This is a genomic window from Sulfitobacter sp. CW3 (genome assembly GCF_019392245.1).
Lineage (GTDB): Bacteria > Pseudomonadota > Alphaproteobacteria > Rhodobacterales > Rhodobacteraceae > Sulfitobacter.
Window position 1 is genome coordinate 457,698 of record NZ_JAHXRL010000002.1, and the last position, 54,434, is coordinate 512,131.

Here is a 54,434-nt window from a genome sequence, read left to right on the forward strand (position 1 = left end):
GGGGCATTACCATCGCCGCGCCCTATTACCCGCTGCATTCCGCGATCAAGCTGGACCTGAACATGGCCCCCGAAATGGTGCTGGCAATCGCCCGACGCGAAAGCGAATTTGACCCCGTCGTGCGCAGCCATGTTGGCGCGCGCGGATTGATGCAATTGATGCCGGGCACCGCTGATGATGTGGCGCGTGATCTGGGGATCAGCGATTTGCATACAACCGACCGGCTGACCGCCGACCCCGATTACAACGCCCGACTGGGATCGGAATACCTGTCGCAAATGGCCGGGCGGTTTAACGGCAATGTCGTTATGGTGTCAGCCGCCTATAACGCCGGCCCCACACGCCCCGCCCGCTGGATGGACAGTTATGGCGACCCGCGTGAAGGCGACATTGATATCGTCGACTGGATCGAGATGATCCCGTTCCGCGAAACCCAGAACTATGTCATGCGGGTCACCGAAAGCCTGCCGGTCTATCGCGCACGGCTTGGCAAAAACCCCTTGCCGCGCCCCTTTACCGAAGAACTGATCGGATCAACGCTGCTGTCTTTCACGCCAAAAGGTGAATAGGCCAGCGGCGACGATCAAGGCCGCACCTATAGCGACGTTGGCACGCACATCTTCGCCAAAAATGCTGATGCCGATGATGCTGGCAAATACCAGTTGCAGATAGGCAAAGGGCTGAACTGCACTGGCCGCCGCGACCTCGTAACAACGGATAAGCAACCAATGGCCCGTGACGCCGGTGATGCACAGGCAGCCCATGAATATCCAGTCGGTTGCGATCATCGGTTCCCAGAACCAGATCCCCGCCGCTGTCATCGCGATTGATCCCGTGACCCCGGTCCAGAAAAAGCTGGTTGCGGTTTTATCTTTGCGGCCCACATAGCGGGTCAACAAACCATAGACGGCGAACATGGCCGCCGCGACCAACGGGATGACTGCGGCAGGATTAAAGACATTCATGCCGGGTTGCAGAATGATCAAAACGCCGATGAACCCGACACCAATCGCAGACCAACGCCGCCAGCCAACGCTTTCGCCCAAGACGGGGCCAGACAATGCGGCCACCAGCAAGGGGTAACAGGTAAAGACCGCATGGCTTTCGACCAACCCAAGGATGGTGAATGCGACGATCATCACGCAAATCTCGGCTGCCAACAGCAGCCCGCGAATGGCTTGCAAGACGGGTTGGCTGGTCTTGGCCGCAGCCCGCAGGCCACCAGCGTTGCGCTTGGCAATCGCGATCACAAAGGCAGCAAAGAACCAATAGCGGATCATGACAACCATCAACACGTTGTATTCAGACGCCAAATGCCGCGACAGCCCGTCCTGAACAGCGAACACAAAGGTCGTCAGCACCATCAAGGTGATGCCCAGCGGAATGTTGTTTGACTGGGCCAATGCTGCCGCTTTGTTGGTCGCGCGGCTCATGTGCGCACCGCCTGTGTCATGTGACGTTTACGGCCATAACCTTGGGTGCGTTGCACCGCGAAACCCGCCGTTTCCAGCGCCCGCCTGACCGCACCTGCCGCCGTATATGTTGCCGCAGTGCCGAACGGCCCTGTGTGCCGGTATATATCGCTTAGCAAGTCAGGCTCCCACAGCTCGGGGTTTTTGGCGGGCGAAAACCCATCAAGAAACCACGCATCGGCCAAGCCGTGCCAACGCGGTACAGTCTGGCGCGCGTCGCCAATGATCACATTCACCTCAAGCCCCGGAAATGACATTTCACCACCTTCGGGTGCCCAAGCGTTCAGCAAGGCGTCGCGCTTGCCATCAAAATCGGGAAAGGTCTGGTGCGCCTGCGCCATGTCTTCGCGCGACATCGGATAGGCCTCGAACGAGGTGAAATTCAGCGTGCCGCGCTGGCCCGACTGCACCCACGCATCCCAGACCACCAACAGATTCAGGCCCGTGCCGAACCCCAATTCGCCCACGCGAAACCCGTCACGGAACCGGCGGGGCAGATCATTACCTTGCAAAAATACATGGCGGGTTTCAGCGACACCGTCGTCAAGGCTGAAATAGGGATCATCGAATTTGGTCGACACCGGAACGCCGCTTTCTTTCCATTCGATATCAGCTGTCTGGTTCTCCATGGGGCGGCCTTGTGTTATCGGGACTTTTGAAAACACTGAGCAAAAAGGGCAAGGATTAGCAATGGTCGAAATCACGATACGGGGCGCAGGGATTTTTGGCCTGTCGGTGGCTTGGGCCTGCATCGCGCGTGGCGCGACCGTTCAAATCATCGACCCGTTTGGCGCGGCATCCGGTGCCAGCGGCGGAATCGTCGGTGCGCTGGCCCCGCATGTGCCCGAAAAATGGAGCGCAAAGAAAGCGTTTCAGTTGGACAGCCTTTTGATGGCCGAAACCTTCTGGCGCGAGATCGAGACGATAGGTGGTGCCCAATCAGGCTATGCGCGCAAGGGTCGCTTGCAGCCGATCATGAACGACCGTGGTGTGGAACTGGCGCAGCGCCGTGCCGAAGCGGCACAAGATTTCTGGCACGACAACGCTGTATGGCAAGTCGTTCAGGCCACGGGTGCCGATTGGGAACCCGTAAGCCCGACGGGTTGGTTGATCTATGACAGCCTCAGCGCGCTAATACACCCGCGCCAGGCCTGTACCGCATTGGTGACCGCCTTGCAGGCAAAGGGCGTCACGGTGCAGACCGAAGGCGACGATCAGGGGCAGGTTTTATGGGCGACGGGCGTGGCAGGGTTGCAAGAGATGTCAGCCACATATGACCGCGTTGTCGGTGCTGGCGAAAAGGGGCAAGCCGCGTTGCTGGCCCATGACGCGCGCGGATTGCCGCAACTGTTTGCCGATGGTGTGCACATCATTCCGCACAGCGATGGCACCGTCGCCGTTGGATCAACCACTGAACGGTATTTCGACGCTCCCGATCAAACCGATGCGCAGTTGGATGACGTTATCACACGTGCCCGCGCTGCTGTGCCCGCTTTGGTAAATGCTCCGGTCATCGACCGCTGGGCCGGATTGCGCCCGCGCAGTCACAGCCGCGCACCGATGCTGGGTGCCTGGCCCGACAAGCCCGGACATTTTATCGCCAACGGTGGTTTCAAAATAGGTTTCGGCATGGCCCCAAAGATCGCCGACGTCATGGCCGATCTGTTGCTTGACGGGCGCGACACGATACCCGACGGGTTTCGGGTATCAGACAACCTTTAGACACCGACCCGCGCCCTGCTTAAGGCCAGTCAGCGTGCAGATACTCTAGCGGTCGGTTTCAGCGCGCAGCGATGCCATCAATTGCGTGAGCTCTCTTACATAGATTTCGCCCGTCAAACGCCCGTTCTCATCAAACGCGTTAGAGCTGTTGGCCAAATGAATTTCCGGCCCCTGCAAAATGCGCGTACGAAACGGGACCATGAAACTGCGCAAAATCAGCTGCGCGCGTTCGCCCCCCGCACGACCCGCCGCAGCGGACATAACCGCCAATGGCTTACCGGCCCAGGGATTACCCTCGACCCGGCTGATCCAGTCGAGCGCGTTTTTCAAAACGCCGGATGGGCCTTTGTTATATTCGACGGTCGAAATCAGGATCGCATCAGCGCCGGCAATTTGATCTGCGGCTTTTTGCACCAAAGCCGGCACACCTGTCGCCGCTTGCTCGTCAGCATCAAACAGCGGAAACCGGATATCCGCCTCGACATAGTCGCAGGGACCAAAAAGACGGGCAGCCTCGGCCAAGAGCATCGAATTTGTCGATCCTTTACGCAGCGATCCAGAAAATCCGATAAGTTTCAAATTGGCCATTCCAGCGATCCTTTTTCATAAACATTGGATTACAAAATGTTCTAATGGCCCGAAAAAGCAAGAGGCCCCGGTGGTTACCGAGGCCTCTGTTCACGTAATCTTGGAACGGTCTTAGGACGCGTTGGGCAGAATAACGATGTCTACCCGGCGGTTCTGGGCTTTGCCGCTCGCGCTTAGATTGCTTGCAACTGGCTGGCTTTCGCCCCGACCAACGGACAGGATACGCGACCCGGGAACGCCATTGTTGATCAGCACATTCGCGACAGCGCGTGACCGACCCTCGGACAGTTGTTGGTTATAGGACGCATCACCGTCGCTGTCGGTGTGCCCGATAATCTGCAGCGTCGAGTTGCTGTAAATGTTCACGTTGCGCGCCAATGCGGCCAGATCATCCTGCATGCCTGACTGCACGGTTGTGCTGTCTGTTGCGAACAAAATGTCCTGGGGCAGGGTCACAATCAGACGGTCGCCTGTGTTCGTGATGATCACATCACTATCCAGCTGGCGGCGCAATTCGGCCTCTTGTTTGTCCAGCGAATAACCGACGCCGGCACCGATGGCACCACCGGCCAACGCACCTACCAACGCGCCATCTGCACGGTTGCCGTCCCCTTTGGACAAGGCACCAATCAGGGCACCTGCGCCTGCGCCGATCAGGGCACCATTGCGGGTTTTAGCGTTTGGATCATTCGGGTTACCGCCGATCGGGCCCGGCTCACAGGCGCTTAGCGCCAATACACTGGTCAGCGCGACGGCGATTGTGGTTTTCGAAAATGTCATAGTATCTTTCTGCCTTTGTTGGGGCCCCGTTCGGGCGAGGCATGTCACCCTTTAACGCCCTACACGAAGTCTGGTTCCCAAGAAAAATATTTTGACATAGCAGTCGGCGCCAAGCCGCCTATGTACCCACATCCGCGCGGGCGGATTCGTAGGCCAGCAGCGCCCGTTTAACGGGAATACCCCAGTGATAGCCACCCAAACCACCTGATTTACGCAGGGCACGGTGGCATGGGATCAACCAACTGATCGGGTTGCGCCCGACGGCAGTGCCCACGGCACGGACGGCTTTGGGCGTGCCGATGTTTTGCGCAATCTCGGAATAGGTTGTGACATTGCCCGACGGAATACTCAGCAACGCCTCCCACACTTTTATCTGGAAAGGCGCGCCAATCAGATACATCGGGGCCTTATCGCCGCTACCCGCCCGCACCCCAAACGCGGTTTGGACCCAATCGTGTAAAAGGTCGGGATTCTCGACAAAGGTGGCACCGGGCCAGCGGCTGCGTAAATCTTCCATAGCTTCCGCTTCCCCTGTCTCGGCTGAGAAAGCGAGGCCGCAGATCCCCCGATCCGTACCCATCACCAACGCAGGGCCAAAGGGGCTATCAAACCAGCCCCATGAAATCTCCAACCCTGCACCTTTGCGGGCGAATTCTCCCGGGCTCATGGCCTCCCATCTTAGGAACAGATCGTGCAGACGACCGGACCCGGACAGGCCTAGTTCATGCGCTGCCCCAAGGGTGGTAAAGCGGTCGCGCAACAGGTCTTTGGCGTGATCCAGCATCAGGTATTGCTGATAACGTTTCGGCGACACCCCCACCCAGCGGGAAAAGAGACGCTGGAAATGTGGGGCGCTCATCCCCATTTGGCCAGCGATCTGATCCAGCGCCAAAGGGTCCGAGGCGTCATCGATCAAATCGATCGCACGGCGCATCACGCCATAGTGATAGCCATCATCAGCGGCACGAGTCGGGGGTGTAAGATCCTGTATCATACCCCCAAACTAGGGATTGCGCCCTATTCAAGCGACCCGAAACTTGCGCCAAACGCAAACTTTACGCAGCAAGCAGATGTAACAGGTTTTCCTCAGGGCTGAGCAGATCACGCAGAAGGCCCGCCTCTTCTTTGGTCAGACAAACGCGCGGGGATCCGGTGGTACCGTCAAAAACCTTGCTCGCGCGCCGCAATTCAGGGGTCACATCCAACATCCAAGCCGTCTCGCGGCCGGTAGTTTCGGCCCAGATGCCGCAGGTCATGATCAGATCGTGATGCTCTGTTATAATGTGGTGATAGCTTAGCGCGGGTGCCCCCATTTCAAAGCGCGGCACGGTACGGCGGGACAACGCACCAATTTCGGCCATTGCTTCGGCATGACCGAAATGCAGGGCCACATGATGCGACGCGACCAGCACATTGTGATGCGGTGAAAGACGCAAAGGTTCGACCAATCCTTCGGGTGCTGTGCTTTCTCGGGGGCGTAGATGGACAGGCGACGCCAATGGCAAACCATCCGGCCCGATGCCGCGTGATCGCTTGATTGCCAGGATCGGTTGCGCGCCGTGGTCACGGGTAATGACGTGATCACCTGATTCCAGCCATTCCACTGGCAGTTCGCCGTCCAATGTCATAATCATAGCGCCCGGACCGAAACCTGAAACCTTTGAAAACATCGTTTCCACTGCCATTACCCATTCCCTTTTTACTGATTTTACCAAGTGCTACCGCCCGTTACACATGGCTAGTCTTATTGCCCGTGGGCGTAATTTAGCGAACAGAATGTGCAAATTAGGTAAACGCGCATTCTTGAACGCGCCCAGTCTTGCCCTGATTGAAAAATCCCCCCATACCAAGGCCCATGGCCAAACCCCTTGATTATCACACCATCCGAGAGATCTTTACCCGGTTTCAGGCAGCAGATGCCGAACCCAAAGGGGAGCTAGATCATACAAATGTATACACTTTGCTGGTGGCCGTGGCGCTAAGCGCGCAGGCAACCGATGCGGGGGTAAACAAGGCCACGAAATCCCTGTTCCAGATCATCGAGACGCCACAGCAGATGCTTGACCTCGGATTGGAGGAACTGACGGATCATATCAAATCCATTGGTCTGTTCCGCCAAAAGGCCAAAAACGTCATGAAAATGAGCCAGATTTTGGTCGATGACTATGAGGGCGTCGTGCCAAACAGCCGTGCGGCCCTGCAATCGCTGCCCGGCGTTGGACGCAAAACAGCCAATGTGGTGTTGAACATGTGGTGGCATTACCCCGCCCAAGCCGTCGATACCCATATCTTTCGCGTGGGAAACCGCACGCGCATCTGCCCCGGTAAAACGGTCGATGCGGTTGAACGCGCCATCGAAGACAATATTCCCGTCGATTTTCAACTACACGCCCATCACTGGATGATCTTGCACGGTCGTTATCACTGCAAAGCGCGCAAGCCGCAGTGCAGAACCTGCATCATCCGCGATCTCTGCCCCTACGAGGACAAAACTGAATGACCCAATATGAAGTGGTTGGTATCGGCAACGCCGTTGTCGATGTAATCTCGCATGCTGATGATGCGTTTCTTGGCGAAATGAACATCGAAAAAGGCATCATGCAACTGATCGAACGTGACCGCGCCGAAGACCTGTACGGCGCGATGGCGGACCGGATACAGACCCCCGGCGGATCAGTTGCCAATACGATTGCCGGTATTGGCGCGCTTGGCCTGCCGACGGCATTTATCGGTCGTGTGAATAACGATGATCTGGGCACATTCTATGCGCAATCCATGATCGACGGCGGCACTGATTTCGTAAACGCGCCTGTCGCGGGCGGTTATCTGCCAACCTCGCGGTCGATGATCTTTGTGTCGCCGGATGGCGAAAGGTCGATGAACACCTATCTGGGCATCTCGACCGATCTGGGCCCTGCGGATGTGCCCGATGCGGTTGCGTCCTCGGCCAAGATCATGTTCCTCGAGGGGTATCTGTTCGACAAGGATCCGGGCAAGCAGGCCTTTCTTGAGGCGTCGCGTCTGACCCGCGCAGCGGGCGGCAAGGCTGGCATCGCGATTTCCGATCCTTTCTGCGTTGACCGTCACCGCGACGATTTCCTGCGCATGATCGCGGACGAGCTGGATTATGTGATCGGCAACGAAGCCGAGATCAGATCCCTGTTCGAAACCGATGATCTGGAGGACGCGCTGGCCAAAACATCCGCGATGTGCGCCATGGTTGTCTGCACGCGTTCGGGCGATGGCGTTACGCTGATCCGCGATGGCGAACGGGTCGACGTACCCGTGACCAAGGTCACGCCCGTAGATGCAACAGGTGCGGGCGATCAATTCGCTGCCGGTTTTCTATATGGCATGGCCACGGGCCGCGATCTGGAAACCTGCGGCAAGATGGGCCACATCTGCGCAGCCGAGGTGATCAGCCACGTCGGCCCCCGCCCGCAAACCGACATCATGACCCTTTTTAAAGAACACGGATTGGTTTGATCTATGCTGAGCGATGGTTTTCACGATGTGCCCGATGGCAAACTTGCGATGGTGGTAACCCATCTTGAGATGCGCGCCGCGCCGCCCCTGCGTGATGTGTCATTGCCCGATGGCGTAACCCTGCGAAAGGTCACTCCGACCCTTGAATGGTACCGCGACATCTTCAACCGTGTCGGCGCGCATGACTGGCTGTGGTTTTCCCGACTTCAGATGTCTGACGCCAAGCTGAACGCGATCCTGACAAATCCCGATATGGCGTATTACACCCTTAGCAAAGACGGTCAGGACGAAGCCCTGCTTGAGCTTGATTTCCGTCAGGCAGGCGAATGCGAACTGGCCTATTTTGGCCTGACATCAAAACTGATCGGTGCTGGCGCGGGCCGCTATCTGATGAACCAGGCGATTACGGCCGCCTGGTCGCGGGATATCACGCGCTTTCACCTTCACACCTGCACGATCGACAGCCCCCAGGCCGTGGCATTCTATATCCGCAGCGGGTTCACGCCCTATCGCCGCCAGATCGAAGTTGCCGACGACCCGCGGCTGACGGGCATGTTGGGGCGTGACGCGGGCCCCCATGTGCCGATCATCGATTAAGGGGCCACGCCAGTCGGGATGATTACCCCATCCGTTCCGATGCGTATGATCCGGGGGATGCGGGGAACACGACGGTCTTGTTGCCGTTCAAAAACACGCGGCGGTGGATATGCGCGTGGATAGCGCGGGCTAATACCTGACTTTCCACATCGCGGCCCAGTGATACGTAATCATTGGCGGATTGGGCGTGGGTCACACGAACGATATCCTGCTCAATGATCGGCCCTTCATCCAGATCGGCGGTCACATAATGCGACGTCGCCCCGATCAGTTTGACCCCGCGCTGGAACGCCTGCTTGTACGGGTTCGCGCCCTTAAAGCTGGGCAGGAACGAGTGGTGAATATTGATGATCCGCCCCGACATTTTCTGACACATCTCATCTGACAGAATTTGCATATAGCGCGCCAGCACGATCAACTCTGCGCCTGCTTCTTCGACCACGGCCATAATCCGCGCTTCGGCGTCGGCTTTGTTTTCCGGGGTGACTTTGATGCAATGAAACGGGATGTCATTGTTCACGACAACCTTTTGATATTCCATGTGGTTTGACACGACGGCAACGATATCGATTGGCAACGCGCCAATGCGCCAGCGGTATAGCAAGTCGTTCAGGCAATGCCCGAACCGCGACACCATGATGACGACTTTCATCTTTTCGGTCTGGTCGTGGAAATCATAGGTCATGTCGAAAGGGCTGGCGGTTGCGGCAAACCCTTGGGCCAGTTCAGCCAGATCAACGACATCATCGCTTTCAAAGCTGACCCGCATAAAGAAATTTCCCGTTTCCTTATCGTCGAACTGGGCACTGTCGGTAATGTTACAGGCATTATCAGCAAGGTAGTTCGCAATCGCGGCAACGACCCCACGGGTCGACGGGCACGCAACGGTCAGGGCAAAGTTTTTCATGGGTTCAGATCCAGTCAGAAAGGAAGCGGCACATGGCTTCGACAGGTTTGTGTTTCCCAAGCCGTTTGCGCCGTCAATACATCTGCACGCAAATGCGCAGCCAAAGCACAACAGCGGGCGCCCCTAAACGGCGCGGTGGTTTCCGATCATGCACAATGGTCGGTATTCGCTACGAAATAGGCAGTATAAAAACCTATGAGATATCAGCAGCCACAAGGTGCGGGCGGAACGCCGCGACGACGGCCTGATACACCTCGCGTTTGAACGGCACGATATTGTCGACCAGATCGTCAACGGGCAGCCAACGCCATTCCGAAAACTCTTGATGATCCGTTTCTAGATTGACCTCGGAATCCGCGCCGTGAAAGCGCAACAGGAACCATTTTTGTTCCTGACCGCGAAAACGGCCCTTCCAGATGTTGGGCACCAGATCATGCGGCAGATCATAGGGCAGCCATGTATCGGTCTCGGCCACGACAGACACGGAATCCGCGCGCACGCCGGTCTCTTCCTCAAGCTCGCGCAGGGCGGCAACCTGGGCGGGTTCGTCTTTCTCAACGCCGCCTTGGGGCATCTGCCACGCTTCTTGGTCACGGTCCCTGCGCTGCCCGACAAAGACGTGGCCATCGGCATTCATCAGCATCACGCCGACACAGGGGCGGTAGGGCAGTTTGGCGATTTCTTCGGGTGTCATGGCGGGGCCTTTGGATTGGATCGGTTCAGCGCGGGCCTATCACAAAAGCCAACCCCATGTATATTGGCTTACGCAGCGTTGTGCGTGACAGATGCCAACGCTTAAGATGAAGTCAGTCGCAACGTCCCCATCCTTCGAAAGGTTCGCCCCATGTCCGACTATCCCCACCTGCTGGCCCCACTTGATCTGGGCTTTACCACATTGAAAAATCGCGTGTTGATGGGGTCGATGCACACGGGGCTTGAGGAAACGCAGGATTGGAACCGCGTAGCTGAATTTTACGCAACCCGCGCGCGTGGCGATGTGGGTTTGATGGTCACCGGTGGCATCGGGCCGAACCCCGAAGGATCGGTTGCCCATGGTGCGGCGATGATGACCTCGCAAAAGGATGTCGATAACCACAGCATCGTCACCCAGCGTGTTCACGAGGCTGGCGGTAAGATTGCGATGCAGATCCTGCATGCAGGCCGCTATGCGTTCAGCCCCGATTGCGTGGCACCTTCAGCGATCAAATCCCCGATTTCAATGTTCGCCCCCAAGGAACTGGACGCAGAAGGCATCGAAAAACAGATCAGCGACATCGCCGCCTGCGCCCTGCGCGCCAAGCAAGCAGGCTATGACGGGGTCGAGGTGATGGGATCCGAGGGATATTTCCTGAACCAGTTTTTGGTCACCCACACCAACAAGCGCGACGATGAATGGGGCGGGTCCTATGAGAACCGAATGCGGCTGCCAGTCGAAGTCGTGCGCCGCGTGCGCGAGGCCGTCGGCCCCGATTTCATCCTGATTTACCGTCTGTCGATGATCGACCTGATCCCCAACGGGTCGACCTTTGAAGAGGTCGTGCAACTGGCCAAGGCGGTCGAGGAAGCAGGTGCCACAATCATCAACACCGGCATCGGCTGGCACGAAGCACGCATTCCCACGATTGCGACGTCTGTTCCCCGCGCGGCCTTTGCTTGGGTTACGCAGAAACTGATGGGTCAGGTGAACATCCCGCTGATCACATCGAACCGGATCAACACACCCCAAGTCGCCGAACAGGTGCTGGCCGATGGCTACGCCGATATGGTGTCGATGGCGCGGCCCATGCTGGCGGATGCGGATTTCGTGGCCAAGGCCGCTGCGGGCAAGGGCGACCAGATCGCACCCTGCATTGCGTGTAACCAAGCATGTTTGGATCACACCTTTGGCGGCAAAATCTCGACCTGTTTGGTGAACCCGCGCGCCTGCTATGAAACCGAATTGAAAGTCGAGCCGACGCACGACGTCAAAACCATCGCGGTTGTTGGCGCTGGCCCTGCCGGTCTGTCCGCTGCGATCACCGCGGCAGAGCGCGGGCATAAGGTTACCGTGTTCGACCGCGCGTCCGAGATTGGCGGGCAGCTGAACCTCGCCAAGCAGGTCGCGGGCAAAGAGGAATTCTGGGGTCTTGTCGATTGGTACCGCGCCATGGTCAAAGAACGCGGCGTGACGGTTAAACTGAACACCGAAGTATCGGCCAATGATCTGGGTGATTTCGACGAGGTGATCATCGCCACGGGCGTCATCCCCCGCGATCCGCAGATACCGGGGCAGAACGCGGGCAATGTGGTCAGCTATATCGACATCCTGAACGGCAAGGTGACAGCCGGTCACAAGGTTGCGGTCATCGGTGCAGGTGGCATCGGGTTCGACGTGTCCGAACATCTGGTGCACGACGGCGACAGCACCACCACCAACCTGCCCGAATGGATGAAGGAATGGGGCGTCACAGACCCCGCCGAACATCGCAGCGGTCTGGCCCCCGAAGGACCGCAACCCCATGCACCCGCCCGCGAGGTGACGATGTTGCAGCGCAAGGCCACCAAGGTCGGCAAAGGGTTGGGCAAGACAACAGGTTGGATTCACCGTGCATCGCTGACCATGAAAAACGTCCAGATGATCGGTAGCGTGAATTACGAAAAGATCGACGCAGACGGGCTGCACATCAGCTTTGGCGAAGCCCGCGAGAAACCTCAGTTGATCGAGGCGGATACCATCGTGCTATGTGCGGGTCAGCTATCGGATCGTTCCCTTGCAGACGCGCTTGAGGCCAAAGGCATCACTTGCCACGTTATCGGCGGTGCGGATGTCGCGGCTGAACTGGATGCAAAGCGGGCGATTGATCAGGGCACGCGGCTGGCCGCAGCCCTATGATATTGCCCTTGCGCAGATAGGATGCGAAACTCCGCCCTCACCAGCTGAGGGCGGTCCACATGCCGATTTGCGTTTTTGATATCTTTGCCGATGGTACGACATCGGTGCCGACCGATACGAACCTTACCGGCCCGGGGGAATATCGCTGGTGGCATTTCGACCTGACCGACGAAATGCTGGAACCCTGGGCGCGCGAACAGCTGCATGAAATTCCCGCCGGATCGCTGATCCAGAAACAAACACGACCCCGCTGTGACCTCTTTAACGGCGGGCTGATCCTGAACTTGCGCGGCATCAACATGAATGCCGGTCAGGCGGCCGATGAAATGGTGTCGGTCCGAATGTTCATCCAATCCAATCTGCTGATTACCGTGCGGCGCAAAAAGGTCTTTGCCATCGACACGATCCGCCAATCTGCGGTGGCACAAAATGCGCCGACCAGCCCGGCCAAGTTTATCGAAGCACTGGTGAGCCGGCTCACACGTCGGGTTCAGGAACATGTCGAAAGCATTGATGCGCAGGCCGAGTTCTTTGAAATCGACTTGGAAGACAAAGAAACGCCCATGCCACATGAACTGCCGGAAATCCGACGCAGCGTGATCCGGCTGCGGCGATATCTTGATCCGCAACGTGCAGCGCTTAGCAAACTTGCCGCCCTTGATATCCCGCTGATCCCACAAGACAGCCAGCTTGAACTGCACGAACAGGCCAACAGCGCGCTGATCGCGGTCGAAGAACTGGACGAGCTGCGCGAGCGCCTTGTGTCCGTGCAGGAAGAACATGACGCCAACGTCGCCCAACGCCAAGCGCGGCATGGATATGTGCTGTCTGTGGCTGCGGCACTCTTTCTGCCGCTCGGGTTTATCACGGGCCTGTTTGGGGTGAACGTCGGTGGCATGCCCGGCACCGGCCACCCTTGGGCCTTTGCTTTCCTGTGCTTGGGCATGGTGGTTCTTGCGGCACTGATGTTCGCCCTGCTCAGAAAGCTGCGTTGGATCTGAAGCGACTCAGATTGCCGTAATTTCCATTGTTTCTCTGACGCAAACGATCCACGTAATAACCTTGCTACTGACCCACCCCTGCCGTGATCTTGCCCGATTTGGCTCGCATATCTCTGACAACTCAGATGATAGAAAAGGGGACGGCAATGGACCGCCTGACAGAAATGGAAGCATTCGCCACAGTTGTGGATCAGGGTGGTTTTACAGATGCGGCCAAGAAGATGGGCATCTCGAAGTCTGCCGTATCCAAACACGTATCATCGCTTGAGGCACGCTTGGGCGCGCGGTTGTTGAACCGTACCACCCGCCGTGTCAGCCCCACGGAAATTGGTCTGGCATATTACGACCGCGCCCGCCGCGTATTGAACGATGCCGGCGAAGCAGATGCGCTGGTCACCTCGATGCAATCCGCCCCCTCGGGCCTGCTGCGCATTTCGGTAGCGACGGATTTCGGGGTTAACCATTTGTCCCCCGCCCTGTCCGGCTTTCTTGAGGAATTCCCCGACATCACCGTGAACATGGTGCTGAACAACCGTTATGTCGAATTGATCAGCGAAGGCTTTGATATGGCCGTCCGCATCGGAGAGCTGGAGGACAGCACCCTGCGTGCCCGCAAGCTGACCGAAACGACCAAGCGCATGATCGCATCGCCGGGATATTTTGAGAGATACGGCCGCCCCGAAAAGATCGACGATCTGAACGACCACAAGTTGTTGCACTATTCGAACCAGTCCAGCGGAAACATGTGGAAACTGACGTCGCCATCGGGTGAAAAACGTCAGGTACGCACTGCCGGATGGCTGTCTGTCAATGACGGGCAATCGCTGCTGAACGCCGCCATTTCGGGTCTTGGCATCGCGTATTTGCCAAGCTTTCTATATGCTGATGCGATGGCAAAAGGCCTTGTTGAAGATGCTATTCCCGAACTGCCGCTCGAAACCCAAGGCATCTATGCCGTGTACCCGCCCGGACGTTTCACCCAGCCCAAGGTCCGTGCCTTCATTGATTTTCTGGCGCATGAATTTGCCGACAAAGGCCCGAATGACTGGTAAATCCACACCCGGCCCTTTCGACACGACACAGACGTGATCAACCCTCGTTTCCCCATAGATAGCGAGGGTTTTTTCATGTCTTGATGGTTATTCCCGCGACAGCAATATCGCCTCGACCCTGCGATTAGCCTCGCGGCCCTGAGGCGTCAGGTTTGACGCAATGGGCGCAAGATACCCCATGCCTTCTGCCTCGATCTGGGCGGCGGGAATGCCGTATTGTTCGATCAATCTATTGCGTACTGCTGCCGCCCGACTGCGCGACAAGGCGATGTTCGGATCAAGCGATCCAACGCTATCAGTATGCCCAACCAGCGCTATTCGAACGGTCGGCTGATCCTTTAGAAATGCGGCCAGCCGTTCAAGGGTGCCTGCATCAGCACCGCCCAATGTGGCGGTACCCGATGTGAAATCCAACCCGTCCAGTATCGTATGGCCTTGGCTTAGCAACGTATCTGCAAGGGCGTTCACATCCGACGTGGGCTGCGGCGCGGGGGCCACATTAATCGGGGGCTGCGTGGCCTTAACAGCATCCGCCTGAATGATCTGAACATAAGCCGAAGACGCCGCCGTGCTGGCAAGCACCGTCACAATCGACGTCGGTGCGGACAAGGGGCCCTGAACTGCGGTCACAAATTGATAGGCCCGAATATTGACGTACATATTCGGCCCCGGCAGCGTTTCGATGGCAAAGCGAAAGTCAAAGCCACCACAGGCCACCGCGCCACAATCCAGCACGATGTCATATCCCGCCGCCTCCAGTTGCGACCGAAGGGGGCGCAGCACTTGCAAGGGCGTTAAACCCGACGCCTCTAGTCGCCACGCCGAACGCGCAACGTCCCCCTCAATGGTCACTGTATTCAGAACGCCATCTAAAAACGGCCCAATTGGCGCGATATAGCTGTCCGGCCCCGTGTTGCGTTCAACGGTTTGGCGCGCAGATTGTGGCAATGACAGCTCTACCGCGCCGGCAGGGATCGCCAAGGCCAGCAAAGCAAAAGCTGCGGCACGAATGATCATCTGAACTGCGCGTGATAGCCTTCGTTCGGCTTCATGTTGGTGGCGCTGGCCACACGGTTGGTCATGTTAAAGAACGCCGCGACCGATGCGATGTCAAAGATATCGCGGTCTGTGAAACCCACATCGCGCAGTGCCTGACGGTCGGCTTCGGTGGTCTTGGCGCTGGCCACTGTCAGGTTCTCGGAAAATTCCAGCATCGCGGTTTGGCGTGCATCCAGTTCGGCAACACGCCAGTTCATCACCATCTGTTCGCCCAGGATCGGATTGCCCGACAATTGCCGCACCGCAGCCCCGTGCGCTGTCAGGCAATAGTAACATTTGTTCACCGATGACACGACGACCGCGATCATCTCGCGCTCGAGCTTGGACAGGTTCGACGCGCCCAGCATCAGATCGTTATACATCGCGGTAAAGCTGTTCAGCTTTTCGATATCAAACGCGTATGTCTGCAAAACATTCGGGATCATGCCCAGCTTTTCCTGGCACACGTCAAAGTATTTTTGCGTGGCTTCTGGCAGCGGGTCAACCATCGGCAGATCAAGGGCGGTTGGTGCGTCTTTGGCCATCTCAGGGTTCCTTTATTCAGAGAGTTGGCGATAATGATAGTCGCCCACATGGGCAAAGCCCAGACTTTGATACAGGCGGTTCGCGGGTACATTCGCCTTTGTGCAAAGAACCGCCATCTGGGTGGCACCTTGGGCCTGCGCCCAGACAGCAGCGCGGCGCATCATCCATTTGCCGACCCCCATACCACGTTGATGTTCCAGCACTTCGACGGCATGCACCATACACACCCCGTCGTGGATCGCGGCAAAGGCCACGCCGCCGGGTTTTTCCTTCCAGCGCGACAATATCGCAGTCTTTTGCGCCGCGCGGCGCATCACATCGATACGGGCGGGGCCAATACCGCCCTTGGCCCAAATCTCAAGCATCATGGCCAGAGGTTCCCAAATCTCGAACGCGGTGACAGGGGGGATCGGAACGTCGGTCAGTTGCTCGATAGGCAGGATATAGATGTTCACGGGATCAATGATTTCGTATCCCCGCGCGGCCAGTTCTGCGTCAAACGCGTCTTCGCCCTGCCGTATCATAAAAAGCGGTGTTTGGTGCATCGCCCGCATGGCGGTTTCAGCGACGCTTATATCGGCACCCGGGGTGGCCAGCGTTGCCGCAGACGCGCGTTTTCCGCCGCCTTGCCCGTCGCGCAGGGTCCATCCATTTTCCGTCCAGCGCCGCGCTGCTGGCCAGGTTTGATCGATAATCTCGTACAGTTGGGAAATATCCGGCGCGCTCAAAATGCTGACTCCAGTTTTTTCACGGCCGCGTCGATTTCAACCTGATTGCTCCCCCGGATCACAATATGCGCGCCGTATTTGCCATCTTTTTGAAACGGGTATGATCCAATCGACAAGGCCGGATGATCTTTGGCGATTTGCCCCAGCGGCCCCGCAATGTCGCCTTCGCCGCGGTCGATGCGCAACGTCGCACTTAGCAGGGGCGCGCCGCCGGTTAGCGTGGGCAGCACGGTGGCGACCATCGCCTCGAACACCGATGGAACACCTGCCATCACATGCACATTCTCAATCGTAAAACCGGGGGCCGCTGACACTGGATTATCGATCAATATCGCATCATCGGGGATACGGGCCATGCGCAACCGCGCCTCGTTCAATTCGGTGCCGGATCGCGCGTAATGCGCCGCCAGAATGGCGCGGGCGTCATCGCGCACGTCGATATGTTTATCAAAGGCCGCCGCGATGCAATCGGCTGTAATGTCATCATGGGTCGGCCCGATGCCGCCACTGGTGAACACATTATCATAGGCTTTCGCCATCGCCTGAACTGCCGCAATAATCGTGCCATGTTCGTCGCCGATCATGCGGACTTCTTTCAGGTCGATCCCCACGCTGGTCAATTGCGCCGCCAGATGATGCATGTTGCTGTCGCGGGTACGCCCCGACAGGATCTCGTCGCCGATAACGATCATGGCTGCTGTGGGGTTTGGCATTTGCCTGTCTCCTTGAGGGGGCTGTGATTGAGGTATAGGTCACACCCTATGCGCTTTCAAACTGAACTTGTCCCCGCCCGCCTGATCCGCCGCTACAAACGGTTTCTAGCCGATTGCATATTGGAGGATGGCCGCGAGGTGACCGCCCATTGCGCGAACCCCGGATCGATGATGGGGCTGGCGGACCCCGGCATGCGGATCTGGCTGGAACCCAATGACGATCCCAAACGCAAACTGAACTATGGCTGGCGGTTGGTCGATCATGAAAACGGGCATTTTACCGGCGTCGATACGGCGCTGCCGAACCGCGCGGTCAAGGCTGCGTTGATGGCGCGGCAAGTGCCTGCATTGGCAATGTATGAAACCGTCAGACCCGAGGTGAAATACGGTGAAAAATCGCGCATCGATTTTCTGCTGACACAGCCCGGCCTGCCCGACGCCTATGTCGAGGTGAAATCAGCGACCCTTTCACGCACCCCAAGCTTGGTTGAATTCCCCGATAGCGTCACTGCGCGCGGGGCAAAACACTTGGCTGAACTGGCCCAGATGGCGCGGGCGGGGCACCGTGCCGTTTTGCTGTATTTGGTGCAGCGCACCGATTGCACCGCGTTCTCTGTCGCTGGCGATATCGACCCCACCTATGCCGCCGCATTTGCCGCAGCGCGGGCCGCAGGGCTGGAAACATTGGTCATCGGTACCCATATCAGCCCTCAACAGGTGACTTTGGGCACTGAATTACCCCTAAAGGGTTGACCTGCACCGACCCTTGGACCATCCCGAACGAAACGACATAGACCTACGGAGATACCGGTGATGAATGAACACCGAGGACGCCAGACAAAAGACGGCATTCGCATTTACGACCCATCGGATTTCGCAGGCATGCATGCCGCGGGCAAGCTTGCCGCGCAGATTCTTGATGATATTGCCGCGCATGTTTTCGTGGGTCAGACAACCGGAGCCCTTGATGGCCTGATCACCCAGATGGTCGAGGACGCAGGTGCCAAATCGGCGACCATCGGGTACAAGGGCTATCAGCACGCCAGCTGTATTTCGATCAACCACGTCGTCTGCCACGGCATCCCGGGTGACAAAAAGCTGAAAGACGGCGACATTCTGAACATCGACGTCACCGTGATTGTCGATGGATGGTTTGGGGACACCTCGCGGATGTATGTCGCGGGCAAATTGCCCCGCAAGGCCGAACGCCTGATCAACGTGACCCATGACGCCCTGATGCGCGGGATTGAGGCCGTGAAACCCGGTAACACCTTTGGCGATATCGGCCACGCGATCCAAAGCTTTGTAGAAAGCCAGCGGATGAGCGTCGTTACCGATTTCTGCGGGCATGGCTTGGGCCGCGTTTTTCACGCTCCGCCCAATGTTTTGCACTATGGCCGCCCTGGCACAGGGTCGGTTCTGGAACCGGGCATGTTCTTTACGATTGAACCGATGGTCAATCTGGGACGCGCGGAAACTAAAGTTCTGTCAGACGACTGGACGGCGGTGACACGCGACAAATCGCTATCTGCGCAGTTTGAACATTCCATCGGCGTGACCGAAACAGGTTATGAGATTTTCACCCTGTCACCCGCCGGAAAGTTCCACCCGACCTATTCCCAAGACTAAGCTTTGCGTTGGGCCATCTTGAGTTCGATCACGGCCCAAAGCACGCTGCCTGCATAGGCAAAGCAGCAGATCACAAGCGTGGCCCAGGGGAAGCTGACCAGACAGGCGATAAAGCTGGTGAAAGCGATCAGGAAATAGGTCACGTTGCTGCGTGAAAAGCTGACCGATTTAAACGACCAGGTTGGGATGCGACTGATCATCACCCAGCCAACAAACACGATATAAAGACAGGCCAAAAGGTCCGGCATCGCCGCACCGGGGCCAAATGCATAGGGCAGATAGATCGGCAACATCACCAGCATTGCCCCCGCTGGCGATGGCACCCCTGTGAAATAGCCGCCATCATCCAACGTCGTCTTGGTGCGCGAATCCACGTTGAAACGTGCCAACCGCATCACGCAGCACACGGCGAATACCAACACTGCCAGCCAGCCCGCGCGATAGAAATCTTGCAAGCCCCAGAAATACACCACCAAGGGCGGTGCCACACCAAAGTTGACGAAATCCGCAAGGCTGTCCAGCTCGGCACCGATTTTGCTGTCGCTGCCCAGATACCGCGCTGCGCGTCCGTCCATCCCGTCTAGAACGCTGGCCAGTGCGATCAGAAAGACCGCCAGCGGAAATTTACCCTCGGCCGCGAAACGGATCGCTGAAATGCCCGCACAGATCGCGGCAACAGTCAGCATGTTTGGCAACAGCTGAAGCAGGGAAAACTCGACCTTTGCTTTATCTGTCGGCGCGGGGGTTTGTTCGGTCATTTACGACAGCTCTGCCAAAACGGTTTCGCCAGCCACCATGGTCTGGCCGATACTTACCTTGGGTTCGACACCTGCGGGCAGATACACATCAACCCGCGATCCAAAACGGATCAGGCCAAAACGCTGGCCTGCCTGCGTATGTGCGCCCGGCTTGGTAAAGCAAACAATGCGACGCGCCACGAGGCCCGCAATCTGCACCACAGCAATGTCACGCCCATCGTCCATTTTGATGCGCAGGCTGTTGCGTTCGTTATCCTTGCTTGCCTTGTCCAGCGACGCGTTAAAGAACTTGCCCGCACGATAAGCGATTTCGGTAATCTCACCGGCGACCGGCGCGCGGTTCACGTGGCAGTTAAATACGTTCATGAAAACGCTCACACGGGTCAGCGGCGTGTCGGCCATGCCCAGCTCAGCCGGGGGAACGGCGGGTTCGATCAGGGAAATGATGCCATCAGCCGGGCTGATCACCAGATTGTCGCCCTTTGGCGTCACGCGTTCAGGATCACGGAAGAAGTAATAGCACCAAACCGTTGCCCCGACGCCGATCCACCCCAGAAATTCAGCCAGCAAAAACAGGACCAAGGTGATCGCGGCAAAGATCGCGACAAACTTGCGCCCTTCTGGGTGCATTGGCTTGATAAAAGTACTGGTCATGCTCAGGCTCATCGGGGCGTCTTTCCATTGGAATAATTGACTAGCTCATAAGCGTAAGTAGGGTGAATGCAAAGCCTGAACAGTTTTTCGGTAGTGTCTCAGTTTGAAATTTGAAGTTTATCCGGCTTGATCCTATGTTATGCTTAGCGCAAAGCATAAGGGTTTTATGATGGCATTGATTTTTAGCGGCCAAGAAATCGGCACACCGACGGGGGCCAACAGGCTTGGCAAGGACATGGACGGTAAGCGAGTTGTTGTGAGCGGTAGCCACGAAGCTATCAAAGACCATAGCTGGCGTTCAATCTGGCAAACCGCAGAGGCGATGTATGCCAGAGGTGAATTTGAGGAAATAGAAAATACACGGGTAGTTCGTGTGCATACCGAAAATTGTAAGGCCGAAGGCAATGCCTAAGGGGCCAAAGGGTGAAAAGCGCCCCGCTGACGCTATTGGTCTGGCCGTGATGATCGGCAAGATCGCAACTGGTGAGGTTGACGACGAAACCCCAGATGATGGCAAAGACCCCGCCGCAAAAGCGATGGGTGCCAAGGGCGGCAAGGCCCGCGCGGCGAAGCTAACGGCTGAGCAACGGTCAGAGATAGCCAAGAAAGCGGCTGCGAAGCGGTGGGGGAAATAAGCACCTTGACCTTTGTCCCAAAAACCCGCATCATTTGATGTAGAAAAATGGGACATTAAATTATGTTTGAAGAACTCGTAATCGCTGATCCAGAAGAAGTTTCATCGGAGATCAGTCAATTGAAGCTGGACCTTGAAAAATTAATCGAAGTGGTCCGGTATGCCGATAGCGAGGGTGCACTCTGCACGCGGAACGATCCGAAGGGCCATCGGTTGATTACCGTGAATGCTAAAGCGGCCCGTGGTCTTCGTGAGCAATTCTGCGGCGACGAGTGGGTTCATGATGAGTCTGGCAATCAGCCGGGGATACTGAATGAAAGTTTGGGTCTCCGTATTATTCCGTGCAATTTTGATGAAAACGCCGGAAACCCGCTGCTGACCCCAACGAATTGGACTGAAAAGGGAACAGCATCAGGTCGCAAGGTGCGCTGCAATGGCACTGGTTGGCTTCCCGGCTTGGAATCACCGGTCATTGAGGGTGAGGACGAAATTGTTACTTTGGTTCTCGGCATCTACTCTCAAGATGGCGAGCAGCTGTCGGCTGAACTGTCTTATCCAATCGAGTTCTCTGGGAAAAAGTACACAAAGTTTAGTAAACGTATGATGATACTCAACTCGGATTCCGATATTGGAAGCCCGATTGATGACAGTGACATGGGTGGCCCGACAGAGATTGTCGAAATTGATGTGAAACGGAAGTAATCATGTTAGTTCCAGAGCGTGTTGAGTTGGTCCGGCTTAGGCTTGGACTGACGAAGATAGGATTTGCTGATAGCCTCGGAATTGATCGTAAAACGCTTCAGCGTTTCGAGAAAGATGGCCATGATTTGCCGCAATCTTGCATTCCGCGGCTAATAGAGTTGTCCGGCTATCCTGAAGGTTTTTTCAAAGATCGCACCAAGATCGAATACCCTAATGCATCTGGCGTTAGCTTTCGGTCGTTGCGGTCACTAACAGCAGCGTCACGTAACTCAGCAATGGCAGCGGGTGCAGTAGCTTTTATATTCGATGACTTTGTGAACTCGGAATACACACTGCCAACTCATGACGTGCCAACGGAAGTGAAAAGCGTTTCCCCTGCAAAAGCAGCGCTTGGGCTTCGCGCCCAATGGGGGATTGGACTGCGGCCAATTGGAAACCTCATCAATTTGCTTGAGGCGAAGGGCATTCGTATTTTCTCATTGGTCGAAGAAACGCGGCATCTTGATGCATATTCGCTTTGGCGGAATGACAAACCGTATATTTTTCTGAATACTTTAAAGACTGCTGAGCGCAGTCGGTTTGATGCCGCGCATGAGTTAGCGCATTTAATTTTGCACCGCCATACTGGTTCGTCACACTCTAGCGCAGAGTCTGAAGCTGACGCTTTTGCGTCTGCCTTTTTGATGCCAAAGGAAGATTTGTATGCGGAAATCCCCAGAGTGCGCTCTCTCAATCAACTAATTGAGAAGAAAAAAAGGTGGGGAGTTTCTGCTGCGGCACTTGCATACACATTGCATAAATTGGGCAAAATTACGGATTGGCATTACCGTAGCTACTGCATCGCCTTAGGGAAGTTCGGAAGGAATGTAGAGCCGAACCCCATGGAGAGAGAATCTTCTCAAATATGGGAAAAAGTTCTAACTGATCTTTGGCGAAGAGGATTGCCTATCAAGGTGGTCGCCGAAAATCTTAATGTGCCAGAACGCGAGCTAAATAGCTTACTGTTTGGCATAGCGTCTAAGCAATTTCGGCATGAAAAAAAGGAGGAGCGCCAAGCCCTCAAGGTGGTTTAAGTGAACTTTTTAATTGACGGTAAGCATAAAAGTTCATATTAAAATGAGTATGAACAAGCTCGACACAAAAACCCGCACGATGATCCTGAACATGATGGTTGAGGGCAGTTCTATGCGCTCAATCAGTCGCGTGGTGGGTGTATCAATCAACACAGTGACCAAGCTGCTTGTTGAGGCTGGTGAAGCCTGTGCAGCATACCACGAAGAAACAGTGCGCAACGTAGGCGCAACCCGTGTTGAGTGTGATGAAATCTGGTCGTTTTGCTATGCCAAGGACAAGAACGTGAAAACCGCCAAGGCCGCGCCTGATGGCGCTGGCGACGTGTGGACGTGGACCGCAATCGACGCAGATAGCAAAATGATCCTGTCCTATGAGGTAGGCGACCGTTCAGCGACTACGGCGCACGAGTTCATGTTTGATCTGCGCGACCGCCTGACAAGCCGCCTTCAGCTTACCACAGACGGTCATAAGGCGTATCTCAGCGCAGTTGAGGATGCTTTCGGCTCAGACATTGATTATGCCATGCTGGTTAAGATTTACGGCGAAACTAGCGGAAAGACGGCAGAGCGCAAGTACAGCCCCGCAGAGTGTACAGGTATCAAGAAAGAGGCCATCATGGGTCAGCCCGTAGAGGAGCTAGTCAGTACGTCCTATGTTGAGCGCCAGAACCTCACAATGCGCATGGGTATGCGCCGCTTTACGCGCCTCACCAATGGGTTCTCTAAGAAGGTGGAAAACCACCTGCACATGCTTTCCCTGTACTTCGTTCACTACAACTTTGTACGGATACACAAGACGCTGAAAATGACACCCGCTATGGCCGCTGGTGTATCTGATACGTTGCGCGACACGGCATGGATTGTTAGCTTGATTGATGCCCGCGCACCCGCCTCAAAGAAGCGCGGCCCCTACAAAAAGAAATCAATTTCAAACTGAGACACTACCAGTTTTTCGGTTAGGTTACGTTTAAAAGAGTAATCCAGGTGTCGCCATATTTTCTTTTGTCGATGCGGGCAAATCCGTCGGGCGCATCCATTGCCGCGTTTTCTTCCCACACGATCATCGCACCCTTGGCCAACCAGCCACCAGCCAGCGCCTTGGTCAACGCCGCCTGCCCCATCGCTTTGCCATAGGGGGGGTCAAGAAACACCAGATCGAACGGTGCCGCGATCCAATCGCCAAGCGTGGTGGCATCCGATCGCATCAGCGTCGTTTCACCTTCGGCGCGCAGCTTCTTGATATTCTCGGTAATCAGCTTTTGCGCGACACGCCCGTTTTCAACGAACACCACATCACGCGCGCCGCGCGAAAGCGCCTCAAGACCCAATGCGCCAGTGCCTGCGAACAGGTCCAGCACATGTGCGCCATTAATCACGTTATGCGAGGTCAGCATCGAAAACAGGCTTTCGCGCACACGGTCCGAGGTGGGGCGCAGGTGAGCCTGTTCATCGCCTTTGCCCACGTCGGCCAGTTGCGTGCCACGCGATTTTCCGGCGATAATCCTCATGCTTTTAGCAATGCTTTCAAATCCGTTTCCGGGTTTTCGATCAGGTCCGGCGCGGGGGATTTACCCGCCTCGATCAGACGTCGCCCAATCATAAAGCCGCGCGGGTCATTCATGGCATCAACCGCCAACAGCTCGGTGCCGCTATAGTACCAGAACGCGACTGAATCATCATCCGTACGGCGGGTAATCACGCGGTCATACCCCGTATTCAGGCCGGCAATCTGTAATTTCACATCGTATTGATCGGACCAAAACCACGGCTTTGCGACATATTCTTTGTCCGCGCCCATGATGTTTTCAGCGACGCATTCCGCCTGATCGATGGCGTTTGGCACCGATTCCAAACGGATCCGCGTATCGCGATAGGGAAAGGATGCGCAATCGCCCGCCGCCCAGACATTCGGCACGGATGTGCGCCCGTGGCTGTCGGTTTTGATCCCGTTATCAACCTCGATCCCTGCGGCCTCGGCAAGCGCCGTCGCGGGGCCAATGCCCACGCCCACGATAACGAAATCGACCGGCAACTCGGACCCGTCGGACAGAAGTGCCGCTGTGACATGGGTGTCACCGATCAACCGCTCAAGGCCCACACCTTCGCGGATATCCACGCCATGAGACCGGTGCAGATCGCGGAAAAAATCGGATGTTTGCGGGGCCGCGACGCGCTGCAATATACGTTCACCCATCTCAACCAAGGTCACGTTCAGCCCCAGTTTGGATGCAACCGATGCCGCCTCAAGGCCGATGTATCCTCCGCCCACGATCAGCACGCGCGCGCCTTTGGTAAACCTCGGGCCCATCGCATCGACATCAGCCAAATCGCGCACCACATGCACGCCGTCCAATGCGCCGCCAATGCTGGCAGGCAAACGACGCGGGACCGATCCGGTGGTCAGGACCAAACTGTCATAGGCCATATCATCGCCGTTCACCCGGATCGTCTGGCTGGCAGGGTCGATGCTGTCGACATGCGTGCCCAACATCAGGTCGATATTATAATCGCTATAGAAGCTTTCGGGGCGCAGAAACAGGCGCTCAAGCGTCATGTCGCCCAACAGATAGGCCTTGGACAGAGGCGGGCGCTGATAGGGGGGCGCGGTTTCGGCCCCGATCAGGGTTACCTTGCCCTCAAATCCGGAATTGCGCAGCTTGGCCACACATGATGACCCTGCCTGACCTGCCCCAATAACGACGACATGTCCCATGCTGCATTCCTTACTTAAAAAATCGGTTTCCTGCTTGCGCCCAAAACCTATAACTAAGCACTAGACAAACGCAATGACATGGAAGGTCAGACAGATGACGATTTCTCAAGGTGATATGCTACCCGATGCCACACTGATGGAAATGGGTGCCGATGGCCCTGCGCCCGTGCAAATGGCCGACAAGGTCAAAGGCCGCAAAGTTGTGGTTTTCGCGGTTCCGGGTGCGTTTACACCCACTTGCCATTCCGCGCATGTGCCCAGCTTTATCCGTACCAAAGACCAGTTCGCCGCCAAGGGCGTGGACGAGATCATCTGCATTTCCGTCAATGACCCCTTCGTGATGCAAGCATGGGGCGACGCGACTGGTGCCTCGGCTGCCGGTATCACTATGCTAGCCGACGGCAACAGCGCCTTTACCAAGGCGATTGGTATGGATTTCACAGCCGAGCCTGTTGGCCTGATGGCGCGGTCCAAACGCTATGCGATGCTGGTTGATGACGGCAAGGTCACGCTGTTCCAAGCCGAAGAAAACCCCGGCGTTTGCGAAACTTCTGGCGGCGAGGCGTTGCTGGACAACATGTGATCCGGCGCACGCCACACGACTAAGCCTTAAAACGCAAAACGCCGCCCTGATATGGGCGGCGTTTTCAATTTATCGGTGGCCGTCGCTTTGTTAGGCTGCGCCGAACAAACCATCCATCTTACGCGCCAGCTTGGCATCCAGCGCGCTTAGACCATCGCAATCATGGGTCGTCAGCGTCACGATCACCTTGCTATACACATTTTCCCATTCCGGATGATGGTTCCATTTTTCAGCCCAGATGGCCGCGCGGGTCATCCAGCCAAATGCGTCTGCAAAATCGTTAAACTTGAACGTCTTAACAATCGCATCACGGTCCTCGACCATTTCCCAACCTGTTGCAAACAAAGGGGCAAGGACGGTTTTCCGGGTCTCTTCGCTTAATTTTTCGCTCATTGTTGTTCCTCAATATCGACCCGCTTGAACGGGCCATAATCTGTCAGTATTTCGATTTCTTGATCAACGGCAGCACGTTCCTGTTGCAGATAGTCACCCACCGCGCGGGCAAACCCCTCGTCGCGCAGCCAGTGCAGCGACCATGTTGCGGTGGGAAGATAGCCGCGCGCCAGTTTGTGTTCGCCTTGGGCTCCTGCCTCTACGCTTGCCAGCTTCATGTCGATTGCGATGTCGATTGCGCGATAATAGCACAATTCGAAATGCAGGAACGGATGGTGCTCGCTGCACCCCCAGTACCGCCCGTATAACGCATCAGCGCCGACAAAGTTCAGCGCACCGGCGACCCACCGCCCATCACGGCGTGCCAATACCAACACCATATCATCGCGCAGGGTTTCTTGGGCGATATCAAAAAACTTCCGCGTCAGATAGGGCGTGCCCCATTTGCGCGCGCCGGTGTCTTGGTAGAACTCCCAGAATGCATCCCAGTGTTCAGGCTGGATCTGATCGCCGGTAAAGGTTTCAATCGTTCCGCCAAAATCCTGCGCTTGCAGGCGTTCTTTGCGAATGTTTTTGCGCTTGCGCGAGCTGAGCGTGGCGAGAAAGCCATCGAAATCGGTATAGCCATGGTTTTGCCAGTGGAACTGCTGGCTTTTGCGCGCCATCAGCCCCAATTCTTCTGCCGCCATCGCCTCGGCCTCGGTGCAAAAGGTGATGTGTAATGACGACAGCCCGTTGTTGTCAGTCAGTTGCACGGCCCCTTGGATCAGTGCGGCCATGCCTGCGTCCTCGAACCCGGGTCGGGTTAGAAAACGGCGGCCAGTGGCAGGGGTGTGCGGCACTGCAATTTGCAATTTCGGATAATACCGCCCGCCTGCGCGCTCCAACGCGTGCGCCCAGTTGTGGTCAAAGATATATTCGCCCTGACTGTGGGATTTCGCATACATCGGCGCGACCCCGATGACCTGCCCGCCAATTGACGCGGTCAGATATTGCGGCTGCCAACCGGTGCCGGGGCCAACGCTGCCGCTGTCCTCCATCGCGGACAGGAAACGATAGGTGGTGAACGGATCAGTTGGCCGCGCGCCTGATGTGGCTTCGGGACATGCGCAGGCATCCCATTCGGCCTGACCAATGTCGGCAATCTTGGGGAATATTCGTATTTCGACTTCTTGCGCGCTCATGCGGGTGCCCCGGTTGCCATGGGTTGTATCTGTGGTCAAAGCGCGCAGGTTCAAGCGGCTGGCAAAGCGTCGTAGCCCTCGAACGTGATATTGTCGGCATATTGCCGCGCCGTCGCTTCGATTTCGGCGCTTCGAACCGTCCAACAGCACACCATCGTGCCCGCCTTGCGCAGATCGGCCACACGGGCGCGCGACAGGTCGTCGACCTCGTGACTGATGAAACAGGCAGCAGACCGGTCGTAATCGGGTATCTCGCGCAGGTGATCGCAGGTCGCCCTTGATAGCGGCCAATCGGCATAGCGATAGGCACTGGTCACGATCCCGCGCGGCAACGTTGGTGCTAGCTGCGCCATCATGGCCACGGTATTCGGATTGAACGACATCACCGCGACGTCGCCACCATAGCCCTGCAAAGCTTGGGCTGTCATCGTTTCAAGTGGACCGATGTTGTTGCCCATCGCGCCATCTTGGTCCTTGATCTCGACCAGCAGCGGGACGCGCCCGCCGATGAGCGTCAGGATTTCAGGCAAGGTTTGTACCGTATCGGTGCCGCCCTTTAGCGTGATCTGTGCCAGCTCGGCAGCGGTGCGTTGCTGTATCGGGCCCGCCTCTGCTGTCAGGCGATCCAGCGCATAGTCATGGAAAACCATCGCCTGCCCGTCCGAGCTGAGCTGGACATCCAGTTCGATACCATAGCCGCGTTCTATTGCAGCGCTGAACGCGGCCGGGCTGTTTTCAGGCCGTCCCGCGTTCAGATCATGAAAGCCCCGATGGGCAAAAGGGGCTTTTACAAGGGCAGTAGGAAAGGTCATGCGATTTCGAAGATGCCTTCGATTTCGACAGCGACACCCAATGGCAAGGACGCCGCAGATACCGCCGAGCGTGCGTGCCGCCCTGCATCACCAAGTGCCTCGACCAAGAAATCAGACGCGCCGTTGATGACCTTGGGCTGATCGGTGAAATCGGCGGTAGAGTTCACAAAACCGGTTAGTTTCACCACACGCACAAGACGCTCGATATCGCCATCACAGGCGGCTTTGACCTGCGCCAAAAGGCTGATCGCACAGGTTTTCGCCGCAGCCGCACCGGCGTCAACATCCATTGTATCGCCCAGCTTACCTAGAATCAGCCCGTCAGGACCATTCGAAATCTGGCCTGAAACATACACGATGTTTCCCGTCTTTACGAAAGGAACATAGTTGGCCGCAGGGGCTGGCGCGTCTGGCAGTGTGACACCTAGATCGCTGAGACGTTTGGTGATGCTCATGGGTTTCTTCCTTTGAAATCAGATATGTTTGGGTGACACGTTAACGCTGCGATGGCCAAACGGAAAGGGGGCATCAACGCAGTAAAACCCACTGTATTTTAGGGCGGAATTGATCATCTAAAGATATGTTGCCAATTACATGTAGTGCCCCCATAACGTGCAAAATATTACCGCGGCCAAGGGGGCTATCGTGATCAATACTTTTCGTTCAGCGAAAACACTGCGTAACCTGACAATGCTTGTCCTCGTGACGGGCCTTGCCGCGTGTAGCGGTGCCCCGCGCGTTGAGCCGACAGGCATCAATGACCCGCACGAGCAAAACAACCGCAAGGTGCATGCCTTTAACAAGAAAATCGCCGGTTCCGGCAATGGTGGCGGGCTGGCCAAGGCTGTGCCGGTAGAATTCCAGACGATTATCCATAACGTCGCGGAAAACATGTCGATGCCGCAAGTGGCCGTGAATTCGTTCCTTCAGGGCGACATCCAAGGCTTTGGACTGGCGACATCGCGGTTTGCAATCAACTCGGTCCTTGGCTTTGCTGGTATGGTTGACGCCGCCAGCGAATTCAAAGTGCCAGAGCATGACACCGATTTTGGCGAGACCCTGTATGTTTGGGGTGTGGGCGAAGGTGCCTATTACGAACTGCCAATTATTGGGCCGTCGACTGGCCGTGAGGTTGCAGGACGCGTGGTTGACTTGTTTACCAATCCGCTGTCCTACGCGCTGGAAAGCCCCGAGAAATATGTCGGGACTGCCGCAAAGCTGACCGACCGCGTACTCAAGAACAGTCGACGCAGCGATATGATCAGCGACGTTCTGGATGGCAGCACAGACAGCTATGCGCAGGCCCGCCTGATCTATCTGCAAAAGCGCCGCTATGAACTTTCCAGCCGCACTGGCACAATGGCGACTTATGATGACCCATACGCAAACTAAGCTGGGCAGACGCGCCTTTATAGGCGGCGTCTGTTCGATCGCTGTCGCCCGGCCCGCAGTCGCCATGACTGCGGATGACGCAACTGCATTTATCACGCGGCTCATTGCCGACATCTACCGCGTGATCGACAGCGGCGTTCCCGAAGCCGACATGATACCGCAATTCGAGGCGTTGTTCGGGCGCTATGCCGATATCGATATCATGGCACAATACGCGCTTGGTGTTGACGGGCGCAGTGCCAGCCCCGCGCAAAAGGCGGCATTTTCCGATGCCTTTTCCGGCTACATCGCCAAGAAGTACGGCGCGCGCTTTGGCGAATTTATCGGGGGCCGGATCGAAGTCGAAAGCGCCCGCAAGATCAAACCCGGCTACGAGATCAAGACCACTGCCTATTTGCGGGGCGAAAGCCCGATTGATGTGATCTTTCTTGTGTCTGACAAATCCGGCGAGCTTCAGTTCTTCAACATGTTCCTTGAGGGCGTGAACCTGCTGCTGACGGAACGGAGCGAGATTGGATCGATGCTGGACCAGCGCGGCGGGGATCTGGATACCGCAACGCTTGACCTGAAAGTCGCGCGTTAACCCTTGGCATCGCGCCTTGTCGCTATCATGGTAGCGGCATGGATATTACCCTGATCAAAACCTTTATCGAAGTCGCCAACTCCGGCTCTTTTGTGGCGGCGTCGGACAAGCTGTTTGTCACGCAATCAGCCGTTAGCCTGCGCGTTCAGCGGCTAGAAGACAGCTTGGGCCATGCCCTGTTCAAGCGGTCCAAATCCGGCGCATTGCTGACGTCCGAAGGGGAACAATTCGTTCCTTATGCCTTGAGCCTGCTTAAGATATGGGAAGAGGCCCGCCAACAGATTGCGATCCCCGAGGGGTACAGCCGCAGTCTTTCGCTGGGGGCGCAATATTCGCTTTGGCATCGGTTGGGGTTTCGCTGGATTGATGCGATGCAAACGGCCCTGCCCGATCTAAGTGTGCGGGCGGAAATGGGCATGACTGACAGGCTGACCCGGTTTCTGGTCGAAGGGGTTATCCAAGCGGCCCTGCTTTATACCCCGCAACTACGCCCCGGTTTGCTGGTAGAACCCGTGCTGGCAGAAGAGCTGGTGCTTGTATCTTCGTTTGAGACAACCCTCGACGAGATCGGGTCGGAATATGTCTTTGTCGATTGGGGTTCCGAATTCACGCACATGCACGCGACTGCCTTACCTCAGCTCACGAATGCGGGCCGTGCGCTGGCGCTTGGCGGATTGGCCGGCGACTATATCGTGAACCGACGCGCCGCCGCCTATCTGCCTGCACGGTCCGCGCAACGGTATATCGACACAGGAAGATTGCACCTTGTTGCGGATGCGCCACAGTTTTCCTATCCTGTTTGGGTTGTCTGGCGCGAGGACTTGGACCCCGAATTGATATCAGTTGCACGACGCACCCTGATTGACGTCGCCCAAGCCGCTGAAAATGAACAAGATACGCTGATCGAGAATATTCCCCACAGCTAAAACCCGCGAACTGGTCATGTCATCGGGATTACAAACAAGTAATTATCGCTTTATGCATGACTAATTCGAATTTCACTTATGTGACCCCCTCTCTTAAACCCATTCTCAGCAGAGATGCTCCTGACCCCCTCCCGGGTCGGGTCACTTCTAAGGGAAAGGATTCCCCAATGAATAACTTCTTTAAGATTTCGGCGGTTTCCGTAATCGCACTGATGGCTGCCGCCCCAGTTTTCGCTCAGCAACGCGCTTTGGGCATTGAGACACTGAACGACCAGATTGATGACATCACAGATGACGTCGAAACAGATCTGGCACGCGGCGATGACGCAGAGCGTTACGGCCCGAATGGCGTAGTCCAAGGCTGGCGCGGTTCGTTCGCTTTGTCCGCATCGGGCACAAGCGGCAACACTGACGATGGCGAAGTTTCGGGCGCTGGCCGTCTGACCTATGGTATCGGCAGCTGGAACCACCTGGTTGGTTTTGCGATCGAATACGGCGAAGCCAATGGCCAGAAAAGCGAAGAGAAATTCTTTGGTACCTACGAAGGTAGCCGCTATTTCTCTGATCAACTGTATGCCTTTGGTCTGGCCCGTTACCAATACGATGGCTACCTGACCGACAACACAGGCGCGCAGATTCCTGGTTCGGAAACCGATGCGTTCTTGGGCTTTGGTCCTGGCTACCGTGCGATCAACACAAAAGGTCACACATGGCGCGTCCAAGCGGGCCCCGGCGTTCGCTACTACAAGGACGTGACTGGCACATCTGAAACCGAAGTCGGTGCAATCGCATCTTCGCGTTACTTCTATGCTTTCAACGACACAATGTCGTTCACCATGGACACAGACGTTGTCAGCTCCAAGGTAAACACAGTTCTGTCGAACGATGCGGGCATCAACTACAAAATGTCTGACAACCTGTCGACACGCCTTAGCTACCGCACCGACTATAACACCGATCCTGCGGCAGGCCTGAAATCCACAGACAACACCCTGGGTGTGTCCTTGGTTCTCGGCTTCTAAAGCAGACTGTCATTTGGCTCGGGCGGGTTTGTTACCTCGGACCGTCCGGGCCAGACAGAAAAGGGAGACAGGGTTTACCCCGTCTCCCTTTTTCACGTTCTGGGTACGGCTTAACGGTTACCGTCTTGCACATTGCCCCCGCCGGATGATCCGCCACCAAAGATATCGCGCAGGACCTGATCAATTAGGCTAAGCGGGTTTTGAGGCTGCGGTGCTGCCGGAACAGGCACTGGGGCCTCGACCACGACCGGGGCAGGTATGATCATCGGCAACGGCCTTACGGGCAGCCCCTCGTGCACCCGCTCCATCACTTCTTTCCAGATTTCGGTCGGCAGCCCCCCGCCAGACACGCCGGTCAGGGGTGTGTTGTCGTCATACCCCATCCACACACCGGCCACATAATCGGCAGAGAATCCGATGAACCACGCATCGCGGTTGGCTTGTGTTGTGCCGGTCTTGCCCGCCAGTTCACGCCCACCGAACTGCGCCCGCCTGCCGGTGCCTTCCGACACGACTTTCTCCATCATATAGACCAGCTGAAGGGCGGCGTCCTCTTGGATCACCCGTTCGCCAATACCACCGCCTGTGCCCATCAAAGGCTCACTATCGCCCAACAGTTTGAGATCAATCAACCCATAGGGTTTCACGGATGATCCGCCGTTCAGGATCCCCGCATACGCGCCCGTCATCTCGAGCAGGGTGCTTTCTGATGCGCCAAGCGCCAGCGCGGGTCCGACGGCCAGATCGCTTTGAATGCCAAACTGGGTTGCAACCTGGCCGACCACATCACGGCCCACACTTTCCGAGACTTTGACCGCCGGAATATTCAGCGATTCCTTTAACGCCGTCGTCAGTGACACCTGACCTTTGAACTCTTTAGTGTAGTTTTTTGGGCACCATTGACCCGATCCCGGAATGTTCAGGCAATAGGGCGCATCCTCGATCAGATCGTTTGGGGAATACCCCAGATCAAGGGCCGCTGCATAGATGAACGGTTTGAACGATGAACCCGTCTGGCGCATCGCTTGGGTCGCGCGGTTAAAGGCACCGGCAACCTTGGTTTTGCGGCCCCCAACCATCGCGCGCACAGCGCCATCGGCTGACATCACAACAACGGCGGCCTGTGCCTTGGATCCTTCACGCACCTTGTTCTCGAATACCCAACTCACCCCCGCTTCGGCGGCCTTTTGAATGCGCTGGTCCAGCGTCGTCTTGATGATCACGTCTTCGGTCGTGTTGCGGGTAAAGAATTCAGGCCCAGACGACATGACCCAATCCGCGAAATACCCCCCGGCTTGGGCTTCGGCTGCCTCAGATAACTCGGCGGGATGTGCAATCGCGTCGTCCGCCTCGGCTTGGGTTAGATACCCCTGATCCTCCATCAGACGCACAACGGTCGCGGCTCGGCTTTGCGAGCGGTCCAGATTGTTTGTGGGCGACAATGTTGTGGGCGCTGTCAGCAGCCCTGCCAACATCGCACCTTCGGCGGGCCGCAGCGCCGTTGCGGGCTTGCCGAAAAAACGTTGCGCGGCGGCTTCGGCACCGAATGCACCGCCGCCCATATAGGCACGGTTCAGATAGATCGACAGGATATCATCCTTGGAATATTTCACTTCCATCGCCATAGAAAACAGCGCTTCCTTGGCCTTGCGGCTTAGCGATGAACGGCGGCACTCGGCCTCGTATTCCTTTTCCGTCTGACCTGTGGACGGATCGAAGGGTTCGCCCAGACACAGCAGTTTAGCAACCTGTTGGGTGATCGTTGACCCGCCGTGACCCGACAGCGGGCCGCGCCCTTCGGACAGGTTGATGCGCACGGCAGATGCGATCCCGCGCGGAGACACACCAAAATGACGGTAGAACCGTTTGTCTTCTGTGGCGATGACCGCATTCTTTAGATGTGGCGACACGTTTGACGCGTTCACAACGCCGCCGAACTGATCCCCACGCCATGCAAAGACATCGCCATTGCGGTCCAACATGGTGACTGATCCACGCGCACGGCCATCCAGCAGCGCATCAAGTGGCGGTAGAGTGGTATAAAAATAACCGACAGCACAGGCCAGCAAAAGCACAGTAACAAGCGTCACCCGCGAGACGATCTTCCAAATCAGGTTCAGGATCCAGCGGATCACAGCGCTGAAAAAGCCAAGGATACCGCCACGGCGTTTGACCGGCTTGCGTTTTGCAGGTGCCTTTTTAACAGGCTTCTTTTTGGCCGACGCCGCCGCCTTGCCGCTATATCGCTTGTCGGCGACCATTGGCCGCTTCCGCTTGGATGAATCACTCATTTACTGCTCGCTCGACCGTTCTTTTTCGCCACTCTATCCTGCATGCCAATGATTGTTTAGCGTAGAGGTTGTTTGCGGGCGTCTATTTTTCGCACATTTTTTAATCACAATTACCTTTTCGCACATTTTTTAACCACATGCGCCCGTCAAATAGGCCAATGCGCGCCCTTTTGCCTATCATATCCAACCAGAGTCCCGCTTTTCTTCTCAGGCATCACGCAGGAAGAACCTGCATTCTAGAAGAGGGACTTTAGGTGAAACTCATCATAGCAACAATTAAGCCTTTCAAGCTTGAAGAGGTCCGCGAAGCGCTGACCGAAGCAGGCGTACGTGGGTTGATGGTAACGGAAATCAAGGGCTTTGGTGCCCAGTCTGGCCACACAGAAATCTATCGCGGCGCTGAATACGTCGTGAATTTCGTACCCAAGGTAAAACTTGAACTGGTCGTCGCCGACGCGCTGGCCGACCAGATGGTCGAAACCATCACCCGCACCGCCCACACCGGCAAAATCGGTGACGGCAAAATCTTTGTGCTCGATGTCGAGCAGGCCGTGCGTGTGCGCACCGGTGAAACCGGCGAAGACGCCATTTGACCCTTAAAGCTTGAGGAAATGACGAAATGAAATTACGAATTCTCCTTCCCATGGCCGCAACAGCCGCGCTGTTGCCGACATTGGGCTTTGCACAGGACGCCGAGTTTGCAAGCGCGTCCGAGACTGCATTCATCTTTAACACACTGCTGTTCTTGATCGGTGGCTTCTTGGTTTTCTGGATGGCCGCTGGTTTTGCCATGCTCGAAGCCGGGCTTGTTCGCTCCAAGAACGTGACAACACAGCTGACCAAGAACATCGCGCTGTTTTCGCTGGCCGCCATCATGTATTGGCTGGTTGGCTATAACATCATGTACCCGGGCGACGCCTGGATCATGCAAGGCGTATTTGGCACCTTTGGCACCAAAGACATCAAGACATCCATCGACGCAGGCGGCTATTCCAACGCGTCCGACTTCTTTTTCCAGTTGATGTTCTGCGCCACCACAGCTTCCATCGTTTCGGGCACATTGGCCGAGCGCATCAAACTGTGGCCCTTCTTGATCTTCACGATCGTATTGACCGGCTTTATCTACCCGATCGAAGCAAGCTGGCAGTGGGGCGCAGGCTGGTTGTCTGACGCAGGTTTCTCTGACTTTGCTGGTTCCACATTGGTGCACGCAGCTGGTGGTTTTGCAGCCCTTGCAGGTGCCATCATCCTTGGGCCACGTATCGGCAAGTACAAAGACGGCCGTGTGATCCCAATGCAGGGTTCGAACCTGCCGCTTGCCACGCTGGGTACGTTCATCCTGTGGCTGGGTTGGTTCGGCTTCAACGGTGGTTCGCAGTTGGCCATGGGGTCGATGATCGACGCTGACGCTGTTGCGCAAATCTTTGCCAACACCAACATGGCGGCTGCTGCCGGTGCTGTTGCGGCGATGATCCTGACGCAGATCCTGTACAAAAAGATCGACCTTACCATGCTGCTGAACGGTGCGCTGGCGGGTCTGGTGTCCATCACTGCGGGTCCGCTTGACCCGACATTGTTTGGTGCCCTTTGGATCGGTGCAGTGGGTGGTGTGATCGTTGTCTTCGCGGTTCCATTCCTGGACAAGCTCAAGATCGACGACGTTGTTGGTGCGATCCCCGTACACTTGATCGCCGGTTTCTGGGGCACATTGGTTGTTCCGGTCTACACCGAAGGTACATCCTTTGTGACACAGATCATCGGCTTTGCGTCCATCGGTGCATTCGTCTTTATCGTGTCGCTGGTTGTCTGGCTGATCCTTAAGGTCACCATGGGCATCCGTGTCAGCGAAGAAGCCGAGATTGTCGGTCTCGACGTATCGGAACTGGGTATGGAAGCATATCCCGAGTTCTCGAAGAGCTAAAACGCCGACCCTTTAGGCAAGTTAGAAACCCGGGCGTTCGCGTCCGGGTTTTTCTTTGGGGTGTAGGGTGATAAAAAATAGCGCCGTGCTGGGGGACAGCACGGCGCTATTGAGTATTTAAGAAAGGGTGAAGCGGAAAGAGGCGCTTAGATCCCTACGTCAATGATCGCCTTGGCGAGGATCGGGACGGTTTGGGCATTCAGGCCTGCGATGTTCATACGGCTGTCGCCGACCATGTAGATGCCGTGATCAGCGCGGAGTTTCTCGACCATTTCCGGGGTCGTGCCGAGGCGCGAGAACATGCCGCGGTGTTCGGCAAGGAAACCGAAGCGGTCAGACCCTGAGAGCCGCTGCAATTCACCTGAGAGCTGGCTGCGCAGCCCAAGCATGGTGTTGCGGATGTCCTCAAGCTCGGCCATCCAATCAGCGCGCAGGGCGTCGTCGTTGAGGATCATGGTCACGATCCGCGCACCGTGGTCGGGCGGGAAGCTGAAGTTCTGACGGTTCAGGAAGGCCAGCGTGCCCTGGTTCAGCTTCTGCGCCGATGCATCCGAGGAGACCGCCATCAAAATGCCGGTGCGTTCGCGGTAGATGCCAAAGTTTTTGGAACAGCTGGCTGCGATCAGGCATTCGGGCACAGCTGCTGCGACCTTGCGGGTTGCTGCTGCGTCTGCGTCCAGACCATCGCCAAAGCCTTGGTACGCAATGTCGATCATCGGGGTTGCGCCCGTGTCTTGCAGGACCTTGATCACGGCATCCCATTGCGTGGCGTTCAGGTTTGCGCCTGTCGGGTTGTGGCAGCAGCCGTGCAGCAAGATCACATCGCCCTTTTGGGCGGTCTTGAGGTCGGCCAACATACCGTCGAAATCAACGCCACGGGTTTCATTATCGAAATAGCGGTAGGGCACCACTGTCATGCCAAGATATTTCAGGATCGACAGGTGGTTTGGCCAGGTCGGATCCGACACGAACACCCGCGCATCGGGGCGTGCCATCTGGATCAGTTCAAACGCTTGACGGATGGCACCTGTGCCACCGGGTGTTGCGGCGGCAGCGATATTGGCGCGGGGCACTGCATCGCCCAGAACCAGTTTGACCATCGCGTCGCCAAAGGCAGCATCGCCGGTCAGACCGGTATAGCTTTTGCTGTCTTGGCTTTCCCAGATCTGGTGTTCGGCAGATTTGACCGCCCGCATGACCGGCGTCAGCCCTGTCGCATCTTTGTAGACACCCACGCCAAGGTCGATCTTGGTGTCGCGCGGGTCGTCCTTGTACATCTGCATAAGAGCAAGGATTTTGTCGGCGGGCTGCGCCTGCAGGTTTTCGAACATTATGCGTCTCCGGTCGCAACGGGCACTGTGGGGAACATCCCCCATTCGGCCCAAGATCCATCATATAAAGACCAGCTTTTGTGGCCCATCCGTTCCAGTGCCAGTCCCAGAACTGCCGCTGTAATGCCTGATCCGCAGCTGGTGATTACGGCGCGTGACAAATCAACGCCTGCGGCCTCGAAGGCGGCTTTCATCGCGTCGACGGATTTCATGGTTTTGTCTGCATTCAACAGATCGGTATAGGGCAGATTGCGAGAGCCGGGGATGTGGCCAGGGCGCAAGCCCTCGCGGGGTTCGGGATCATCGCCACGGAAGCGGCCCGCGGCACGGGCATCAACGATCTGCGGATCCTTAAGCTTGGACGCTTGGGCCACTTGCGTCACATCGCGGACCAATTGGTTTTGAAAGCGCACCGTCATGTGGCGGTCGCGGGGGATCGGGGGCATGTCTTCGGTCTTGCGGCCTTCGGCGACCCATTTGGGCATACCGCCATCCAGCACCGCGACATTGTCTTGGCCCATCAGTTTGAACAGCCACCAGACCCGGGCCGCAGACATCAGGCCCGCGCCGTCATAGACAACAACCTGATGGCCGTCGCCGACACCCATCGCACGCATGCGCGACATGAATTTTTCCGCCGGGGGGGCCATGTGAGGCAAGTCAGACCGCGCATCCGAAATCTCGTCTATGTCAAAGAAACGCGCGCCGGGGATATGGGCCGCGTCATACTCGGCCTTTGGATCGCGCCCCATGTCGGGCAGATACCACGAGGCATCCAACAAACGCAGGTCGGGATCTTTGATGTGTTGTGCCAGCCAGTCGGTTGAAACAAGTGTTTTCGGATCGTCGGACATGGGTCAGCCCCCTTTGAGAACAGGTTTTGCTATGCCTAACCGTGCAGGCGGGGGCAGGCAAGGGTGCGGCTGGCCTAGCGGCCTGCAAAAGGGTCGGTTTGCAGCAGGCTGGGGCGGTCTGCGACACCTTGCCACCATCGCTGAAGGTCCGGGAACGCGGCAAGCATCGCGGCACCCTGCTGTGCCATCGTAAAATAGGCCATCATCGGTGCCAGATGTAGATCTGCCAGAGTAACGTCGATCCCGTTCAACTGGTGCCCTTCGGCTGCGATGGCATTCAGGCTTTGCAACACAGGGCGGGCATTTATCAGACCCTCGGACAAGGCCGACTGATCCAACGGTTCATCCATCATTGGCGCAAAGACCGCGTTCGCGAAAACCTGCCGCACCAAAGGCACGTAGCCATAGAAATCAGTGATCGCGACCACCTGGGCCATCCGCGCCATCTGATGCGGGACCGTCGGGACCAAAGACAGGCCCGGTCCGATCGCATCAAGGTATCGCAAAATGGCGCTGGTTTCGGTCAGCGTGAAATCTTTATCCCGCAACACAGGCACCCGGCCAAACGGAGTATGCTCTGACAACAGAGGGTCGGGCGTGGCGGCAAAGGGGTTCAGCTCGTGATAGGTTGCTTCCAGCCCCATCTCGATCAGGGCGGCGCGCACGATGCGGGTGTAAACGCTATAGCGGTAACCGATGAGGGTCAGCCCCTCAGCCATGGTCTTTCAGCAGGCGCTGCTTTTGACGCGACCAATCGCGCTTGGCCTCTGTCTCGCGTTTGTCGTGCAGTTTCTTACCCTTGGCGATGCCGATCTTGATCTTGGCCATGCCACGGTGGTTGAAATACATCACCATCGGCACAAGGGTCATCCCCTTGCGTTGCGTTTCATTCCATAGGTTGGACAATTGCTTTTTCGACACCAGCAGTTTGCGGCGGCGGCGCTCTTCGTGGCTGAAGGTTTTGGCTTGGCTATAGGGTGCCACATATGAATTCACGAGCCACAGTTCACCATCCTCAACCGTGGCATAGCTTTCTGCGATATTGGCCCCGCCATTGCGTAGGGATTTCACCTCGGACCCTTCAAGGATAATGCCGCATTCGACGTCATCATCGATGGCATAGTCAAACCGCGCGCGGCGGTTTTCAGCAATGACCTTGTAATTTGGGTCCGATTTGGATGATGATTTTACCTGTGACATGCCGTTGATGTAGGACGCAGCGACCGCCTGCGCAAGATGGGCCGCGCATCGTTTGAGATTGTGCATCATATCCGCAGCGCTTCTGCGCGCGCCACGAACGCAACTCAACCTGTGCCGGATTTCGCTCGAGTTAACAAAGGGAACCCTAGATGCGCTATTATACCGCCCAGATTATCGCCGCTGTCCTTTTGGTGTTATGTTCGGCGGCTGCAAGCCACGCAAAAGACCCGCTGCGCATTTTGGTTTTGGGCGATTCGTTTATGACATCCCACGCTCAATCCAAGCAAGCTGTGCCAAATCATCTGGAAAAGACGTTAGGGGCCTATGTCAAAAGCCGTGCAATCACAGGGGCGCGATACCGCTATTTCCTGCCTGTCACCGGTGCGCTTGGGTTAAACATTTCCAAACAATATCGCGACGGCCCTTGGGATTGGGTGGTCATCAATGGCGGCGGCAATGATCTGTGGATGGGGTGTGGGTGCAGCAAATGCGAGCGCCGGATGAACCAGCTGATCAGCGCAGACGGCACAGACGGGGAAATCCCGACACTGGTGGCCAAAGCCCGGCGTTCAGGGGCCAAGGTCGCCTATGTCGGCTATTTGCGCAGCCCCGGCATGTGGTCCCCAATCGAGCATTGCAAAGCCGAAGGAGACACGCTGGAGGCGCGGATCGCGATTATGGCAAAGCGTGACCAAGGGGTGATCTTTGTATCGCTGGCCGACATGGTGCCGACGGGGGACAAATCATTTCATGCCGCCGATATGATCCATCCTTCAATCAAGGGCAGCCGCGCCGCAGCTGCACGCATCGCTAAAGTTTTGAAAAGTCGCTGAAGTCACACCAACAGTCATGTGGCACAAAATGGGTCACGGGGGGTGCAAATCACACCGCCTTACTCGCCCAGTTTCGCGTGAACCTCTTTCAGATCAATCTCAGAAACGGGCATCTTGTTGGCTGGATTATCCATATCATATTTGAACAGCTCGAAATCACGTTTGTAGATTTCGCGCACCAGATGCATCGATAGATCGTCAAAATAATCCTCAACGGGGTGCGCCCGCTTGGGCCCGTGCCCTTCGGATTCGTTAAACCGCGGGATATCGGCTAACGCGACGGGGTGCCGTGTCTCGATCGCGTCCAGCACATCTTGCATGCCATCGTTAAATCGCTCGGTCCAGACGATCTTGTCATAGGTGCCGCCGTTTACGATGAACGTGCTGACATGTCCTGATTGGGCGGACCAATGAATGTCAGGGTCCATCGGACGACGCCACCGAATGGTGTCACGCGCAAACAGCAAAAAGCGGCGAAAGCTGGCGATTTGATCGAACTCTTGTTTGCCGTCGATGCCGCCGACTTCGATACCGTATTTCTGCACCAAAAGCGGAACAAGGTTGCCGCGATACCGCTTGCCATTGCGCTGGATGCCGCAAATTTTGTCAAAGAACGAGCTGAGGATGCGGGTGTAGGGGTTCCTGACACAGGTAAACGCATAGGAGCCGTGCGCCTGCACATTTCGGCTAATAGGCTCTTGCGATTCATCCATCGCCCATTTGTGCATACCGGATTTGGCATCGTGAATATCGCCATCGAAAAACTGACCATGATCCGAATAGTACATGATCTGCCCGATGGTCGAGCACGCGCATTTGGGCACCACGCGGTACACAACGCTTTCACTTTCCGTCATCCAAGTTCCTGGAAAACCCATTTTCGCCCCGCCCTCTTATTTTTGGTCACAATTTCCGCAGTTTATGGCAAGAGAGTGGCCCGCGTTAGAAAAAAGCAAATATTCGCGGTTTATTCAATCGCTGATCATCTTTATCTTACCTTCTGAGCGATACAAAAGGGCAGCTGCGTCACTCATGGCAAGAATCGCCTATATCTTACTATGTCACAAGGACCCGACTGCGATTATTAAGCAGGCGGAACGGCTGACGTCGTCCGGTGATTATATGTCGATCCATTTTGACGCCTCAGCCAGCTCGGCCGAATTTGCGCAAATCACAAGGGCGCTTTGCAGCAATCCAAACGTGGTTTTTACGCGCAAGCGCATTCGCTGCGGCTGGGGGGAATGGTCGCTGGTTCAGGCCACCTTGAACGCCGTCGAAAGCGCGGTTGATGCGTTTCCGCGTGCGACGCATTTCTATATGTTGTCAGGTGATTGCATGGCGATCAAGCCGGCGGAATATACCCACAACTATCTGAATGATAACGACTTTGATTTCATCGAAAGCTTTGATTATTTTGAAAGCGGCTGGATCAAAACCGGCTGGCAGGAAGAGCGGCTGATCTATCGGCACTGGTTCAACGAACGCACCCAAAAGAAACGTTTTTACTGGATGTACGGACTGCAAAAACGTCTGGGGCTGACCCGGGAAATCCCCGCCGATTTACAGGTGCAGATCGGCAGCCAGTGGTGGTGTCTGCGCCGCCAAACCATCGAAAAGGTTCTGGATTTCACCAAGCACCGCAAAGATGTCATGCGGTTCTTTCGAACCACCTGGATCCCGGACGAGACATTTTTCCAAACGATCGTGCGCCATGTCATCCCAGGAGATGAAATTCGCGCACGCACGCTGACGTTCCTGATGTTCACCGATTATGGCATGCCGCTGACATTCTATAATGATCACTACGACTTGCTGGTGGCCCAGGACTACCTGTTTGCGCGTAAGATTAGTAGCGAGGCTGCGGACCTCAAGCGCCGCCTTGGCCTGCTCTACACAGCGCAAGGTGTCGAATTCCAGATCAGCAACGAAGGCCGCAGCCTGTTCAATTTCCTCAGCGGGCGGGGCCGGATCGGACGTCGCTTTGCCACCCGTTTTTGGGAAACCGAAAGCACGCTGGGCCGCGAGCGCGAACTGCTGATCGTCGTTTGCAAGAAATGGCACGTTGCCAAACGTGTTCTTGACCGCATTCGCCAGACAACAAACCTGCCGTCGATCGAATATCTTTTTAACGAGGAAGACACGCCCCTGCCCGATCTTGGCGGCATTCAGAACACCCTTGAAAAACGCACACGCCACCGGCGGGCTTTGATGCGCATGCTGTTTGATTACTATGAAACAGACAGGCTGATTGTCTGTATGGACCCGGGCAATATTGAGCTGCTGAATGATTTTGCCTCTGACCGGTCGATCACCCGCATCTTGGAAATCGAATGCCAGTTCTCGGATGAATATCTGGCCGGTCATGCAGTGCGGGTCGGTCTTGCTGGCGAACGCACATCTGCTGAAACCCTGGGCCGGCTCTTGCCGACGATCCGCAACGACATGACATTTGATTCCGACCGTATCCGCGACTCTCAATTCGAGAATTATGCCCGGATGCGGGAAAATGCGTCGCCCAAAGAAAATGCCGATGTCTTGTCTGCTTTCCTTCAGATACCCCCCGAAAAAGCGCTTGATATCGCTAAAATGCATTACCTTTTTTCAGACTAAGGACACCCCATGGCCTACGCCTACGACGATCAAAACATCTTTGCCAAAATCCTGCGCGGTGAAATCCCCAACGATACCGTTTTTGAATCCGAACACGCGCTAGCGTTTCGCGATATCCAGCCACAGGCCCCGACCCACGTGCTGGTGATCCCCAAAGGTCCCTATGTCAGCTTTGACCACTTCGCGGCCCAAGCCTCAGACGCCGAGATTGTCGGATACATCCGCGCAATTTCCGAGGTTTGTAAATCCGAAGGCGTGACGCTCGAGGATGGCGACGGCTTCCGGATGATCTCAAACGCCGGTGCCGATGGTGTTCAAGAGGTCCCGCATTTGCACGTCCACATTCTGGGCGGTCGCCCCATGGGCCGCATGGTTGCCCGCGAACACTGACCCCCGGCTTCTCTGGCTCAGAAATATCCCGGGGGTGCCCGAAGGGCGGGGGCTGGCCCCCTCTCCCGCCCGAAACGCGCGATAACAGTTATTTTTTCCAGCTTGCTATCCAGCGGGAAAATCGTCCTTGCTGCTCAGCAAAATCATCCTCGATCCGCTCTAGGGTCGGATCAATCCGTTTCTCTCTGAACCTGCGCCAGCGCACCCAGATCGCATAGATCAACGCGGCAAACAGCGTCAGGATAATGATGTTCAAAAACGGGATGCCCTTTGACACATCCGGCCCTGCAACAGGCCGCACCGAAATCGCATTGGGGAAGATCGACAAAAATTCGTTCCGCCAGCCGTAATGCTTTAGCGCCACATACTGCGGGGTGCCCGACGCGGATCGAAGGTCCGATGCTTCGGCCTGCAAATTGGTCGTGTCAAATTTGAAATAGGGTGGCCATCCCCAGCCGGTATCTTCGTTGCGGTACACCATCACATCGCCTTTGGCGCGGCGGGTCTGGATAAAGAACACATCACGGTTGCCCAAGCTGTTGTTGTTGCCCACATCGGCATTGGACCAAAAGATTGAATTATCACCAAAATCGACACGTTTTTCATAGGTGTCGGTGATCCGGACAATATCAACTTGCGGCAGCGTATAATGAAAAAACGCGGCGACAATCGTCCAGATGGTGATCCAGAACACCCACTTGATGATATTCATAGCGGCGACTTCCCCTAGCTAAAGTTGGTGAGATAGATGATCAGGATAACCAGCCCCACCGGTACAATATAGACACCCCAGATCAATTTACGACGGATCGAACTGTCATATCTCTTAAGCCCTCGTTGCACGAAACTGTCCAAATCCACAAGCCGTGGACCTTTCCGCCATTTCACGTGCAGTTTGCCACGCCGGACACGGCGGGAATACATCGACAGGCCCACATAGATAATGGTTAAGACAACAAAACCGACCACAATCAGTTGAAAGAATGCAAGCATGGTTAGATGTCCTTTTGTCCTGGCAGCATTTTCGCCCCACGCGGCCCCATCGACATTGGCGGATACCCAACACCGATAGGGCCTGAGGCATAGGTCTTACCCTACCACGTTAAATTCCGGCCCATAAGGATAGCCGGTGATATTGTCGTTGCCGTCTTCCGTAATCATCAAGATATCATGCTCGCGATATCCTCCGGCCCCCGGTTTATCTGCGCCGACAGTCAGCATCGGTTCCATCGAGATGACCATGCCGGGCTCAAGAACCGTGTCGATGTCCTCGCGCAGTTCCAGCCCTGCCTCGCGACCATAGTAATGCGACAGCACCCCGAACGAATGGCCGTAGCCGAATGTACGGTGTTGCAGCAGATCACGCTCTTCGAAGAACGCGTTGATCTTGTGGGTGATGTCGGCACAGCTCGACCCCGGCTTCAGCAGGCTCATCCCGTATTCATGGGCGGCAACGTTGGCCTCCCATATCTTCAGGCTGGCCGCGTCCACCTCGCCTGCGAACATCGTGCGTTCCAGCGCGGTGTAATAGGCCGAGATCATCGGGAACGTGTTCAGCGACAGGATATCACCGCGTTCCAGCTGGCGCGCGGTCACGGGGTTATGCGCGCCGTCGGTGTTGAGGCCCGACTGGAACCAAACCCATGTGTCGCGATATTCGGCATCGGGAAAGTGTTTGGCGATCTCATGCTCCATCGCGTCACGGCCCGCTATGGCGATATCGATTTCGCGCGCGCCGACCTTGACCGCGTCGCGAATGGCATAGCCGCCCACATCGGCCACCTGTGCCGCCTGACGGATCAGGGCGATCTCGGCCTCTGATTTATGCATCCGCTGGCGCATTGTGGTTTCGAACAGATCAACCATAACGACCGGCTCAAGGAAATCCTCAAGCTTGTCGCGTTGCATCAGCGTCAGGTGGTCACCCTCGTAGCCGATCACGCCGCCCTTACCGGTAACAGAGGCAACAGCCCGCCAGTAATTGTCGCGCTGCCAATCGGTATAGGTGATGTTATCGGCAAAGCTGCGGCGCCACGGCTGGCCCGCGTCGATACCTGCCGAAATGGTCACGCATTCGGTTTCCGTCACAACCAACCCGTAGGGCCGGCCAAAGGCGCAGTACAAAAACCCCGAATAATAGGCGATATTGTGCATCGACGTGAAAACAGCGGCGGTCGTACCCGCGCTTTCCATCCGTTCGCGCAATTCTTCCAGACGCGCCTCGTATTCGGCAGCGTCGAATGGCAACGGAGATTTCTCGCCATTGTGAAAGCGGTACATATCAGGGCGTAGAACTTTAGTTGGGTTGGTCATATCAGACCCTCCTTTTCAGAAAGGTCCCGGCGTGCAGGACGCAAGGGCCTCGTTTCAGGACGACGCCATCGCCCTAGCCCATGCATCCTTTCGCCGATTTCCGCACACCGATCAAGGGGTCACTTGATGCCAAGCAGTGCTTTCATCATATCGCTTTCGGGATCTTCGAGCAGGTCAATGATATCGAAATGATGACGCCCCTCGACGGCCGTCAACTTGGCCCCCCAAACGCGCGACAGTTGTTCTGCCTGTTCGATAAAGGCGGGGCGTTCATCGGCACCGACCCAGATCGTAACATTCACCCCATGGGGTGGCGTCATGTTAACGGGGCTTTCGGCTGTTGCCTCGGCCTCGTCCAGCTGCAAAATCTCGTTCATCGAGGTCTGCAAAAGCGGGACCAGATCGGCCACGGGCGAAATAGTCACGATATTTGCAATCCGTTCACGCACGTCACCGGGCAAGATCAACGGATCGGTCATGCGGGCAACCAGCTGCCCGCCGGCAGAATGGCCTGCCAATGAAATCGCGCCTTGGGTCCGCTTGGCAACATCTGCCAGCCCTTTGGCAACTTGCGCTGTGATCTGGCTGATGCGCACATCGGGGCACAAGTCATAGCCGATCATGGCAACCGCATAGCCGCGCGCCAACGCGCCCGCTGCCAGATGCGACCAGTCCGAAGGCGCAAAGGCTTTCCAATATCCGCCGTGCACAAAGACGACTGTGCCGCGTGAAACCCCTTCGGGTTCGAAAAAATCGTATACTTCGCGGTCGGTCGGACCGTAGGAAATGTTCTTTTGCGCCCGGAACCCTAACTGTTTACGGAACGCTGCTGCCGCCTTTTGCCAGCGGGGCGGATAGTCTTCTGCACCCTCGATATAAGCGGCATTGGCATAGGCATCATCTAACTGCATTTGGGTCTCCCTTAACGCTCCGAAACAAACTGGAACTAGACAATCATAACGAATGTTGCTTTGGGTTCCACAAACAAAAGCGGAGAGATCAAAATGACTGACGCAAAGACAGACCTGAAATCCATGCTCAAAGACCCCAGTCTGCTGGAAACACGCGCCTATATTGGTGGTGAGTGGGTGGATGGCGACGATGGCACCTTTGACGTAACCAACCCTGCGCGCGGCGATGTGATTGCCAAAGTGGCCGATCTAAGCCGCGCCCAAGTGGCGGGCGCGATTGCCCAAGCCGAGAAAGCCCAGAAAGAATGGGCATCCTGGACCGGCAAGGAACGCGCAGGCGTCATGCGCAAGTGGTTCGATCTGATGATGGCAAACCAGGACGATCTGGGCATCATCCTGACCGCTGAACAAGGCAAGCCCCTGGCCGAAGCCAAAGGCGAGATCGCCTATGGCGCGTCGTTCATCGAATTCATGGGCGAACAGGCCAAGCGCGTGTACGGCGAAACCATTCCCGGCCACCAGCGCGACAAACGCATCACCGTGATCAAGCAGCCCATCGGCGTCGCGGCATCGATTACACCGTGGAACTTCCCCAACGCGATGATCACCCGCAAGGCCGCACCTGCGCTGGCCGCCGGCTGTGCCTTTGTTGCGCGCCCTGCCGCTGAAACACCGCTGTCCGCCATCGTCATGGGTGTGCTGGCGGAACGCGCGGGCATTCCCGCGGGCGTGTTCAACGTGGTGCCGTCTTCGTCGTCCTCTGCCATCGGCAAGGAATTCTGCGAGAACCCCGCCGTGCGCAAGCTGACGTTCACCGGATCGACCGAAGTGGGCCGTATCCTGATGAAGCAAGCCGCCGATCAGGTTATGAAATGTTCGATGGAACTGGGCGGCAACGCACCGTTCATCGTGTTTGATGATGCCGATCTGGATGCCGCCGTCGAAGGCGCGATCTTGTGCAAATTCCGCAACAACGGTCAGACCTGCGTTTGCGCCAACCGCATCTATGTGCAGGCCGGTGTCTATGACGCTTTCGCCGAAAAACTGAAGGCAGCCGTCGAGAAACTGAAGGTCGGTGACGGCTTTGAAGATGGCGTGGCCCTTGGCCCGCTGATCAACCCCGCCGCTGGCGAGAAGGTCAAAGAACATATCGAGGATGCCAAATCCAAGGGTGCCCAAGTGATCTTGGGTGAAGGTGGCGATATGAACGGTAACTTCCTGCCGCCCACGATCATGACTGGCGTAACCCAAGACATGATGGTCGCGACCGAAGAAACCTTTGGCCCGCTGGCACCGCTGTTCAAATTTGACACCGTTGATGATGTGATCGCGATGGCAAACGACACGATCTTTGGTCTGGCGTCCTACTTCTATGCCAAAGACCTAAGCCGCGTGTACAAAGTCGCCGAGGCGCTGGAATATGGCATCGTGGGCGTGAACACGGGTATCATCTCGACCGAGGTTGCACCGTTTGGCGGCGTCAAACAGTCCGGTCTGGGCCGCGAAGGCAGCCACCACGGGATCGAGGATTACCTCGAGATGAAATACATCTGCATGTCGGTCTGATAGTTGCAGAAAGCGGGCGGCGGAATGATCCTGCCGCCCGTTTTCGTTTAAGCGTCCAGCGCGTTGGTGATCAGATGCCCCAACCGCTTGATGCCCTCGGCGATCTTGGCCTCGTCCGAGGTTGCATAGCTAAGCCGCAGCGTGTTGCGCCCTGATCCATCGGCAAAGAACGCATGACCGGGCACAAAGGCCACCCGTTCGGTTTTCAGAGATTCGGCCAACAGATCGGCCCCATCCAGCGTTTCAGGCAATATCACCCAAATGAACATCCCGCCTTCGGGTTTTGTCCAGCTGACACCGTCCGGCATGTGTTCCTCAAGCGCGTTCAGCATCACATCACGCCGCCCGCGATAGGCCGCGCGGATTTTGGCAACATGGCTGTCGAAATGCTGTTCGGCAACGTGGGTAATCGCGATCTGGTTCAGCGTGGCGCTGTGCAAATCCGCCGCCTGTTTCATCAACACAAGCTGGTTGATCACGGGCATCGCGGCGCAGACCCAACCGACACGCAGGCCGGGCGACAACGTCTTGGAAAAACTGCCGCAATAAATCGTGCGACAGGCCTCAAGATCACCACCTTTGCGCGCGGCCTCTAGCGCCAGAATCGGCGGAATCGCCTCGCCGTCAAAACGCAGCGCTTGATAGGCGGCGTCTTCGATCACCGCGATCTCCATCTCGTCGGCCAGATCAATGACCCGTTCGCGGGCGGCGCGGCTGACGGTGGCACCGGTCGGGTTGGCGAAATCAACCGACAGATAGGCAAACTTGGCTTTGCCGCCTGCCGCCTCGGCCTCTGCTGCGTAATCGGCACCAGCCCGGTTGCTAAGCGGGTCCAGCTTGTCATAGCGCGGCTCGTAGGCGTTGAACGCGCCCAACGCGCCCAGATAGGTTGGCCAGCCAACCAAGGCCGTGTCACCGGGCGACAGGAACAGCTTGCCCAGATAATCCAACGCTTGCTGGGAACCCGACGTGATCAGGATGTTGTCTGGGGTCGCAGGAATGCCGATTTCCTGCATCTGCTTGGCAATCCAGACCCGCAGCGGTTTGTGGCCCTCGCTGGTGGAATATTGCAGCCCCTGTGCGGCCATCGGGCCCGATAACGCCTCGGCGTATGCCTCTTGGAAGGCCTGTTTGGGAAACAGTTCAGGGTCAGGAATACCGCCTGCGAAGGATATGATATCCGGTTGATCCAGCAGCTTTAACAGCTCGCGGATTTCAGATGCCTTCATGCGTGTGGCGCGTGTCGCGAATATTTCTTGCAAGGACATAGTGGCCCCTTCCCCAGTGAGTTGACGCAGATTGGCGTGCGAATCTTTTTAAGTCAATATTTGTGACCTAAGCCGCCTGAAACCAAACCGAAGACACAAAAAGACCCGAGGCACTGCCCCGGGTCAAATTCGCGTGCTTTGAATAATGCTTAGTTTACAGACTTCGCATCAACCACATCTTTTTCGATCGTACCGGCGGTGGACCCTGCGATCTGGATCTGGCGCGGCTTCAGTGCTTCGGGCACCTGGCGTTGCAGATCGATGTTCAGCATCCCATCAACATGGGTGGCACCCGTCACCTGCACATGGTCGGCTAGGTGAAACCGGCGCTCGAATGCGCGGGTCGCAATGCCACGATGCAGATAGGTTTTGTCGGCCGTATCATCCGCCTTGCGGGCAGAAACGATCAGCGATTTTTCGCGTACTTCGACGCTTAGGTCCGCCTCGGAGAAACCGGCGACGGCAATCGAAATACGATAGGAATCATCGTCGAATTTTTCGATGTTGTAAGGGGGATAGCTGTTTTGTGCGACGTCATTGGTCGCGACGCGGTCCATCAGGTTGGCGATTTGGTCAAAGCCAACAGTGGAACGATAAAGCGGTGCAAAATCAAAATTACGCATAGGTGTTCATCCTCGTTTGAGCGATTTACGTCTCCGGGCCTTCCACTGCGGACAGGCCCTTGTTTCAGGTCCAAAACCCTATCTAGGCGTCTTGGTGAAACTGATGTGGGGATGAATAAATGCGGTTTCAAGAGGGTCGGATTAGCGCGATATGCGCCATTATTTCACTAAGGCTTTACAAACTTGGCCCCGGTCGTGCGACGGCGGTCAGATGCGGATACCGTTTTTTGTTCAATACCGGGCGCATGGTAGACACCTTTTCCGGCAACCAGTTCGGCCTGCAACAGCGCAAGCGGGGTCCCCAATGCGGTGCCTAGCGAAACTTGATTGCCCTCGACTTGTGCTTTGGCGGACACCACCGAAACGATCTGCGGCACACCGTTTGAAAAGGTAAAAATAGGCGCGCCACTTGATCCGAAATCAACGGAACATGTGGTGACCAGAACACCTTCCTGGCGGGCCAGAACGCTGCACATTTCTTGCAGTGATGGTGCTTCGGCGCGGTCTTTGGCATAGCTGACCACACCCAATCTGTCGCCGCGACGCGGGCGTGCAGCCGTTTCAAAAGGGACAATCGTGGTGTTCTGGATCGCGCGGTCAAGTTCCAGCAGGGCCAGATCATTGCGCACCCGTTGTGGTGATACGGCCCCGTCATAGACGTAGTCAGGATGTACCACCGCGCGGCGAATATTGCGGTACGCGCCCGCGCGTCCATTGCGCCAGCCTGCCAGAAATTCGACATCTCTGTGATCAATGCGCTGCTTGGTCTTGCGGTCAAACAGACAATGGGCAGCCGTTAAAACAAGGCGCGGCGCAATCAATGCACCCGTGCAAAATCCTGCGCCAGCGATATCCAGCCTGCCAACGGCCTCCCATGCGCGCGCGTCGACACCGCTTTCCAAGCTGCGCAGATCCGCATCTTGCGACAACACAGCGGTCGCGACGGTCAGCAAGGCAAAAGAAAGGGCTACCCAACGGCGCATGGCAAAGCTCCCTTTCTTTGGAGTTCGCTAAGAATAGACTCAACCGCTAATGGCTAGATAAGGCATAAATAGGGCAAGATTTCACCGCAGTTTGGGTATCTCGCCCTTGGGGTCATATTCACGTGTCAGCGCCGGTGGTTTCGGCCCGCCACTGGCCCAATCCAACAGCTCGACCGTGTGGACAACAGGGATACCCGCAGCCGACCCGATTTGCATCATGCATCCGATGTTCCCCGCTGCAATCACATCTGGGTTCTTGGCCTTCAAGGTTTTGATTTTACGATCTTTCAATTGCTTTGAAATCTCTGGCTGCATCAAATTATAGGTCCCCGCCGATCCGCAACACAAATGGGCATCAGCGGGTTCAACCACTGTAAAACCGGCATCCCTTAGCAAGTCTTTGGGATAGGTCTTGATCTGCTGGCCGTGCTGCAAGGAACAAGCGGCATGATAGGCGACAACCATCCCTTGATGGACAGGTTCACGCGGCACAACGGCATCAATTCCTGCAATGTTATCTTTGGCGGGCCTTGGCGCTGCGCTGGTTTCCTCTGTCTGTGTGAGGTCGATCAATACCTCCGACACATCCCGCGCAATCGCCGATACCCGTGCCGCATCTGCCGCAAGGGGATCGTTGCGAAACATGTGCCCGTAATCCTTGACGGTGGTGCCACAACCCGACGTGTTGATGACAATGGCATCCAGCCCCTGCCCGTCAATCTCGGCGCACCATGCCTTGATGTTTTTGGCCGCTGTTGCGTGGCTTTCGCGGGTCTTGCCCATGTGATGGGTTAACGCCCCGCAACATCCCGCCCCTTCCGCCACAACGACCTCGCAGCCCAACCGCGTCAGCAGGCGGATCGTGGCATCATTAATGTCGGTGTTCAGCGCCTTTTGCGCACAACCCGTCATCAGCGCCACGCGTTTTTTGCGGGCACCTTGCGGGGCAAAGCTTTGCGGGTCGTCGTTGCGGCTGACCGGTGGAATGGTCTTCGGGGCCATCTCAAGCATCGCCCTAAGCCGGGCATCCGGCATCAACCGCGCAAAGGGCCGCCCGATCTTGGCCCCTAGCAGCGCCAACCGAAACCGCGTCGGGTACGGCAAAATCCGCGCCAAAATCCAACGCAGCGCACGATCACTAAAGGGCCGCTTGTAGCGCTGTTCGATATAGTCGCGCGCGTGGTCCACCAGATGCATGTAATGCACACCCGACGGGCAAGTCGTCATACAGGCAAGGCAGGACAGGCACCGATCGATATGTTTGACCGTTTTTTCATCTGGATCACGGTCGTTTTCCAGCATGTCCTTGATCAGGTAAATGCGCCCGCGCGGGCTGTCCAACTCATCCCCTAACACTTGATAGGTCGGGCATGTTGCGGTGCAAAATCCGCAATGCACGCAGGCGCGCAATATCTCGTTGCTGCGTCGGATTGCAGGGTTTTTCAACTGCTCAGGGGTGAATGTGGTTTGCATGAATACTCCGGCGATTACAGGTCAAGGCCCACGAGCCCTAGAAAGTCAGGGGGCTAGGAAGCTGGCCCAAGCCAGCCCGAACCAAGGGATGGTGGTGCCAATGGCACCTAAAACAGCCGTCCAGCGCCGCACCATTTGATCAGGATAGGCATGGCGCAGCGCCTGAGTGACAAAGGCCATGACGCCAATCCACCCCAACCAGATCAACACAAGGCTGATTCCGGCCATCAACATGTCCGCATCCAAGGGCCGCGCCCACCCATAGCGTATGGCAAGCGCGGCACCGACACACACAAGGGCAAAAACCGACAGAAACAGCATTTGCCTGCGAGACGGCTGGCGCTTTGTTATCGCGCGAAAGATCAAAGGCCCCACGACGAAAATCAGCAGGAAAAGCAGGATCAGCGTCATGCTGCATGTTCCATCAAGCCCGCGTTGAAAATATCCTTGGGGTCAAATTGCGCGCGCAATCTTGCTGTCAGCCGCGCCAGGCCAGCAGGTTCCGGGTGGAACATACCCAATCGTGCTTTGGTTGCCGAGTCTGCACGAACCAAGGTCGCATGGCCGTCAAACACACCCACAGCTTGGCGCAGGTCATGTCCGGGGGCCGCCAGCAACCAGATCAACCCGCCAGCCCAGTCATAGAACCACGCCTGTGCACCGGATCGTGCCGCGATAGCAGAGCCATCAGACGGCTTGCATGACACCCGCCAGACATCGCCATCCTTGCCATCAAACGCCGCTACATCACGGGTTGCGGCCCAGATACCTTCAGACGCTACCGCATCGTGAACCACCATTTCCCCGCCGACTGAGGATAACAGCGCGCGGAGTTTACCCAATCGGTAGGTGACCGAGGCTTCAAACCCTTCAACCCGCAACTTGGTTTCCTGACTGGCCGGATCATGCGCGGCACCTGTTACCTCAAACGGACTGCCAAGCGCCCTTGCCATCGCCGCCACGCCGCCCGCATCATCCAGACCGTGCAACACCAAAGTGGCGTGTGTTTCGGGTCTGGGCAGCACCTTCAACGACACCTCGCTCAGTACGCCAAGCGTGCCATAAGACCCCGCCATCAGCTTGACCAGATCATAGCCAGTCACGTTTTTCATCACGCGCCCGCCGTTCTTGACGACAACACCTTGCCCGTCGACATACCGAACGCCCAACAGAAAATCGCGCGCCGCTCCAACTGAAATACGGCGTGGGCCGCTGACATTCGCGGCCATCACGCCACCAATCGTCGGCGTACCCTTAGTACCCAGCAATGCCCGGTGATCCATCGGTTCGAACGCCAACCGCTGGTT

At 56.6% G+C, this 54,434-nt stretch carries 62 protein-coding genes (2 of these 62 cut by a window edge); 26 read left to right on the top strand and 36 right to left on the bottom strand.

All coding sequences use genetic code 11. The features are described 5' to 3' along the window. Window positions 1-569: the 3' portion of a lytic transglycosylase domain-containing protein gene (locus KZZ06_RS05600; protein ID WP_219579051.1), read on the top strand. Its footprint begins 1,405 nt before the window's first position; only the last 569 of its 1,974 coding nucleotides appear in the window; the start codon falls outside the window, past its left edge; the stop codon is at window positions 567-569. Here the strand turns inward: KZZ06_RS05600 and KZZ06_RS05605 are convergent. After that, window positions 534-1,433, bottom strand: a complete 900-nt coding sequence (locus KZZ06_RS05605; protein ID WP_219579052.1) for a DMT family transporter — start codon at window positions 1,431-1,433, stop codon at window positions 534-536. The genes KZZ06_RS05600 and KZZ06_RS05605 overlap by 36 nt on opposite strands. Beyond that, the gene (gene mnmD / locus KZZ06_RS05610) at window positions 1,430-2,101 is read right to left on the bottom strand and encodes a tRNA (5-methylaminomethyl-2-thiouridine)(34)-methyltransferase MnmD (RefSeq protein WP_219579053.1); all 672 of its coding nucleotides are present in this window, start codon (window positions 2,099-2,101) and stop codon (window positions 1,430-1,432) included. Before mnmD ends, KZZ06_RS05605 begins: the two co-directional genes overlap by 4 nt. A 61-nt stretch (window positions 2,102-2,162) precedes the next feature. On the opposite strand from mnmD, the gene KZZ06_RS05615 reads away from it, so the two are divergent. After that, the gene (locus tag KZZ06_RS05615; protein ID WP_219579054.1) at window positions 2,163-3,194 is read left to right on the top strand and encodes an FAD-binding oxidoreductase; all 1,032 of its coding nucleotides are present in this window, start codon (window positions 2,163-2,165) and stop codon (window positions 3,192-3,194) included. A gap of 45 nt (window positions 3,195-3,239) precedes the next feature. Here the strand turns inward: KZZ06_RS05615 and KZZ06_RS05620 are convergent, their stop codons facing one another. The 4 genes from KZZ06_RS05620 to KZZ06_RS05635 form a co-directional block, all read right to left on the bottom strand. Further along, window positions 3,240-3,782 carry an NADPH-dependent FMN reductase gene (locus KZZ06_RS05620; RefSeq protein WP_219579055.1) on the bottom strand — a complete coding sequence of 181 codons (543 nt, stop codon included), beginning with the start codon at window positions 3,780-3,782 and terminating at the stop codon, window positions 3,240-3,242. Between the two features lie 111 nt (window positions 3,783-3,893). After that, window positions 3,894-4,562: an OmpA family protein gene (locus KZZ06_RS05625; protein ID WP_219579056.1), complete on the bottom strand. Its 669-nt coding sequence runs from the start codon at window positions 4,560-4,562 to the stop codon at window positions 3,894-3,896. Window positions 4,563-4,680: 118 nt separating this feature from the next. After that, window positions 4,681-5,556 (bottom strand): bifunctional helix-turn-helix domain-containing protein/methylated-DNA--[protein]-cysteine S-methyltransferase, encoded by an 876-nt coding sequence (locus KZZ06_RS05630; protein WP_219579057.1) that lies wholly within the window; start codon window positions 5,554-5,556, stop codon window positions 4,681-4,683. 61 nt (window positions 5,557-5,617) lie between these two features. Continuing rightward, window positions 5,618-6,247: a Hint domain-containing protein gene (locus KZZ06_RS05635; RefSeq protein WP_219579058.1), complete on the bottom strand. Its 630-nt coding sequence runs from the start codon at window positions 6,245-6,247 to the stop codon at window positions 5,618-5,620. Between the two features lie 170 nt (window positions 6,248-6,417). On the opposite strand from KZZ06_RS05635, the gene nth reads away from it, so the two are divergent. From nth to KZZ06_RS05650, 3 genes are read left to right on the top strand one after another with little or no spacing between them, the layout of a single operon-like run. Beyond that, window positions 6,418-7,062: an endonuclease III gene (gene nth / locus KZZ06_RS05640; protein WP_219579059.1), complete on the top strand. Its 645-nt coding sequence runs from the start codon at window positions 6,418-6,420 to the stop codon at window positions 7,060-7,062. After that, the gene (locus KZZ06_RS05645) at window positions 7,059-8,048 is read left to right on the top strand and encodes an adenosine kinase (RefSeq protein ID WP_219579060.1); all 990 of its coding nucleotides are present in this window, start codon (window positions 7,059-7,061) and stop codon (window positions 8,046-8,048) included. Before nth ends, KZZ06_RS05645 begins: the two co-directional genes overlap by 4 nt. A gap of 3 nt (window positions 8,049-8,051) precedes the next feature. Further along, entirely contained in the window at window positions 8,052-8,645 is a 594-nt protein-coding gene (locus KZZ06_RS05650) for an N-acetyltransferase (RefSeq protein ID WP_219579061.1), read from the top strand. A gap of 22 nt (window positions 8,646-8,667) precedes the next feature. Here the strand turns inward: KZZ06_RS05650 and purU are convergent, their stop codons facing one another. Together purU and KZZ06_RS05660 are read right to left on the bottom strand one after the other, a co-directional pair. Beyond that, complete coding sequence (purU, locus tag KZZ06_RS05655) at window positions 8,668-9,552, bottom strand: formyltetrahydrofolate deformylase (protein WP_219579062.1); 885 nt, start codon at window positions 9,550-9,552, stop codon at window positions 8,668-8,670. Between the two features lie 193 nt (window positions 9,553-9,745). Then, complete coding sequence (locus KZZ06_RS05660) at window positions 9,746-10,246, bottom strand: RNA pyrophosphohydrolase (protein WP_219579063.1); 501 nt, start codon at window positions 10,244-10,246, stop codon at window positions 9,746-9,748. A gap of 150 nt (window positions 10,247-10,396) precedes the next feature. Here KZZ06_RS05660 and KZZ06_RS05665 point away from each other — a divergent pair, with 150 nt between their 5' ends. From KZZ06_RS05665 to KZZ06_RS05675, 3 genes are all read left to right on the top strand, one after another. Then, window positions 10,397-12,424 carry an NADPH-dependent 2,4-dienoyl-CoA reductase gene (locus KZZ06_RS05665; RefSeq protein ID WP_219579064.1) on the top strand — a complete coding sequence of 676 codons (2,028 nt, stop codon included), beginning with the start codon at window positions 10,397-10,399 and terminating at the stop codon, window positions 12,422-12,424. Window positions 12,425-12,483: 59 nt separating this feature from the next. Next, on the top strand, window positions 12,484-13,425 hold the full coding sequence (locus KZZ06_RS05670; RefSeq protein WP_219579065.1) for a zinc transporter ZntB: 942 nt from the start codon (window positions 12,484-12,486) through the stop codon (window positions 13,423-13,425). 146 nt (window positions 13,426-13,571) lie between these two features. Further along, window positions 13,572-14,477: a LysR family transcriptional regulator gene (locus KZZ06_RS05675; protein WP_219579066.1), complete on the top strand. Its 906-nt coding sequence runs from the start codon at window positions 13,572-13,574 to the stop codon at window positions 14,475-14,477. Window positions 14,478-14,564: 87 nt separating this feature from the next. On the opposite strand, the gene KZZ06_RS05680 is transcribed toward KZZ06_RS05675, so the two are convergent. From KZZ06_RS05680 to KZZ06_RS05695, 4 genes are read right to left on the bottom strand one after another with little or no spacing between them, the layout of a single operon-like run. Further along, complete coding sequence (locus KZZ06_RS05680; RefSeq protein ID WP_219579067.1) at window positions 14,565-15,494, bottom strand: OmpA family protein; 930 nt, start codon at window positions 15,492-15,494, stop codon at window positions 14,565-14,567. Continuing rightward, window positions 15,491-16,060 (bottom strand): peroxidase-related enzyme, encoded by a 570-nt coding sequence (locus tag KZZ06_RS05685; RefSeq protein WP_219579068.1) that lies wholly within the window; start codon window positions 16,058-16,060, stop codon window positions 15,491-15,493. The genes KZZ06_RS05680 and KZZ06_RS05685 overlap by 4 nt, the downstream gene beginning before the upstream one ends. A gap of 12 nt (window positions 16,061-16,072) precedes the next feature. Then, complete coding sequence (locus tag KZZ06_RS05690; protein ID WP_219579069.1) at window positions 16,073-16,789, bottom strand: GNAT family N-acetyltransferase; 717 nt, start codon at window positions 16,787-16,789, stop codon at window positions 16,073-16,075. Next, the gene (locus tag KZZ06_RS05695; RefSeq protein WP_219579070.1) at window positions 16,786-17,502 is read right to left on the bottom strand and encodes a molybdopterin-binding protein; all 717 of its coding nucleotides are present in this window, start codon (window positions 17,500-17,502) and stop codon (window positions 16,786-16,788) included. Before KZZ06_RS05695 ends, KZZ06_RS05690 begins: the two co-directional genes overlap by 4 nt. A 48-nt stretch (window positions 17,503-17,550) precedes the next feature. Between KZZ06_RS05695 and sfsA the strand changes: the two genes are divergently transcribed. Beyond that, window positions 17,551-18,255, top strand: a complete 705-nt coding sequence (sfsA, locus tag KZZ06_RS05700) for a DNA/RNA nuclease SfsA (protein WP_219579071.1) — start codon at window positions 17,551-17,553, stop codon at window positions 18,253-18,255. A gap of 60 nt (window positions 18,256-18,315) precedes the next feature. After that, window positions 18,316-19,131, top strand: a complete 816-nt coding sequence (gene map, locus KZZ06_RS05705; RefSeq protein WP_219579072.1) for a type I methionyl aminopeptidase — start codon at window positions 18,316-18,318, stop codon at window positions 19,129-19,131. Here map and pssA read toward each other — a convergent pair. Continuing rightward, the gene (gene pssA / locus KZZ06_RS05710; protein ID WP_219579073.1) at window positions 19,128-19,889 is read right to left on the bottom strand and encodes a CDP-diacylglycerol--serine O-phosphatidyltransferase; all 762 of its coding nucleotides are present in this window, start codon (window positions 19,887-19,889) and stop codon (window positions 19,128-19,130) included. The genes map and pssA overlap by 4 nt on opposite strands. Further along, window positions 19,890-20,549, bottom strand: coding sequence for a phosphatidylserine decarboxylase (locus tag KZZ06_RS05715; protein WP_257884236.1), 660 nt, complete (start codon window positions 20,547-20,549; stop codon window positions 19,890-19,892). A gap of 163 nt (window positions 20,550-20,712) precedes the next feature. Between KZZ06_RS05715 and KZZ06_RS05720 the strand changes: the two genes are divergently transcribed. The 5 genes from KZZ06_RS05720 to KZZ06_RS05740 all read left to right on the top strand — a co-directional run bounded on the left by KZZ06_RS05720 (window position 20,713) and on the right by KZZ06_RS05740 (window position 23,889). After that, a complete protein-coding gene (locus KZZ06_RS05720; RefSeq protein ID WP_219579075.1) occupies window positions 20,713-20,955 on the top strand; it encodes a hypothetical protein in 243 nt (80 codons plus the stop codon). Then, window positions 20,948-21,178: a histone H1 gene (locus KZZ06_RS05725; protein ID WP_219579076.1), complete on the top strand. Its 231-nt coding sequence runs from the start codon at window positions 20,948-20,950 to the stop codon at window positions 21,176-21,178. The genes KZZ06_RS05720 and KZZ06_RS05725 overlap by 8 nt, the downstream gene beginning before the upstream one ends. Before the next feature lie 62 nt (window positions 21,179-21,240). Further along, window positions 21,241-21,879: a hypothetical protein gene (locus KZZ06_RS05730; RefSeq protein WP_219579077.1), complete on the top strand. Its 639-nt coding sequence runs from the start codon at window positions 21,241-21,243 to the stop codon at window positions 21,877-21,879. Window positions 21,880-21,881: 2 nt separating this feature from the next. Then, window positions 21,882-22,952 (top strand): ImmA/IrrE family metallo-endopeptidase, encoded by a 1,071-nt coding sequence (locus KZZ06_RS05735; RefSeq protein ID WP_219579078.1) that lies wholly within the window; start codon window positions 21,882-21,884, stop codon window positions 22,950-22,952. 49 nt (window positions 22,953-23,001) lie between these two features. Continuing rightward, window positions 23,002-23,889 carry an IS1 family transposase gene (locus tag KZZ06_RS05740; RefSeq protein WP_219579079.1) on the top strand — a complete coding sequence of 296 codons (888 nt, stop codon included), beginning with the start codon at window positions 23,002-23,004 and terminating at the stop codon, window positions 23,887-23,889. 19 nt (window positions 23,890-23,908) lie between these two features. Here KZZ06_RS05740 and rsmD read toward each other — a convergent pair whose 3' ends face one another. Then, window positions 23,909-24,460 carry a 16S rRNA (guanine(966)-N(2))-methyltransferase RsmD gene (rsmD, locus tag KZZ06_RS05745; RefSeq protein ID WP_219579080.1) on the bottom strand — a complete coding sequence of 184 codons (552 nt, stop codon included), beginning with the start codon at window positions 24,458-24,460 and terminating at the stop codon, window positions 23,909-23,911. Continuing rightward, a complete protein-coding gene (locus KZZ06_RS05750; protein WP_219579081.1) occupies window positions 24,457-25,665 on the bottom strand; it encodes an NAD(P)/FAD-dependent oxidoreductase in 1,209 nt (402 codons plus the stop codon). Before KZZ06_RS05750 ends, rsmD begins: the two co-directional genes overlap by 4 nt. A gap of 94 nt (window positions 25,666-25,759) precedes the next feature. On the opposite strand from KZZ06_RS05750, the gene KZZ06_RS05755 reads away from it, so the two are divergent. After that, window positions 25,760-26,248, top strand: a complete 489-nt coding sequence (locus KZZ06_RS05755; RefSeq protein ID WP_219579082.1) for a peroxiredoxin — start codon at window positions 25,760-25,762, stop codon at window positions 26,246-26,248. Between the two features lie 90 nt (window positions 26,249-26,338). Here KZZ06_RS05755 and KZZ06_RS05760 read toward each other — a convergent pair whose 3' ends face one another. From KZZ06_RS05760 to KZZ06_RS05775, 4 genes are read right to left on the bottom strand one after another with little or no spacing between them, the layout of a single operon-like run. After that, window positions 26,339-26,641 carry a 4a-hydroxytetrahydrobiopterin dehydratase gene (locus KZZ06_RS05760; protein ID WP_219579083.1) on the bottom strand — a complete coding sequence of 101 codons (303 nt, stop codon included), beginning with the start codon at window positions 26,639-26,641 and terminating at the stop codon, window positions 26,339-26,341. Next, window positions 26,638-27,825 carry a GNAT family N-acetyltransferase gene (locus KZZ06_RS05765; RefSeq protein ID WP_219579084.1) on the bottom strand — a complete coding sequence of 396 codons (1,188 nt, stop codon included), beginning with the start codon at window positions 27,823-27,825 and terminating at the stop codon, window positions 26,638-26,640. The genes KZZ06_RS05760 and KZZ06_RS05765 overlap by 4 nt, the downstream gene beginning before the upstream one ends. 50 nt (window positions 27,826-27,875) lie before the next feature. Further along, complete coding sequence (locus KZZ06_RS05770) at window positions 27,876-28,637, bottom strand: glycerophosphodiester phosphodiesterase family protein (RefSeq protein ID WP_219579085.1); 762 nt, start codon at window positions 28,635-28,637, stop codon at window positions 27,876-27,878. Further along, entirely contained in the window at window positions 28,634-29,092 is a 459-nt protein-coding gene (locus KZZ06_RS05775; RefSeq protein WP_219579086.1) for a RidA family protein, read from the bottom strand. The genes KZZ06_RS05770 and KZZ06_RS05775 overlap by 4 nt, the downstream gene beginning before the upstream one ends. Before the next feature lie 190 nt (window positions 29,093-29,282). Here KZZ06_RS05775 and KZZ06_RS05780 point away from each other — a divergent pair, with 190 nt between their 5' ends. The 4 genes from KZZ06_RS05780 to KZZ06_RS05795 all read left to right on the top strand — a co-directional run bounded on the left by KZZ06_RS05780 (window position 29,283) and on the right by KZZ06_RS05795 (window position 32,560). Further along, on the top strand, window positions 29,283-30,029 hold the full coding sequence (locus KZZ06_RS05780) for a VacJ family lipoprotein (RefSeq protein WP_308340004.1): 747 nt from the start codon (window positions 29,283-29,285) through the stop codon (window positions 30,027-30,029). Further along, window positions 30,010-30,612, top strand: a complete 603-nt coding sequence (locus KZZ06_RS05785; protein ID WP_219579087.1) for a phospholipid-binding protein MlaC — start codon at window positions 30,010-30,012, stop codon at window positions 30,610-30,612. The genes KZZ06_RS05780 and KZZ06_RS05785 overlap by 20 nt, the downstream gene beginning before the upstream one ends. 38 nt (window positions 30,613-30,650) lie before the next feature. Further along, window positions 30,651-31,538: a LysR family transcriptional regulator gene (locus KZZ06_RS05790; protein ID WP_219579088.1), complete on the top strand. Its 888-nt coding sequence runs from the start codon at window positions 30,651-30,653 to the stop codon at window positions 31,536-31,538. Between the two features lie 167 nt (window positions 31,539-31,705). Continuing rightward, window positions 31,706-32,560 carry a YdiY family protein gene (locus KZZ06_RS05795; protein WP_219579089.1) on the top strand — a complete coding sequence of 285 codons (855 nt, stop codon included), beginning with the start codon at window positions 31,706-31,708 and terminating at the stop codon, window positions 32,558-32,560. Window positions 32,561-32,670: 110 nt separating this feature from the next. Here the strand turns inward: KZZ06_RS05795 and KZZ06_RS05800 are convergent, their stop codons facing one another. Then, window positions 32,671-34,851 (bottom strand): transglycosylase domain-containing protein, encoded by a 2,181-nt coding sequence (locus KZZ06_RS05800; protein ID WP_219579090.1) that lies wholly within the window; start codon window positions 34,849-34,851, stop codon window positions 32,671-32,673. A gap of 254 nt (window positions 34,852-35,105) precedes the next feature. Between KZZ06_RS05800 and KZZ06_RS05805 the strand changes: the two genes are divergently transcribed. Both KZZ06_RS05805 and KZZ06_RS05810 read left to right on the top strand, forming a co-directional pair. After that, window positions 35,106-35,444, top strand: a complete 339-nt coding sequence (locus tag KZZ06_RS05805; RefSeq protein WP_005851080.1) for a P-II family nitrogen regulator — start codon at window positions 35,106-35,108, stop codon at window positions 35,442-35,444. A gap of 26 nt (window positions 35,445-35,470) precedes the next feature. After that, on the top strand, window positions 35,471-36,772 hold the full coding sequence (locus KZZ06_RS05810; RefSeq protein ID WP_219579091.1) for an ammonium transporter: 1,302 nt from the start codon (window positions 35,471-35,473) through the stop codon (window positions 36,770-36,772). Window positions 36,773-36,918: 146 nt separating this feature from the next. On the opposite strand, the gene KZZ06_RS05815 is transcribed toward KZZ06_RS05810, so the two are convergent. The 4 genes from KZZ06_RS05815 to smpB form a co-directional block, all read right to left on the bottom strand. Then, window positions 36,919-38,103 (bottom strand): amino acid aminotransferase, encoded by a 1,185-nt coding sequence (locus KZZ06_RS05815; RefSeq protein ID WP_219579092.1) that lies wholly within the window; start codon window positions 38,101-38,103, stop codon window positions 36,919-36,921. Then, the gene (gene sseA / locus KZZ06_RS05820; RefSeq protein WP_219579093.1) at window positions 38,103-38,957 is read right to left on the bottom strand and encodes a 3-mercaptopyruvate sulfurtransferase; all 855 of its coding nucleotides are present in this window, start codon (window positions 38,955-38,957) and stop codon (window positions 38,103-38,105) included. The genes KZZ06_RS05815 and sseA overlap by 1 nt, the downstream gene beginning before the upstream one ends. Window positions 38,958-39,031: 74 nt before the next feature. After that, window positions 39,032-39,676 carry a glutathione S-transferase family protein gene (locus KZZ06_RS05825; protein WP_219579094.1) on the bottom strand — a complete coding sequence of 215 codons (645 nt, stop codon included), beginning with the start codon at window positions 39,674-39,676 and terminating at the stop codon, window positions 39,032-39,034. Next, window positions 39,669-40,157, bottom strand: coding sequence for an SsrA-binding protein SmpB (gene smpB, locus KZZ06_RS05830; protein WP_219579290.1), 489 nt, complete (start codon window positions 40,155-40,157; stop codon window positions 39,669-39,671). The genes KZZ06_RS05825 and smpB overlap by 8 nt, the downstream gene beginning before the upstream one ends. Window positions 40,158-40,306: 149 nt before the next feature. Between smpB and KZZ06_RS05835 the strand changes: the two genes are divergently transcribed. Beyond that, on the top strand, window positions 40,307-40,990 hold the full coding sequence (locus tag KZZ06_RS05835; protein ID WP_219579095.1) for an SGNH/GDSL hydrolase family protein: 684 nt from the start codon (window positions 40,307-40,309) through the stop codon (window positions 40,988-40,990). A gap of 59 nt (window positions 40,991-41,049) precedes the next feature. Here KZZ06_RS05835 and KZZ06_RS05840 read toward each other — a convergent pair whose 3' ends face one another. Next, complete coding sequence (locus tag KZZ06_RS05840) at window positions 41,050-41,868, bottom strand: sulfotransferase family protein (RefSeq protein WP_219579096.1); 819 nt, start codon at window positions 41,866-41,868, stop codon at window positions 41,050-41,052. A 154-nt stretch (window positions 41,869-42,022) separates the two neighbouring features. Between KZZ06_RS05840 and KZZ06_RS05845 the strand changes: the two genes are divergently transcribed. After that, complete coding sequence (locus KZZ06_RS05845) at window positions 42,023-43,600, top strand: DUF5928 domain-containing protein (protein WP_219579097.1); 1,578 nt, start codon at window positions 42,023-42,025, stop codon at window positions 43,598-43,600. A 9-nt stretch (window positions 43,601-43,609) separates the two neighbouring features. Then, the gene (locus KZZ06_RS05850) at window positions 43,610-43,990 is read left to right on the top strand and encodes a histidine triad nucleotide-binding protein (protein ID WP_219579098.1); all 381 of its coding nucleotides are present in this window, start codon (window positions 43,610-43,612) and stop codon (window positions 43,988-43,990) included. An 88-nt stretch (window positions 43,991-44,078) separates the two neighbouring features. Here the strand turns inward: KZZ06_RS05850 and KZZ06_RS05855 are convergent, their stop codons facing one another. From KZZ06_RS05855 to KZZ06_RS05870, 4 genes are all read right to left on the bottom strand, one after another. After that, complete coding sequence (locus KZZ06_RS05855; RefSeq protein ID WP_219579099.1) at window positions 44,079-44,702, bottom strand: DUF1523 family protein; 624 nt, start codon at window positions 44,700-44,702, stop codon at window positions 44,079-44,081. A gap of 14 nt (window positions 44,703-44,716) precedes the next feature. Continuing rightward, complete coding sequence (locus KZZ06_RS05860; protein ID WP_219579100.1) at window positions 44,717-44,983, bottom strand: hypothetical protein; 267 nt, start codon at window positions 44,981-44,983, stop codon at window positions 44,717-44,719. A 96-nt stretch (window positions 44,984-45,079) separates the two neighbouring features. Then, entirely contained in the window at window positions 45,080-46,303 is a 1,224-nt protein-coding gene (locus tag KZZ06_RS05865) for an aminopeptidase P family protein (RefSeq protein WP_219579101.1), read from the bottom strand. A 119-nt stretch (window positions 46,304-46,422) separates the two neighbouring features. Next, window positions 46,423-47,214 carry an alpha/beta hydrolase gene (locus KZZ06_RS05870; protein ID WP_219579102.1) on the bottom strand — a complete coding sequence of 264 codons (792 nt, stop codon included), beginning with the start codon at window positions 47,212-47,214 and terminating at the stop codon, window positions 46,423-46,425. A 93-nt stretch (window positions 47,215-47,307) separates the two neighbouring features. Here KZZ06_RS05870 and KZZ06_RS05875 point away from each other — a divergent pair, with 93 nt between their 5' ends. Continuing rightward, window positions 47,308-48,780, top strand: a complete 1,473-nt coding sequence (locus KZZ06_RS05875; RefSeq protein WP_219579103.1) for an NAD-dependent succinate-semialdehyde dehydrogenase — start codon at window positions 47,308-47,310, stop codon at window positions 48,778-48,780. Window positions 48,781-48,827: 47 nt separating this feature from the next. Here the strand turns inward: KZZ06_RS05875 and KZZ06_RS05880 are convergent, their stop codons facing one another. The 6 genes from KZZ06_RS05880 to KZZ06_RS05905 all read right to left on the bottom strand — a co-directional run. Further along, on the bottom strand, window positions 48,828-50,048 hold the full coding sequence (locus tag KZZ06_RS05880; protein ID WP_219579104.1) for a PLP-dependent aminotransferase family protein: 1,221 nt from the start codon (window positions 50,046-50,048) through the stop codon (window positions 48,828-48,830). Between the two features lie 149 nt (window positions 50,049-50,197). Beyond that, window positions 50,198-50,671, bottom strand: a complete 474-nt coding sequence (locus tag KZZ06_RS05885; protein WP_219579105.1) for an Hsp20 family protein — start codon at window positions 50,669-50,671, stop codon at window positions 50,198-50,200. 167 nt (window positions 50,672-50,838) lie between these two features. After that, window positions 50,839-51,654 (bottom strand): serine protease, encoded by an 816-nt coding sequence (locus KZZ06_RS05890; protein WP_219579106.1) that lies wholly within the window; start codon window positions 51,652-51,654, stop codon window positions 50,839-50,841. Between the two features lie 81 nt (window positions 51,655-51,735). Beyond that, window positions 51,736-53,127, bottom strand: a complete 1,392-nt coding sequence (gene glcF, locus KZZ06_RS05895) for a glycolate oxidase subunit GlcF (protein WP_219579107.1) — start codon at window positions 53,125-53,127, stop codon at window positions 51,736-51,738. 45 nt (window positions 53,128-53,172) lie between these two features. Beyond that, entirely contained in the window at window positions 53,173-53,538 is a 366-nt protein-coding gene (locus KZZ06_RS05900; RefSeq protein ID WP_219579108.1) for a hypothetical protein, read from the bottom strand. After that, window positions 53,535-54,434: the 3' portion of an FAD-binding protein gene (locus KZZ06_RS05905; protein WP_219579109.1), read on the bottom strand. It continues 219 nt past the right edge of the window; the window shows 900 of its 1,119 coding nt (coding positions 220-1,119); the start codon falls outside the window, past its right edge; it ends in the stop codon at window positions 53,535-53,537. Before KZZ06_RS05905 ends, KZZ06_RS05900 begins: the two co-directional genes overlap by 4 nt.

What these genes read in the sequence shown, in the direction of transcription:
- KZZ06_RS05845 (WP_219579097.1), top strand. Translation starts at nt 42,023, where the DNA reads ATGGCAAGAATCGCCTATATCTTACTATGTCACAAGGACCCGACTGCG.
- KZZ06_RS05720 (WP_219579075.1), top strand. Translation starts at nt 20,713, where the DNA reads ATGGCATTGATTTTTAGCGGCCAAGAAATCGGCACACCGACGGGGGCC.
- KZZ06_RS05855 (WP_219579099.1), bottom strand. Translation starts at nt 44,702, where the DNA reads ATGAATATCATCAAGTGGGTGTTCTGGATCACCATCTGGACGATTGTC.
- KZZ06_RS05615 (WP_219579054.1), top strand. Translation starts at nt 2,163, where the DNA reads ATGGTCGAAATCACGATACGGGGCGCAGGGATTTTTGGCCTGTCGGTG.
- KZZ06_RS05760 (WP_219579083.1), bottom strand. Translation starts at nt 26,641, where the DNA reads ATGAGCGAAAAATTAAGCGAAGAGACCCGGAAAACCGTCCTTGCCCCT.
- KZZ06_RS05675 (WP_219579066.1), top strand. Translation starts at nt 13,572, where the DNA reads ATGGACCGCCTGACAGAAATGGAAGCATTCGCCACAGTTGTGGATCAG.
- KZZ06_RS05850 (WP_219579098.1), top strand. Translation starts at nt 43,610, where the DNA reads ATGGCCTACGCCTACGACGATCAAAACATCTTTGCCAAAATCCTGCGC.
- KZZ06_RS05870 (WP_219579102.1), bottom strand. Translation starts at nt 47,214, where the DNA reads ATGCAGTTAGATGATGCCTATGCCAATGCCGCTTATATCGAGGGTGCA.
- purU (WP_219579062.1), bottom strand. Translation starts at nt 9,552, where the DNA reads ATGAAAAACTTTGCCCTGACCGTTGCGTGCCCGTCGACCCGTGGGGTC.
- KZZ06_RS05685 (WP_219579068.1), bottom strand. Translation starts at nt 16,060, where the DNA reads ATGGCCAAAGACGCACCAACCGCCCTTGATCTGCCGATGGTTGACCCG.
- KZZ06_RS05620 (WP_219579055.1), bottom strand. Translation starts at nt 3,782, where the DNA reads ATGGCCAATTTGAAACTTATCGGATTTTCTGGATCGCTGCGTAAAGGA.
- KZZ06_RS05660 (WP_219579063.1), bottom strand. Translation starts at nt 10,246, where the DNA reads ATGACACCCGAAGAAATCGCCAAACTGCCCTACCGCCCCTGTGTCGGC.
- KZZ06_RS05630 (WP_219579057.1), bottom strand. Translation starts at nt 5,556, where the DNA reads ATGATACAGGATCTTACACCCCCGACTCGTGCCGCTGATGATGGCTAT.
- KZZ06_RS05735 (WP_219579078.1), top strand. Translation starts at nt 21,882, where the DNA reads ATGTTAGTTCCAGAGCGTGTTGAGTTGGTCCGGCTTAGGCTTGGACTG.
- KZZ06_RS05795 (WP_219579089.1), top strand. Translation starts at nt 31,706, where the DNA reads ATGAATAACTTCTTTAAGATTTCGGCGGTTTCCGTAATCGCACTGATG.
- KZZ06_RS05790 (WP_219579088.1), top strand. Translation starts at nt 30,651, where the DNA reads ATGGATATTACCCTGATCAAAACCTTTATCGAAGTCGCCAACTCCGGC.
- rsmD (WP_219579080.1), bottom strand. Translation starts at nt 24,460, where the DNA reads ATGAGGATTATCGCCGGAAAATCGCGTGGCACGCAACTGGCCGACGTG.
- KZZ06_RS05750 (WP_219579081.1), bottom strand. Translation starts at nt 25,665, where the DNA reads ATGGGACATGTCGTCGTTATTGGGGCAGGTCAGGCAGGGTCATCATGT.
- sseA (WP_219579093.1), bottom strand. Translation starts at nt 38,957, where the DNA reads ATGTCCGACGATCCGAAAACACTTGTTTCAACCGACTGGCTGGCACAA.
- KZZ06_RS05730 (WP_219579077.1), top strand. Translation starts at nt 21,241, where the DNA reads ATGTTTGAAGAACTCGTAATCGCTGATCCAGAAGAAGTTTCATCGGAG.
- KZZ06_RS05635 (WP_219579058.1), bottom strand. Translation starts at nt 6,247, where the DNA reads ATGGCAGTGGAAACGATGTTTTCAAAGGTTTCAGGTTTCGGTCCGGGC.
- KZZ06_RS05725 (WP_219579076.1), top strand. Translation starts at nt 20,948, where the DNA reads ATGCCTAAGGGGCCAAAGGGTGAAAAGCGCCCCGCTGACGCTATTGGT.
- KZZ06_RS05740 (WP_219579079.1), top strand. Translation starts at nt 23,002, where the DNA reads ATGAACAAGCTCGACACAAAAACCCGCACGATGATCCTGAACATGATG.
- nth (WP_219579059.1), top strand. Translation starts at nt 6,418, where the DNA reads ATGGCCAAACCCCTTGATTATCACACCATCCGAGAGATCTTTACCCGG.
- KZZ06_RS05785 (WP_219579087.1), top strand. Translation starts at nt 30,010, where the DNA reads ATGACCCATACGCAAACTAAGCTGGGCAGACGCGCCTTTATAGGCGGC.
- KZZ06_RS05625 (WP_219579056.1), bottom strand. Translation starts at nt 4,562, where the DNA reads ATGACATTTTCGAAAACCACAATCGCCGTCGCGCTGACCAGTGTATTG.
- KZZ06_RS05860 (WP_219579100.1), bottom strand. Translation starts at nt 44,983, where the DNA reads ATGCTTGCATTCTTTCAACTGATTGTGGTCGGTTTTGTTGTCTTAACC.
- KZZ06_RS05900 (WP_219579108.1), bottom strand. Translation starts at nt 53,538, where the DNA reads ATGACGCTGATCCTGCTTTTCCTGCTGATTTTCGTCGTGGGGCCTTTG.
- KZZ06_RS05840 (WP_219579096.1), bottom strand. Translation starts at nt 41,868, where the DNA reads ATGGGTTTTCCAGGAACTTGGATGACGGAAAGTGAAAGCGTTGTGTAC.
- KZZ06_RS05765 (WP_219579084.1), bottom strand. Translation starts at nt 27,825, where the DNA reads ATGAGCGCGCAAGAAGTCGAAATACGAATATTCCCCAAGATTGCCGAC.
- mnmD (WP_219579053.1), bottom strand. Translation starts at nt 2,101, where the DNA reads ATGGAGAACCAGACAGCTGATATCGAATGGAAAGAAAGCGGCGTTCCG.
- KZZ06_RS05825 (WP_219579094.1), bottom strand. Translation starts at nt 39,676, where the DNA reads ATGGCTGAGGGGCTGACCCTCATCGGTTACCGCTATAGCGTTTACACC.
- KZZ06_RS05815 (WP_219579092.1), bottom strand. Translation starts at nt 38,103, where the DNA reads ATGTTCGAAAACCTGCAGGCGCAGCCCGCCGACAAAATCCTTGCTCTT.
- KZZ06_RS05670 (WP_219579065.1), top strand. Translation starts at nt 12,484, where the DNA reads ATGCCGATTTGCGTTTTTGATATCTTTGCCGATGGTACGACATCGGTG.
- KZZ06_RS05755 (WP_219579082.1), top strand. Translation starts at nt 25,760, where the DNA reads ATGACGATTTCTCAAGGTGATATGCTACCCGATGCCACACTGATGGAA.
- KZZ06_RS05650 (WP_219579061.1), top strand. Translation starts at nt 8,052, where the DNA reads ATGCTGAGCGATGGTTTTCACGATGTGCCCGATGGCAAACTTGCGATG.
- KZZ06_RS05810 (WP_219579091.1), top strand. Translation starts at nt 35,471, where the DNA reads ATGAAATTACGAATTCTCCTTCCCATGGCCGCAACAGCCGCGCTGTTG.
- KZZ06_RS05665 (WP_219579064.1), top strand. Translation starts at nt 10,397, where the DNA reads ATGTCCGACTATCCCCACCTGCTGGCCCCACTTGATCTGGGCTTTACC.
- sfsA (WP_219579071.1), top strand. Translation starts at nt 17,551, where the DNA reads ATGCGCTTTCAAACTGAACTTGTCCCCGCCCGCCTGATCCGCCGCTAC.
- KZZ06_RS05885 (WP_219579105.1), bottom strand. Translation starts at nt 50,671, where the DNA reads ATGCGTAATTTTGATTTTGCACCGCTTTATCGTTCCACTGTTGGCTTT.
- KZZ06_RS05865 (WP_219579101.1), bottom strand. Translation starts at nt 46,303, where the DNA reads ATGACCAACCCAACTAAAGTTCTACGCCCTGATATGTACCGCTTTCAC.
- KZZ06_RS05880 (WP_219579104.1), bottom strand. Translation starts at nt 50,048, where the DNA reads ATGTCCTTGCAAGAAATATTCGCGACACGCGCCACACGCATGAAGGCA.
- pssA (WP_219579073.1), bottom strand. Translation starts at nt 19,889, where the DNA reads ATGACCGAACAAACCCCCGCGCCGACAGATAAAGCAAAGGTCGAGTTT.
- KZZ06_RS05775 (WP_219579086.1), bottom strand. Translation starts at nt 29,092, where the DNA reads ATGAGCATCACCAAACGTCTCAGCGATCTAGGTGTCACACTGCCAGAC.
- map (WP_219579072.1), top strand. Translation starts at nt 18,316, where the DNA reads ATGAATGAACACCGAGGACGCCAGACAAAAGACGGCATTCGCATTTAC.
- smpB (WP_219579290.1), bottom strand. Translation starts at nt 40,157, where the DNA reads ATGTCACAGGTAAAATCATCATCCAAATCGGACCCAAATTACAAGGTC.
- KZZ06_RS05835 (WP_219579095.1), top strand. Translation starts at nt 40,307, where the DNA reads ATGCGCTATTATACCGCCCAGATTATCGCCGCTGTCCTTTTGGTGTTA.
- KZZ06_RS05605 (WP_219579052.1), bottom strand. Translation starts at nt 1,433, where the DNA reads ATGAGCCGCGCGACCAACAAAGCGGCAGCATTGGCCCAGTCAAACAAC.
- glcF (WP_219579107.1), bottom strand. Translation starts at nt 53,127, where the DNA reads ATGCAAACCACATTCACCCCTGAGCAGTTGAAAAACCCTGCAATCCGA.
- KZZ06_RS05645 (WP_219579060.1), top strand. Translation starts at nt 7,059, where the DNA reads ATGACCCAATATGAAGTGGTTGGTATCGGCAACGCCGTTGTCGATGTA.
- KZZ06_RS05680 (WP_219579067.1), bottom strand. Translation starts at nt 15,494, where the DNA reads ATGATCATTCGTGCCGCAGCTTTTGCTTTGCTGGCCTTGGCGATCCCT.
- KZZ06_RS05695 (WP_219579070.1), bottom strand. Translation starts at nt 17,502, where the DNA reads ATGCCAAACCCCACAGCAGCCATGATCGTTATCGGCGACGAGATCCTG.
- KZZ06_RS05890 (WP_219579106.1), bottom strand. Translation starts at nt 51,654, where the DNA reads ATGCGCCGTTGGGTAGCCCTTTCTTTTGCCTTGCTGACCGTCGCGACC.
- KZZ06_RS05800 (WP_219579090.1), bottom strand. Translation starts at nt 34,851, where the DNA reads ATGAGTGATTCATCCAAGCGGAAGCGGCCAATGGTCGCCGACAAGCGA.
- KZZ06_RS05770 (WP_219579085.1), bottom strand. Translation starts at nt 28,637, where the DNA reads ATGACCTTTCCTACTGCCCTTGTAAAAGCCCCTTTTGCCCATCGGGGC.
- KZZ06_RS05875 (WP_219579103.1), top strand. Translation starts at nt 47,308, where the DNA reads ATGACTGACGCAAAGACAGACCTGAAATCCATGCTCAAAGACCCCAGT.